The 49,105-nt window shown below is 64.7% G+C and carries 47 protein-coding genes; 29 read left to right on the forward strand and 18 right to left on the reverse strand.

Features of this window, described 5'->3' with window-relative positions; genetic code table 11:
- Window positions 1-260: 260 nt before the first annotated feature.
- Genes SE91_RS32830 through SE91_RS32845 form a run of 4 tightly spaced genes read right to left on the reverse strand, consistent with a single transcriptional unit; the run spans window position 261 to window position 3,841 of the window.
- The gene (locus SE91_RS32830; protein ID WP_008541389.1) at window positions 261-1,049 is read right to left on the reverse strand and encodes an ABC transporter ATP-binding protein; all 789 of its coding nucleotides are present in this window, start codon (window positions 1,047-1,049) and stop codon (window positions 261-263) included.
- 4 nt (window positions 1,050-1,053) lie between these two features.
- Window positions 1,054-1,812, reverse strand: coding sequence for an ABC transporter ATP-binding protein (locus SE91_RS32835; protein ID WP_061850597.1), 759 nt, complete (start codon window positions 1,810-1,812; stop codon window positions 1,054-1,056).
- Complete coding sequence (locus SE91_RS32840) at window positions 1,809-2,960, reverse strand: branched-chain amino acid ABC transporter permease (protein ID WP_061850598.1); 1,152 nt, start codon at window positions 2,958-2,960, stop codon at window positions 1,809-1,811. Before SE91_RS32840 ends, SE91_RS32835 begins: the two co-directional genes overlap by 4 nt.
- A gap of 5 nt (window positions 2,961-2,965) precedes the next feature.
- Entirely contained in the window at window positions 2,966-3,841 is an 876-nt protein-coding gene (locus SE91_RS32845; protein WP_060737254.1) for a branched-chain amino acid ABC transporter permease, read from the reverse strand.
- A 262-nt stretch (window positions 3,842-4,103) separates the two neighbouring features.
- Here SE91_RS32845 and SE91_RS32850 point away from each other — a divergent pair, with 262 nt between their 5' ends.
- From SE91_RS32850 to SE91_RS32880, 7 genes are all read left to right on the forward strand, one after another.
- The gene (locus tag SE91_RS32850; RefSeq protein WP_060737999.1) at window positions 4,104-4,853 is read left to right on the forward strand and encodes an ABC transporter ATP-binding protein; all 750 of its coding nucleotides are present in this window, start codon (window positions 4,104-4,106) and stop codon (window positions 4,851-4,853) included.
- On the forward strand, window positions 4,850-6,376 hold the full coding sequence (locus SE91_RS32855; RefSeq protein WP_061850599.1) for a hypothetical protein: 1,527 nt from the start codon (window positions 4,850-4,852) through the stop codon (window positions 6,374-6,376). The genes SE91_RS32850 and SE91_RS32855 overlap by 4 nt, the downstream gene beginning before the upstream one ends.
- 80 nt (window positions 6,377-6,456) lie before the next feature.
- Window positions 6,457-6,711, forward strand: a complete 255-nt coding sequence (locus SE91_RS32860) for an AbrB/MazE/SpoVT family DNA-binding domain-containing protein (protein ID WP_061850600.1) — start codon at window positions 6,457-6,459, stop codon at window positions 6,709-6,711.
- Window positions 6,708-7,112 carry a type II toxin-antitoxin system VapC family toxin gene (locus SE91_RS32865; protein ID WP_061850601.1) on the forward strand — a complete coding sequence of 135 codons (405 nt, stop codon included), beginning with the start codon at window positions 6,708-6,710 and terminating at the stop codon, window positions 7,110-7,112. The genes SE91_RS32860 and SE91_RS32865 overlap by 4 nt, the downstream gene beginning before the upstream one ends.
- A 58-nt stretch (window positions 7,113-7,170) precedes the next feature.
- Window positions 7,171-7,986 (forward strand): MBL fold metallo-hydrolase, encoded by an 816-nt coding sequence (locus SE91_RS32870; protein WP_061850602.1) that lies wholly within the window; start codon window positions 7,171-7,173, stop codon window positions 7,984-7,986.
- 65 nt (window positions 7,987-8,051) lie between these two features.
- Entirely contained in the window at window positions 8,052-8,573 is a 522-nt protein-coding gene (locus tag SE91_RS32875) for a hypothetical protein (protein ID WP_061851439.1), read from the forward strand.
- Window positions 8,574-8,685: 112 nt separating this feature from the next.
- A complete protein-coding gene (locus tag SE91_RS32880) occupies window positions 8,686-9,738 on the forward strand; it encodes an amidohydrolase family protein (RefSeq protein WP_061850603.1) in 1,053 nt (350 codons plus the stop codon).
- 79 nt (window positions 9,739-9,817) lie between these two features.
- Here the strand turns inward: SE91_RS32880 and SE91_RS32885 are convergent, their stop codons facing one another.
- From SE91_RS32885 to pcaB, 3 genes are all read right to left on the reverse strand, one after another.
- Window positions 9,818-10,273, reverse strand: a complete 456-nt coding sequence (locus tag SE91_RS32885; protein WP_061850604.1) for a cupin domain-containing protein — start codon at window positions 10,271-10,273, stop codon at window positions 9,818-9,820.
- Between the two features lie 393 nt (window positions 10,274-10,666).
- Window positions 10,667-11,923 carry an aminopeptidase gene (locus SE91_RS32890; protein WP_061850605.1) on the reverse strand — a complete coding sequence of 419 codons (1,257 nt, stop codon included), beginning with the start codon at window positions 11,921-11,923 and terminating at the stop codon, window positions 10,667-10,669.
- Between the two features lie 114 nt (window positions 11,924-12,037).
- The gene (gene pcaB, locus SE91_RS32895; RefSeq protein WP_061850606.1) at window positions 12,038-13,399 is read right to left on the reverse strand and encodes a 3-carboxy-cis,cis-muconate cycloisomerase; all 1,362 of its coding nucleotides are present in this window, start codon (window positions 13,397-13,399) and stop codon (window positions 12,038-12,040) included.
- A 293-nt stretch (window positions 13,400-13,692) separates the two neighbouring features.
- Here pcaB and SE91_RS32900 point away from each other — a divergent pair, with 293 nt between their 5' ends.
- A complete protein-coding gene (locus SE91_RS32900) occupies window positions 13,693-15,252 on the forward strand; it encodes a winged helix-turn-helix domain-containing protein (RefSeq protein WP_061850607.1) in 1,560 nt (519 codons plus the stop codon).
- A 14-nt stretch (window positions 15,253-15,266) separates the two neighbouring features.
- Here the strand turns inward: SE91_RS32900 and SE91_RS32905 are convergent, their stop codons facing one another.
- Window positions 15,267-15,689 (reverse strand): GFA family protein, encoded by a 423-nt coding sequence (locus SE91_RS32905; protein WP_061850608.1) that lies wholly within the window; start codon window positions 15,687-15,689, stop codon window positions 15,267-15,269.
- 85 nt (window positions 15,690-15,774) lie between these two features.
- A complete protein-coding gene (mddA, locus tag SE91_RS32910) occupies window positions 15,775-16,563 on the reverse strand; it encodes a methanethiol S-methyltransferase (RefSeq protein WP_061850609.1) in 789 nt (262 codons plus the stop codon).
- Window positions 16,564-16,697: 134 nt separating this feature from the next.
- Here mddA and SE91_RS32915 point away from each other — a divergent pair, with 134 nt between their 5' ends.
- The 8 genes from SE91_RS32915 (at window position 16,698) to SE91_RS32950 (ending at window position 25,238) form a co-directional block, all read left to right on the forward strand.
- Entirely contained in the window at window positions 16,698-18,260 is a 1,563-nt protein-coding gene (locus tag SE91_RS32915; RefSeq protein WP_061850610.1) for a winged helix-turn-helix domain-containing tetratricopeptide repeat protein, read from the forward strand.
- A gap of 321 nt (window positions 18,261-18,581) precedes the next feature.
- Entirely contained in the window at window positions 18,582-20,132 is a 1,551-nt protein-coding gene (locus tag SE91_RS32920; protein WP_061850611.1) for an ABC transporter substrate-binding protein, read from the forward strand.
- A gap of 92 nt (window positions 20,133-20,224) precedes the next feature.
- Window positions 20,225-21,196, forward strand: coding sequence for an ABC transporter permease (locus SE91_RS32925; protein ID WP_061850612.1), 972 nt, complete (start codon window positions 20,225-20,227; stop codon window positions 21,194-21,196).
- The gene (locus tag SE91_RS32930; protein ID WP_061850613.1) at window positions 21,193-22,032 is read left to right on the forward strand and encodes an ABC transporter permease; all 840 of its coding nucleotides are present in this window, start codon (window positions 21,193-21,195) and stop codon (window positions 22,030-22,032) included. The genes SE91_RS32925 and SE91_RS32930 overlap by 4 nt, the downstream gene beginning before the upstream one ends.
- Window positions 22,033-22,034: 2 nt before the next feature.
- Window positions 22,035-23,654 (forward strand): ABC transporter ATP-binding protein, encoded by a 1,620-nt coding sequence (locus SE91_RS32935; protein WP_061851440.1) that lies wholly within the window; start codon window positions 22,035-22,037, stop codon window positions 23,652-23,654.
- Between the two features lie 167 nt (window positions 23,655-23,821).
- Window positions 23,822-23,992 carry a hypothetical protein gene (locus tag SE91_RS37320; protein ID WP_197489551.1) on the forward strand — a complete coding sequence of 57 codons (171 nt, stop codon included), beginning with the start codon at window positions 23,822-23,824 and terminating at the stop codon, window positions 23,990-23,992.
- On the forward strand, window positions 23,989-24,198 hold the full coding sequence (locus tag SE91_RS32945; protein ID WP_008541328.1) for a hypothetical protein: 210 nt from the start codon (window positions 23,989-23,991) through the stop codon (window positions 24,196-24,198). Before SE91_RS37320 ends, SE91_RS32945 begins: the two co-directional genes overlap by 4 nt.
- A 104-nt stretch (window positions 24,199-24,302) precedes the next feature.
- On the forward strand, window positions 24,303-25,238 hold the full coding sequence (locus SE91_RS32950) for an AEC family transporter (RefSeq protein ID WP_061850615.1): 936 nt from the start codon (window positions 24,303-24,305) through the stop codon (window positions 25,236-25,238).
- Window positions 25,239-25,244: 6 nt separating this feature from the next.
- On the opposite strand, the gene SE91_RS32955 is transcribed toward SE91_RS32950, so the two are convergent.
- Window positions 25,245-25,532 carry a hypothetical protein gene (locus tag SE91_RS32955; protein WP_061850616.1) on the reverse strand — a complete coding sequence of 96 codons (288 nt, stop codon included), beginning with the start codon at window positions 25,530-25,532 and terminating at the stop codon, window positions 25,245-25,247.
- A gap of 197 nt (window positions 25,533-25,729) precedes the next feature.
- Here SE91_RS32955 and SE91_RS32960 point away from each other — a divergent pair, with 197 nt between their 5' ends.
- The 4 genes from SE91_RS32960 to SE91_RS32975 all read left to right on the forward strand — a co-directional run bounded on the left by SE91_RS32960 (window position 25,730) and on the right by SE91_RS32975 (window position 30,530).
- Window positions 25,730-26,050, forward strand: coding sequence for a helix-turn-helix domain-containing protein (locus SE91_RS32960; RefSeq protein WP_008541320.1), 321 nt, complete (start codon window positions 25,730-25,732; stop codon window positions 26,048-26,050).
- Between the two features lie 224 nt (window positions 26,051-26,274).
- The gene (locus SE91_RS32965) at window positions 26,275-27,000 is read left to right on the forward strand and encodes an outer membrane protein (RefSeq protein WP_061851441.1); all 726 of its coding nucleotides are present in this window, start codon (window positions 26,275-26,277) and stop codon (window positions 26,998-27,000) included.
- A gap of 163 nt (window positions 27,001-27,163) precedes the next feature.
- Window positions 27,164-29,305 carry a methyl-accepting chemotaxis protein gene (locus SE91_RS32970; RefSeq protein WP_061850617.1) on the forward strand — a complete coding sequence of 714 codons (2,142 nt, stop codon included), beginning with the start codon at window positions 27,164-27,166 and terminating at the stop codon, window positions 29,303-29,305.
- Between the two features lie 163 nt (window positions 29,306-29,468).
- Window positions 29,469-30,530, forward strand: a complete 1,062-nt coding sequence (locus tag SE91_RS32975) for an MBL fold metallo-hydrolase (RefSeq protein WP_061850618.1) — start codon at window positions 29,469-29,471, stop codon at window positions 30,528-30,530.
- Between the two features lie 40 nt (window positions 30,531-30,570).
- Here the strand turns inward: SE91_RS32975 and aroQ are convergent, their stop codons facing one another.
- Complete coding sequence (gene aroQ, locus SE91_RS32980; RefSeq protein WP_060737261.1) at window positions 30,571-31,002, reverse strand: type II 3-dehydroquinate dehydratase; 432 nt, start codon at window positions 31,000-31,002, stop codon at window positions 30,571-30,573.
- Window positions 31,003-31,307: 305 nt separating this feature from the next.
- On the opposite strand from aroQ, the gene hemA reads away from it, so the two are divergent.
- Window positions 31,308-32,537, forward strand: a complete 1,230-nt coding sequence (gene hemA / locus SE91_RS32985) for a 5-aminolevulinate synthase (RefSeq protein WP_061850619.1) — start codon at window positions 31,308-31,310, stop codon at window positions 32,535-32,537.
- Between the two features lie 181 nt (window positions 32,538-32,718).
- Window positions 32,719-36,228 (forward strand): PAS domain-containing hybrid sensor histidine kinase/response regulator, encoded by a 3,510-nt coding sequence (locus SE91_RS32990; protein WP_061850620.1) that lies wholly within the window; start codon window positions 32,719-32,721, stop codon window positions 36,226-36,228.
- Window positions 36,229-36,239: 11 nt separating this feature from the next.
- On the opposite strand, the gene SE91_RS32995 is transcribed toward SE91_RS32990, so the two are convergent.
- The 4 genes from SE91_RS32995 to SE91_RS33010 form a co-directional block, all read right to left on the reverse strand.
- Window positions 36,240-37,061 (reverse strand): SDR family NAD(P)-dependent oxidoreductase, encoded by an 822-nt coding sequence (locus SE91_RS32995; protein ID WP_061850621.1) that lies wholly within the window; start codon window positions 37,059-37,061, stop codon window positions 36,240-36,242.
- A gap of 10 nt (window positions 37,062-37,071) precedes the next feature.
- Window positions 37,072-37,635 carry a cytochrome P460 family protein gene (locus tag SE91_RS33000; protein ID WP_008541297.1) on the reverse strand — a complete coding sequence of 188 codons (564 nt, stop codon included), beginning with the start codon at window positions 37,633-37,635 and terminating at the stop codon, window positions 37,072-37,074.
- A gap of 72 nt (window positions 37,636-37,707) precedes the next feature.
- Complete coding sequence (locus tag SE91_RS33005; protein WP_061850622.1) at window positions 37,708-38,736, reverse strand: alpha/beta fold hydrolase; 1,029 nt, start codon at window positions 38,734-38,736, stop codon at window positions 37,708-37,710.
- A gap of 36 nt (window positions 38,737-38,772) precedes the next feature.
- Window positions 38,773-39,192, reverse strand: a complete 420-nt coding sequence (locus SE91_RS33010) for an organic hydroperoxide resistance protein (protein ID WP_061850623.1) — start codon at window positions 39,190-39,192, stop codon at window positions 38,773-38,775.
- Between the two features lie 198 nt (window positions 39,193-39,390).
- On the opposite strand from SE91_RS33010, the gene SE91_RS33015 reads away from it, so the two are divergent.
- Window positions 39,391-42,231, forward strand: a complete 2,841-nt coding sequence (locus tag SE91_RS33015) for an ATP-binding protein (protein ID WP_061850624.1) — start codon at window positions 39,391-39,393, stop codon at window positions 42,229-42,231.
- A 6-nt stretch (window positions 42,232-42,237) separates the two neighbouring features.
- Here SE91_RS33015 and SE91_RS33020 read toward each other — a convergent pair whose 3' ends face one another.
- On the reverse strand, window positions 42,238-42,909 hold the full coding sequence (locus tag SE91_RS33020; protein ID WP_008541291.1) for a response regulator transcription factor: 672 nt from the start codon (window positions 42,907-42,909) through the stop codon (window positions 42,238-42,240).
- Window positions 42,910-43,255: 346 nt separating this feature from the next.
- Between SE91_RS33020 and SE91_RS33025 the strand changes: the two genes are divergently transcribed.
- On the forward strand, window positions 43,256-44,881 hold the full coding sequence (locus tag SE91_RS33025) for an MFS transporter (protein WP_193409752.1): 1,626 nt from the start codon (window positions 43,256-43,258) through the stop codon (window positions 44,879-44,881).
- A 67-nt stretch (window positions 44,882-44,948) separates the two neighbouring features.
- Here SE91_RS33025 and SE91_RS33030 read toward each other — a convergent pair whose 3' ends face one another.
- Both SE91_RS33030 and SE91_RS33035 read right to left on the reverse strand, forming a co-directional pair.
- Window positions 44,949-45,422 carry a secondary thiamine-phosphate synthase enzyme YjbQ gene (locus SE91_RS33030; RefSeq protein WP_061850625.1) on the reverse strand — a complete coding sequence of 158 codons (474 nt, stop codon included), beginning with the start codon at window positions 45,420-45,422 and terminating at the stop codon, window positions 44,949-44,951.
- Window positions 45,423-45,578: 156 nt separating this feature from the next.
- The gene (locus SE91_RS33035; RefSeq protein WP_060737268.1) at window positions 45,579-46,100 is read right to left on the reverse strand and encodes a hypothetical protein; all 522 of its coding nucleotides are present in this window, start codon (window positions 46,098-46,100) and stop codon (window positions 45,579-45,581) included.
- A gap of 356 nt (window positions 46,101-46,456) precedes the next feature.
- Between SE91_RS33035 and SE91_RS33040 the strand changes: the two genes are divergently transcribed.
- The 5 genes from SE91_RS33040 (at window position 46,457) to SE91_RS33060 (ending at window position 49,074) form a co-directional block, all read left to right on the forward strand.
- Window positions 46,457-46,831 carry an AtpZ/AtpI family protein gene (locus SE91_RS33040; protein ID WP_008541282.1) on the forward strand — a complete coding sequence of 125 codons (375 nt, stop codon included), beginning with the start codon at window positions 46,457-46,459 and terminating at the stop codon, window positions 46,829-46,831.
- A gap of 98 nt (window positions 46,832-46,929) precedes the next feature.
- Window positions 46,930-47,679 carry a F0F1 ATP synthase subunit A gene (locus SE91_RS33045; RefSeq protein ID WP_061850626.1) on the forward strand — a complete coding sequence of 250 codons (750 nt, stop codon included), beginning with the start codon at window positions 46,930-46,932 and terminating at the stop codon, window positions 47,677-47,679.
- Window positions 47,680-47,731: 52 nt separating this feature from the next.
- Window positions 47,732-47,962 carry a F0F1 ATP synthase subunit C gene (locus SE91_RS33050; protein ID WP_008541273.1) on the forward strand — a complete coding sequence of 77 codons (231 nt, stop codon included), beginning with the start codon at window positions 47,732-47,734 and terminating at the stop codon, window positions 47,960-47,962.
- A gap of 60 nt (window positions 47,963-48,022) precedes the next feature.
- On the forward strand, window positions 48,023-48,583 hold the full coding sequence (locus SE91_RS33055) for a F0F1 ATP synthase subunit B (protein ID WP_061850627.1): 561 nt from the start codon (window positions 48,023-48,025) through the stop codon (window positions 48,581-48,583).
- 5 nt (window positions 48,584-48,588) lie between these two features.
- Entirely contained in the window at window positions 48,589-49,074 is a 486-nt protein-coding gene (locus SE91_RS33060; RefSeq protein ID WP_060737270.1) for a F0F1 ATP synthase subunit B family protein, read from the forward strand.
- Window positions 49,075-49,105: the final 31 nt, after the last annotated feature.

The following is a 49,105-nucleotide window of genomic DNA, read 5'->3' on the forward strand; positions in this document are numbered from 1 at the left end:
ATAAGCGACCTCCTTGGAGATCTCCAGCCATTCCCGCCAGCTCGTCGGCTGCCAGATGCCGAACTTCTTCTCGCGGATCGCCGGCCTGTCGCCCCGCGTCTCGGCGGCGCGCCAAAAAGCTCTTCGCGATCGTATCAGCGACCGTCAGCACCGCCGGTCGGGCCGATGCACCTCTCCTCCTCGTCGTCCTGCCTCCGCTGCCTGCCTTGCCGGCGGTCTGTCGTTGCGGATGGCAAGCTCATCTTACTGCCAGCTCGTCCTCACCGCCATGTCTTCTTCTTTTTCCAGCGCCGCTCGCCGCGCGCGCCCGCTTCCTTGGCACCAAGGTAGAATTCCTGGATGTCCTGGGAATGCATCAAGCGGTCGCAGGTGTCGTTCATCACGATGCGGCCGATCTCCAGGACATAGCCGTAATGTGCGGTCTCCAGCGCCACCTTGGCGTTCTGCTCGACCAGCAGGATCGACATGCCCTGCTCCTCGTTGACGCGGCGGATGATGGTGAAGATCTCCTTCACCAGCAGCGGCGACAGGCCGAGCGAAGGCTCGTCGAGCAGCAGCAGCGTCGGCCGGTTCATCAGCGCGCGGCCGATCGCGAGCATCTGCTGCTCGCCGCCGGAGAGCTGGCCGGCCGGCTGGTTGATGCGCTCCTTCAGGCGCGGGAAATAGCCGTAGACCCGTTCCAGGTCCTCCGCGACACCGTCGCGGTCCCGGCGCGGATAGGCGCCCATCATCAAATTCTCGCGCACCGAGAGGAAGGGGAAGACTTCGCGGCCCTCCGGCACATGACTGAGGCCGAGCCGCACGATCCGGTCGGCCTCCATGCGCTGGATCGGCTTGCCCATGAACTCGATCGCGCCCTTTTGCGGGTCGAGGATGCCGGAGATCGTCTTCAGCACCGTGGTCTTGCCGGCGCCGTTGGCGCCGAGCAGCGTGACGATGCGGCCGCGCGGCACCTCCAGCGAGATGCCGCGGATCGCCATGATCGGCCCGTAATAGCTCTCGATGTTCGAGAGCTTCAGGATGGTCTCGGGTGTCGCGGTCGCGTCCATCGCCTCAGGCTCCCAGATACGCAGCGACGACATCGGGGTGCTGCTGCACCTCGGCCGGCGAACCCATCGCGAGCACCCGGCCGTAATTCAGCGCGATGACACGGTCGGAGACGCGGGTGACCAGAGACATGTCGTGCTCGACCATCAGCACGGTGACGCCGAGCTCGTTCTTCAGGTCGCGGATCCAGAACGACATGTCGTCGGTCTCCTCGACATTGAGGCCGCTTGACGGCTCGTCGAGCAAGATCAGCTTCGGCTCCGAGCACAGCGCGCGCGCCAGCTCGATCACCTTGCGCACGCCATAGGGCAGGCCGGAGATGAGCTTGTCGCGATAGGGCTCAAGATCGAGGAATTCGATGACCTGCTCGACCCGGCGGCGGTGCACCTTCTCGTTGGCCCGCACGCTGGGCAGGAACAAGAGCTCCTGCCAGAGCTGGGTGGTGGAATGGCGGTGACGGCCGACCAGCAGGTTCGACAGCACGGTCGCGTTCTCGAACAGCTCGATGTTCTGGAAGGTGCGGGCGATGCCGAGCTTGGCGATGTCGTAGGGCGGCTGCTCAGTGATATCCTGGTCCTCGAAGAAGATGCGGCCCGAGGTCGGCCGGTAGATCCGCGAGATCAGGTTGAAGATCGAGCTCTTGCCGGCGCCGTTGGGGCCGATGATCGAGAGGATCTCGCCCTTCTCGACCGCGAAGGACACCGCATCGACGGCCTTGAGGCCACCGAAATGCAGCGACAGGTTCTCGGCGCGGAAATAGCTCATCGGTTGCGCTCCGACTTCACGTAGATCTTCTGCCGCTTGAAGGTGGCGCGCTTGTAGAGCGGGAACAGCTGGAAGAAGAGCTTGATCTTGAGCCAGCGGCCGTAGAGCCCGAGCGGCTCGAACAGCACGAACAGCACGATGATGATGCCGTAGATCGCGCCCTTCAGCCCGTTGAGCGAGGCGAAGGCGGCGACCTTGGACTGGATCTCGGCCGCGGTTGCCGTGCCCGCCCCGAACGCCGCGGCGATGCCGGCGATGATGCCGGGCATGTCGTCCTTCAGATAGGTCAGGAACGGATCGATCATCACGATGAAGATCGCACCCAGCACCGCACCATGCAGGCTGAAGGTGCCGCCGATCAGGATCACGATGATGAACTCGATCGAGAGCTGGAGCGTGAACATCTCCGGCGAGATGAAGGAAAGCTTGTGCGCGAACAGGACGCCGGCAAAGCCGGTGATCGCCGCCGAGATCGCGAACGACTTCACCTTGTAGAGCGCGACATTGACGCCCATGCTGCGCGCCGCCGTCTCGGAGTCGCGGATCGCGACGAAGGCGCGGCCCGTCGGCGAGCGCAGCAGATTGAGCGTGCCGACGATGGTCAGCACGAGAACGGCAAGACAGAGGTAATAGAAGGTCGGGCTGTCGCGCGGCACCGTGACGCCGAGCAGCGACAGCGTCTTGACCCGCATGCCCTCGTTGCCGTGGGTCACGCTCTCCCAGCGCGCCAGGATCTCCTCGACGATCAGGGCAAAGGAGATGGTGGCGATGACGAGATAGATGCCGGTCAGGCGCAAAGCGGGAAAGCCGACCAATGCGCCGATGATGCCGGTCAAGGCGCCGGCGGCGAGGAAATAGACCGGGAACGGCACGTTGTATTTCTGCAAGTAAGCGGCGGTGTAGGCCCCGATCGCAAGGAAGGCGGCGTGTCCGAGGGAGGCCTGGCCGGTGAAGCCGGTCAGGATCAGGAGCGCCACGCCGACGATCGCGTAGATGCAGACGAAGACGAGCTGGCTCATCAGATAGCTGGAGAGCACGTGTGGCGCGATCAGCAGCAGCGCGAGCAGGATGCCGTAGGAGACGATGTAGCCCGAATGCGGAAACAGCTTGATGTCGTCTTCGTAGTCGGTCTTGAACAGGAAGCGCATGGCGTTCAGACCTTCTTGCGGACGTGGAGGCCGAACAGGCCTTCGGGCTTCAACAGCAGCACGGCCAGCAGCACGAGATAGGGTGCAACGTCCTTCCAGCCCTCCGGCAGGTAGAAGCCTGCCATGCTCTCGATCACGCCGATCAGCACGCCGCCAACGACGGCGCCCGGGATCGAGCCGAAGCCGCCGAGCACCGCGGCCGGGAACGCCTTCAGGCCGAGGACGAGGCCGACATTGGAATGGATGAAGGTGATCGGCGCCAGCAGCACGCCGGCGCAGGTCGCGACCGCCGCGCTGATGGCCCAGACGATCGACACCACGCGCTTCACCGGAATGCCCATGTAATAGGCGGCGAGCATGTTCTCGGAGCTGGCGCGCATCGCGGTGCCGAGCGTGGTCTTGTTGAAGAACAGCCACAACAGCGTGCACAGGATCATCGTCGCCGCAATCACCGAGAGCTTGTCATAGGCGAGCACCAGCGAGCCCATCCGCAGCACGCCCTGGCTGAACGGCGTCTCGATCTTGAGGTCGTCGGTGCCCCAGATCATGCCGGCGATCGAGCGCAGGAAATAGCCGAGCCCGATGGTGACCATGATGATGGAGAACTGGGGATAGCCGAGGATCGGCCGCACCACGACCCGCTCCGCCACCATGCCGAACAGCGCCATGGCGGCCACTGCACCGGCGAAGCCGATCCAGTAGTTCAGACCCATCATGCCGATGAAGGTGAATGCGAAGAAGCCGCCGAGCATCATCAGATCGCCCTGGGCGAAGTTGACGACCTCGGTGGCCTTGTAGACGAGCACGAAGCCAAGCGCGATCAGGCCGTAAACGCAGCCGAGCGCAACACCGCTGACCAGCTGCTGAACAAAATCCAGCATCGACGCGCGTCCTCCCGATGCAGCCGTCGGTTCTTCGTGACCGCTTGCCGCATCTTGTGTCCAGTCGCTACGCAGTCGTTTCGCTGCGTTAGCACCATTTGTCCCGAGACCAATTCAGCCTGAACCGCAATGCGCTGTCAACAAAGGGTGACTTGCCTTTGGCCGATCCCGGATGACGAAATTAGTCGACCGTAGATTCACGGTGCCGAAACATCTTCACGCCATGGTCGCGGGCGATGCAAAACCGGATGGTATGGCCGTCATGAAGCCGGACAGCTCAGCGCTGGAAGTCCGAGGGTTAACCAAGCGTTTTGACCGCTTGGCGGTCGACGGCCTCGATCTCACGATTCATGCCGGCGAGTTCTATGCGCTGGTCGGCCCCAACGGTGCCGGCAAGACCACCAGCTTGCGCATGGTTGCGGGCCTGCTCAGACCCGATGCCGGCAGCGTCTCGATCTTCGGCATCGACGCGCTCCAGAACCCCGTTGCCGCCAAGCAGGTGATGGCGTGGGTATCCGACGAGCCGATGATCTATGACAAGCTGACACCGCTCGAATATCTCGAATTCGTCGCCGGCCTCTGGGGCATCGCACCCTCGGCCTCGGAGCCGGTGGCGCAGGAGCTGCTCTGTTCGCTCGGCCTCGCGCCGCACCGGCACGAGCGCTGTGAGGGCTTTTCCAAGGGCATGCGCCAGAAGGTGGCGCTCGCCGGCGCTCTGGTGCACGATCCCCGCCTCATCATCCTCGACGAGCCGCTGACCGGCCTCGATGCCGTCTCCGCCCGTCATGTGAAGGGCCTGCTCGGCGCGCGCGTCCGCGCCGGCTGCACGGTCATCATGACCACGCATATTCTCGAGGTCGCCGAGCGCATGGCCGACCGCATCGGCGTGATCGCGTCGGGCCAGCTGGTCGCCGAAGGCACGCTCGACGAGCTGCGCCGGCAAAACGGCCATGCCGATACCAGCCTCGAGGATCTCTTCATTGCGCTGGTGACGCTTCCGGACGCCGCATGAGCTCGGCGACCGCACTGTCCTGGTTCGCCCGCCACGAGCTCCGGCTCGCCTGGCGCGAATGGTTCGCCATGATGACGGGAGGCCGGCGCAAACGCACGCGCGCTGCGGTGATCGGCCTGCTCTGCTTCGCCGCGCTGCTACACCTGCCGGCCTGGGCCGTGATCGGTCGTTTCGCCGACCTGCAGCTGCCGCTCGACAAATCCTCGCTGATCGTGATCTCGGCGATGATCTTCCTGGCCTGGACCTTGATGCTGTCGCAGGCGATCGAATCGGTGACGCGGGTGTTCTACGCCCGCGCCGATCTCGACCTCATCATGTCCTCGCCGGCGAGGCTGGCCAACCTGTCCTCGGTGCGCATCGCCGCGATCGCGCTCACCGTCACGGTGATGGCGCTGTTGTTCTCGACGCCGTTCATCGACGTGCTGGTGATCGGCGGCGGCGCGCGCTGGCTCAGCGCCTTCGGCGTCGTGGTCGCGATGGGCCTGTCGGCGGCGGCGATCTCGATCGCCATCACCATCCTGCTGTTCCGGCTGATCGGCCCGGCGCGGACCCGTCTCATCGCCCAGATCCTCGCCGCGATCATCGGCGCGGGCTTTGTGATCGCGCTCCAGGTCGCCGCGATCATGTCCTACGGCACGCTGTCGCGCTTCACCATCCTGACCTCGGGAAGCCTCGAAGCCTACGCGCCCGATGTCGACAGCATCTGGTGGTGGCCGGCGCGCGCGGCCCTCGGCGACAACGAGGCGTTGCTGCTGCTGCTGGCGCTCGGCCTGGTGCTGCTCGGAAGCGTCATGGCGAGCTTTTCCGGCCGCTTTGCCGAAACCGCCATCGATGCGGCGGCCTATGGCGCATCCGGCCGCGTGCACGCCAGGGAGCGCCCGTTCCGCGGCGGATCGCGGCAGCAGGCGCTGCGGCGCAAGGAGTTCATGCTGCTGTGGCGCGATCCCTGGCTGATCTCGCAGACGCTGATGCAGCTGCTCTACCTCGTGCCGCCGGCGCTGCTGCTCTGGCGCAATTTCGCCGAGAGCTCCGCGGCACTGACGCTGATCACACCGGTGATCGTGATGGCGGCCGGACAGCTCGCCGGCGGGCTGGCCTGGCTCACGATCTCGGGCGAGGACGCCCCCGACCTCGTCGCCACCGCACCGCTGACGCCATCCAGCGTCACCCGCGCCAAGATCGAGGTGGTGCTGATCGCGATCGCCGTGATCTTCTGCCCGCTGGTGGCGGCGCTGGCCTTCGCCTCACCATTCCAGGCGGCGATCAGCGCCGGCGCGGTAATCGTCAGCGCGGCCTCCGCCACCGCGATCCAGCTCTGGTTCCGGGTGCAGGCCCGGCGCAGCCAATTCCGCCGCCGCCAGACCTCCTCGCGGCTGGCGACCTTTGCCGAGGCCTTCTCCTCGATCGGCTGGGCGGCCACCGCCGCGCTGCTGCTGGCCCTGCCCATCGCCGGCCTCGTCAGCGGCCTGATCACGGCCGGTCTCGTCGCAATGACGTGGAAGTTCAGCCCAAAGCGGGACTAGAAGGCGGGTGTGGTACCCGTCCCGCCCTTGAAAGTAAGGCTAAATTGCCTTACTTGTAGGCAGCAAGAATTGGGGTTCCGATGAGTATCCTTACTGTCACGGCAAAGGGACAGGTCACGCTCCGGAAGGATCTCCTGGAACACCTCGGTGTACATCCGGGCGACAAGATCTCGATAGAAAAACTTCCAGGGGGACGAGTTGAGGTGAAGGCCGCTCGGCCGAACGGCAAGATTTCGGATGCTTTCGGCTTCCTGAAAGGAAAAACGAACGATCGATCACTGTCGATCGAGGAAATGAACGAAGTCATTGCTGACGGCTGGGCCGGTAAGCGATGAAGATGACACCTGACACCAATGTCCTGGTGCGGGTTCTGGTCGGAGATCATGCCGAACAGAGCAAGGTGGCCGAAGCCCTTCTCAAGAAGGCAGATCTCATAGCTATTTCGATCCCCGCATTGTGCGAGCTGACCTGGGTTCTCTCTCGAGGCTACAAGACTTCGGCTGCCAATATCTCGGCTTCGATCCGGCACTTGATCAATGCCTCCAATACGGTTGTTGACCGGCCCGCGGTCGAGGCCGGATTGGCGTTCCTCGATGCCGGCGGTGATTTCGCCGATGGTGTCATCGCTCACGAGGGCAACTGGCTTGGAGCCGATACCTTCGTTTCTTTCGACAAGAGGACCGTGAAACTGATCGAGGCAAGCGGCGGATTGGCGCGGTTGGCCGGCGGCACATGACGCAAGGATAATTCGTCGATACACTCAGCAGGTCGTTGATGAGCGGCGGACGGTTTTCATGTTGCGACTCCTGCTGACGGCTTTTACGTTTCTCGGCTCGCTGGCCGCACCTGTTCTCGCCCAGCAGCCACCACAGCGCAGCGAATGCCTGGCGATGGCGAACGCGGCGCCCCGCGCGATGCCAGTCGCGTTCCGGCAGGCCGCCGCGGCCCCCGGGGTCGAGATCACCTATGCCGGCCATTCCACCTATTTCATCGACACGCCCGGCGGCCTGCGCATCGCCACCGACTATAGCGGCGCCTATCAGGTCGGCCGGCTCCCCGACGTCGTCACCATGAACCGGGCCCACAGCACCCATTACACACTATTCCCGGACAAGCGCATTCCCCATGTGCTGCATGGCTGGAGCGAGGACGGCAAGCCGGCCATCGTGTCGACCCGCGTCAGCGACACCATCATCCGCAACGTCACCACCGACATCCGCCGCTATTTCGGCGACGATGCCGGTAGCGACATGATCCGTGACGGCAACTCGATCTTCATCTTCGAGGTCGCCGGCCTCTGCATCGGGCATCTCGGCCATCTCCACCACAAGCTGGACGACAGCCATTTCGCCCAGATCGGGCGGCTCGACATCGTGATGGTGCCGATCGACGGCACCTACACCATGTCGCTGGGAGGCATCTCCGAGATCACCAAGCGGCTGCGCGCCTCCGTGGTGCTGCCGATGCATCGCTTCGCCACGCCGCTCGACGATTTCATGCGCCGGATCGGACAGGACTTCGAGATCGACCGCCGCTCGGAGCGCTCGTTCCGGATGTCGCGGGATGCGCTGCCGTCGCAGCCCACCGTGATCATCCTTGACGGGGTCTGAGACGCAATTTTTTCCAAGTCTGCCGAAGCCCGCTCGTGCTGATCTCACCGCAAGAGGAGATCACCATGATGGACTTTGCCAGATTGCTGCACGCGGACGGACCAAACCCAGAGCATGCAGCGGCGCTCCAATTGTACGGCCGCTTCGTCGGGGACTGGGATGCCGAGATCACCGCTCACGGCCCCGATGGAACGAGGCACACGGCGCCCGGCGAGATCCATTTCGGCTGGGTGCTGCAGGGACGCGCCGTGCAGGACGTCTGGATTATCCCCCGGCCCGCGGGCACGCCGGCCTTTCCGATCGCCGGCAATTGGTACGGCACGACGTTGCGGGTCTATGACCCCACCATCGCCGCGTGGCGGATTTCCTGGTTCGATCCCGGCCGGAGCCTGTTCCGCCAGCAGATCGGCCGTCCGCGGGGCGATGACATCGTGCAGGAAGGCACGACCGACGCGGGCGAGCTGACGCGCTGGAGCTTTACGGAGATCACCGGCGATTCCTTCCATTGGCTTGGGGAGATCAAGCCTGCGACGGCCGCGGACTGGCGGCTGATGGTCGATGTGAGGGCAAAGCGGCGCAAGGGCTGACGACAGCGTCGCTGTGCTCGCGATGACGGGTGCGGTTGCACGGCGCGCGCTGCTGCATGACGACGTGAGGTGCTAGGCTCCCCACACAAAAACAATGAGGGAGCGAACGTCGATGGCTGCAAGCGGGTTGCCCGCCAATACGAGCGGGCTGTTTGTCGAGCCGCGCGAGGACTGGCTCGCGCTGCACCAGGAGGAGATCATCGATCCGTCACGGCCGATCGTCGATCCTCATCACCATCTCTGGAATCGCGGGCACCGCTATCTGATCGAGGAGATGGCGGCCGATATCGCGACCGGCCATAACGTCATTGCCACCGTCTATGTCGATTGCCGCTCGATGTACCGCGCGCACGGGCCGGAGGCGTTCCGGCCCGTGGGAGAGGTCGAGTTCGCCAACGGCGTCGCCGCGATGAGCGCGAGCGGTGCTTACGGCAAGGCCGCGATCTGCGCCGGCATCGTCAGCCACGCCAATCTGCTGCTGGGCGACGCCGCCAAGCCGGTGCTGGAAGCGGAGATCGCGGCCGGCAATGGCCGCTTCCGCGGCATCAGGCATTCCTCGGCCTGGGACGAGGACCCCGTCGTCGCCGGCATGTACGCCAACAGGCCAAAGGGCCTGTTGCAGGATCCGACCTTCCGCAAGGGCTTTGCCTGCCTCGCGCCGCTGAACCTCAGCTTCGACGCCTGGCTGTTCCATCCGCAGATCGGCGAGCTGACCGAACTGGCGCGCGCCTTCCCCGACACCAGGATCGTGCTCGACCATTGCGGCGGCCCGGCCGGCGTCGGCCGCTTTGCAGGGCGGCGCGAGGAGGTGTTTCCACAATGGCGCGCCTCGATCCAGGACATCGCCAAATGCGAGAACGTGGTGGTGAAGCTCGGCGGGCTCGCCATGTGCCTGCTCGGCTATGACTTCCATTTGCGCGAGAGGCCGCCATCCTCAGAGGAACTCGCTGCCGCCTGGCGGCCCTACGTCGAAACCTGCATCGAGGCATTCGGCACCAAGCGCGCGATGTTTGAGAGCAACTTCCCGCCGGACAAGGGCCAGTGCAGCTACCAGGTGATCTTCAACGCCTTCAAGCGCATCGCATCGCCCCTGAGCGATGCCGAGAAGACCGCGCTGTTCTCGCAGACCGCGATCGACGTCTATCGGCTCGAGCTGCCGTCATGACGAGAAGAGGGGCCGGGATGTTATCCCGACCCCTCTTCCGTCGTAGCCGCTGGGAAGCGTCCTTGAAACGTTGAGAGCTCTAGCCCGCGCCCATCAGCGAGGCCGGACGGCGCTCGCCACCGAAGGCGAAGATCTTCTTGAGCTTGTTGACGACGCGGATCAGGAAACCGATCATCACGGGATTGGTCTTGCGGCAGAACGCGATCTTCTTGACGTGGCCTTCGACATGCCATTTGGCATGCGCGCCGTCGCGGAAGAAGATGACGTCTCCGGGGCCGTAGCGCTTCGGCGGCATGCCGTCGCTTTCGAGCACGATCGATCCTTCCATGATCATGATCGTCTCGTCGATATCGTAGTACCAGTTGAAGCGCCCTTCGGTGCATTGCCAGATGATGGTCTGGGCGGTGCCGTCGGCGCTGGTCGACAGGACGCGCGAGCGCGAGACCGGATTACCCTCGATGACCCAGGACGGCTCGATCGGCCGAAGTTCGAGATCGACATTGCAACTACCGACTTCAATCAATGCGCGCGACATCTGCTTCCTCGGGAAATGATATTTGCGGCCGAGCCGGGCCGGGATTGTTTCGAAAGATATTGGGACGCTAGTCATCCGTTTTTAATTCTTTCTTACATCGACTTCGAGAATCAGTCGGAAGCGACACGTGCTCAGGGTTAACGTCGCAATTCCCTTGCAAATCCGCGTACATGCCCCGGTCTTTTTCCCAGGTGCGACAAAATGCGCGAAGGCACGGACGGAGCCCATGCCTCTACGCTCCAGAGTCTGGTCGTCACTCCGGCGGCGCGCTCGTGTTGCTCCGGCGCGGGATGCGCGCGGGAGTTCTTCAAGGACCGGCGCAAGACTAATGGCCGGTGAATGGGCCACGGAATATGTCGCGCCGCGTTCATCTCGTCAGAAGGGAGGTACGCGCTACTTCGCCCACTCGCCCTTGCGGAACACCGGCACCTTGCTGCCGTCGGCGAGAATGCCGTCGATGTCGGTCTCGGCCGAGCCGATCATCCAGTCGATGTGGATCAGGCTCTGGTTGCCGCCCTGCGCGGCGATCTGCTGCGGCGTGAGCTGCGCGCCGTTGACGAAGCATTTCGAGTAGCACTGGCCGAGCGCGATGTGCGAGGCCGCGTTCTCGTCGAATAGGGTGTTGTAGAACAACAACCCGCTCTGCGAGATCGGTGAGGAATGCGGCACCAGCGCCACCTCGCCGAGGCGGCGCGCGCCCTCGTCGGTGTCGAGCACTTTGTTCAGCACCTCCGAACCACGCGACGCCTTTGCGTCGACGATCTTGCCGTCCTCGAAGCGCACCGCGATGTTGTCAATCAACGTGCCCTGGTAGGACAGCGGCTTCGAGCTCACGACGTGACCGTAGACCCGGCGGCAATGCGGCGTGGTGAAGACCTCTTCGGTCGGGATGTTGGCGTTGCAGCTGATGCCATTCTTGGAGAGCGAGGCGCCGCCCTCCCATTCGTGGCCGTCGGCAAGACCGATGGTGAGATCGGTGCCGGGTCCCGAATATTGCAACGCGCGAAAACGCTGGCCGTTAAGCCAGTTGGTGCGCTCGCGCAGCACCGCATTGTGGCTCGCCCAATTGCTGATCGCGTCCTCGCGGTCGACCCGGGACGCGGCGAAGATCGCATCGGCGAGCTTGCCGATTGCGACGTCTTCCGGCTCGTTCGGAAACACCTGCTTGGCCCAGGACGGGCTGGGGTAGGCGATGATGTTCCAGTTGGTGTCGAAATTGACGATTTTCTCGAGCGCCGGCTGATAGGCCATGGAATTGGCCTTGCTGGCGCGCGCCACCTTGGAAGGATCCTCGCCGGACAACAGCATCGGGTTGTCGCCGACGATGGCGAGCCGTGCGGTGTTGTCCGAAAAGGCCTTGGCCATGCCCTCGTACAGCCAACCGGCGGCACGGTCGAAGCTGTCGTCGTGGCCGTGACGGTAGCGCGCCAGCGTCATCTCCTCGTCCGACAGGATCGGCGTCACGATGCCGGCGCCGGCCTTGTAGGCGTGCACGGCGATCCGCCGCACCAGCGGCAGCGCGATCGCAGGCGCCGTCAGAAGCAGATCCTGTCCCGGCCGCAAGCCCAGGCCCACCTTCACCGCCACCTCGGCCAGCCGGTCGAGTTTCGCGGGATCGATGGGAGTAGCGGAATTGCGGTGATCGGTCATGCGGGTCCCTCTGCCGGAAGTCTCTCGTTCAATCTAAGTCTAGCATCGCGAGGCGCAAGTGCGCGAGCACCTTGCGAGACCGACAAAGATACGCAGTTTCGCGCATATTGGTTTTCAACGCGTTGCCGATTTCAGCACCCGGTCGACCATGGCGGGCGCAAGGCCGAGGTAATTTTTCGGTGAGGTGAGCGCCTCGATTGTGACGCGGTCGATGCTACTCGAGACGCGGGAGTCGGAGGCGAGCGCATCCGCCAGGCTCAAGCCTTTGTCATTGGCGAGCCGGCAGGCGTCATAGACCACGTCATGCGCTTCCTGCCGCCCGATCTGCGGCGCCAGCCCCATCATGACCGCTTCCGCAACGATCAGGCCGCGGCTGACGGCGAGATTGTCGTTCATCTTCGCCTCGTCCACGACGAGGCCCGCGAGTGCGAACTTCGCCTGGTGCAGCGCGCCGGCCGTCAGCACGAAGCTTTCGGGGATCGCCATCCATTCGGCGTGCCAGGGACCGGTGGCGCGCTCGAAATCCTGCACCATGGCATCGAGCATCAGGCCTGCGTGCTGGCGCACCGCCTTGGACGCCGCGAGCATCAATTCGGAGGAGATCGGGTTGCGCTTCTGCGGCATGGTCGAAGAGGCACCGCGGCCTTTGACGAAGGGCTCATAGACTTCCGCGAACTCGGTCGAGGCCATGATCATGATATCGAGCGCGATCTTGCCGAGCGAACCGGTGACGAGCGCCAGGAAGTTCACGGCCTCGGCAAAGCCGTCGCGCGCGACGTGCCAGGTCGAGGCGGGAACGCCGAGCTTCAATTCGGCGCACAGAGCCTCCTGCACCTCGAATCCCTTGTCGCCGAGCGAGGCCAGCGTGCCGGCGGCGCCGGCAAACTGACCGACCAGGACACGTGGCTTCAATTGCGCCAGACGTTCGGCATGGCGGTCGAACATCGCGAGCCAGATCGCGGTCTTGTAACCAAACGTCACCGGCAGCGCCTGCTGGAGATGGGTGCGGCCCGCCATCGGCGTGTCGCGGTATCGCTTCGACAGATCGGCCAGGATGCGGCGGAGCTCGGCAATGTCCCTTTCGACGATCGCAAGCGCGGCACGCAGCTGCAGGACCACGGCGGTGTCCATGATGTCCTGCGTGGTCGCACCCCAGTGCACATAGCGGCCGGCCTCGCCGCATTGCTTCACCATCTGATGCACCAGGGGCAGAATCGGATAGCCGACGATGTCGGTCTCCTGACGCAACAGCTCGAAATCGAGTGTGGCGACATTGGTCCGCGCCGCGATCCGGTCGGCGGCGTTCTGCGGGATCACGCCGCATCTGGCCTCCGCCTTCGCCAGCGCCACCTCGACCTCGGCATAGCGTGCCACCAGCGCGACATCGGAGAACACCTCCCGCATCTCGGGCGTGCCGAAGGCGTCGCGGAAGAGCATGGAGTCGATCACGGTGGTGGAGGCGGGAAAAGCGGGCATGGCGTTTCTTCGTGGTTGATGTGTGCGCTTGAAGGCAGCTTACGCAGGCCGCGCTGTTCGGCAATGCACAAAGGCATTCCCCGGTCATTCCGGGGGCGCCGAAGCAGGCCCGGAAGACCAGACAGAGCCCAAAGCCACCTTGTTTGAGGCCCTCTTCCCGTCCCAACAGCGTGACCTCGATCACGCAATCGTGGTGAACCGGATTGACCGTTCGGCGGACTTACATACTTCGAGTCGAAGTCCATTTTAATTTTGTCATTGCCTGCTGTCTTTCTGAGCCCAGAGTTTTCGACGTGCAGTTTATGTTCCAGGACCATCTTCTCGACACCGACCGGCGCGAGCTGAGCCGCGAGCAGGTTCCCATTGCCGTGGAACCGCAGGTTTTCGATCTGGTCGTCCATCTCATGGAAAATCGCGACCGGGTGGTCAGCAAGGATGAGCTGATCGACAAGATCTGGCACGGCCGCAGCGTGTCGGAATCCACGCTGACCAGCCGGATCAACGCGGCGCGCAAGGCGATCGGCGACAACGGGGCCAACCAGGCGTTAATCCGCACCATCGCGCGCAAGGGCTTTCGCTTTGTCGGCGACGTCGAGGCAAAGCGCGGCGCGGTCGCGTCGGAACCCGGCCTCGCGGCGCAGACGCCGCAGACCACGCTCACTCTGCCTGACCGGCCCGCGATCGCGGTGCTGCCCTTCACCAATATGAGCGGCGACCGCGAGCAGGACTATTTCTCCGACGGCATCAGCGAGGACATCATCACCGCGCTGTCGAAGCTGCGCTGGTTCTTCGTCGTCGCGCGCAACTCCTCCTTCGTCTACAAGGGCCGCGCCGTGCACCTCCACGAGGTCGCGCGCGAGCTCGGCGTGCGCTACGTGGTCGAAGGCAGCGTGCGACGCAGCGGTGAGCGGCTGCGCATCTCGGCCCAGCTCAACGACGTCTCGACCGGCAGCCATCTCTGGGCCGAGCGCTACGATCGCGAGCTCGCCGACATCTTCGCCGTGCAGGACGAGATCACGGAGGCGATCGTCGCCGCGATCGAGCCGCAGCTTTATGCCGCCGAGAGCTTTCGCGCCCAACGCAAGCCGCCGGGCAGCCTGGACGCCTGGGACCTCGTGATGCGCGCCTTGTCGCATCACTGGCGCAGCACGCGCGAGGACAATGCCGCCGCGCAACGGCTGCTCGAACAGGCCGTCGCGATCGATCCCAGCTATGGCAAGGCGCTCGGCCTGCTCGCAACCAGCCATATCTTCGGCGCCCATATGGGCTGGGCCGACATGCCCGCGACCATCCCGATCGCCGAACGCGCAGCGCTGGCCGCGGTGGAGGCCGATCGCGACGATGCCTGGGCCCATCACGGTCTCGCCTATACCTATCTGTTCCGCCGCCGTTTCGAGGATGCACTGGCGGAGTTCGAGCTGGCCCTGAGCCTCAATCCGAATTTCGCGATGGCGCACGCCTTCTATGGCGTGACGCTGTGCTATGCGGGGCGCTGGCAGGACGGCGATGCTGCCGCGCGCCGAGCGCTGCGGCTCAGTCCACGCGATCCGCTCGCGGCGATCTATTGTGGCGTTGCGGCCTATGCCCGCTTCGTCGGCCGCGACTACGAAGGCGCCATGCAGATGGCGCGCGAGTCGCTCCGGCAACGCGGCGATTTCGTCGGCGCGCATCGCGTGCTGACGGCCGCCGCCGGCATGTCGGGAAATTCGGCGCTTGCCGCGTCCGCCCTGGAAGGCCTGCGCCGCGCCCAGCCCGGCATTTCGCTCGCCTGGATCACCCGCGAGCTGCCGATGCTGCGAGACGAGGACCGCGCGCACTATTTGGAGGGATTGCGGCGCGCGGGGATGCGGTAGGAAAGAGCCGTGCCCTACTCCTGCATCATCTCGCCGCTGCCGCCGAACTCTGCGGGAAAATCCTTCAGCTTGGGCAGGCCGTCGCGCATCGGCAGCACCGTCTCGGCGTAGTTGACGTGGACGCCGGGCGTGAATGCGAGCGTGGGAATGGTGGCGGTGAAGACGTCCACCAGTCCGAGCGGCGGATGGTTGGTCATGAGATGACCGCCGCACTTCCTGCAGAACTTGCGCTGGCTCAGCGGCGTCTTGGCGAAGGTCTCGACATTCTGGGCGCCTTCGGTGATGCGCACGGCCTCCGGCTTCCAGAGGCTGAAGGCGTTCACCGGCCCGCCCGACCATGAGCGGCAGGAGCGGCAATGGCAATAGCCCATCGCCTCCGGCGCGCCAGTGACCTCGACGGTGACCGCGCCGCAGAAGCAGTTTCCGACATGTTTCATTGGGTTCTCCGTTGATGCAGGATCGATATCGGACGTCGGGCGCCCACGCGTCTGCTTGCGATCGACGCGGGGCGCGAGGCGAAGACTATACCGTTCTGCGCCAGGGGATAAGCATCGACACCCGCTGCTTGTACTGCCGGTACTCGTCGCCGAAGAGAGCGACGAGGTCGCGTTCCTCCAGCGCGATGCCGACGAAGATGTAGAGCGTGGTCACGACGGCGAACAGTAGATGGCCTGCGGTCATGACCGGTGTGGCCCAGAACGCGATGATGAAGCCGAGATAGATCGGATGGCGCACGAATTTGTAGAGTAGCGGCGTCTTGAAGCGCGGCGCCTCCGCCTCCTTGCCGACGAGATGATTGGTCACCTGATGCAGGCCGAACAACTCGAAATGGTTGATGATGAAGGTCGAGGTGAACACCAGCACCCAGCCCGCAAAGGCCAGCGTGACCACCGTCACGGCGAGATCGGGGTTCTGGACCTCCCATATGACCGCCGGCAGCGGACGCCACTGCCAGAACAGGAGGAGCAATGACAGGCTCGCCAGCAACACATAGGTGCTGCGCTCGACAGGCCTCGGGACGAACTGCGTCCACCACGCCTTGAAGCCCTGGCGCGCCATCACGCTGTGCTGGATCGCAAACAGCGCCATCAGCAGGAGATTGACGATGATAGCTTCAAACGGCGGCGTCGCGGTTCCCGTGTCGATGGTCTTCGGCACCACCAGCCCCATGACGAAGCCGATAGCGTAGAGAATGGTCACGAAAAACACGACATATGCCGCAATTCCGTACAGAAAGGCGATGAACTTGAAAATGCGTGAGCCCGCAACCTCCGGGCCGATCGAATGAACTTGGTGCTCAATCTGGGACATGAAAAGCTCCGTTGTGCAAAAGCAGCGGCAATCCATTGGTCGGCACACCCTGCACCCGCGACGGTGACAAGACTTTCGCGGACGGTTTATTTTCGCCTGAGACGCCTTTGATTTTAGCTTGAGACGACAAGAACGTGCGATTTCGCTTTGAAAACAACGTGCTCGACGGCGACTTGCGGGAGCTCACGCGCGACGGGGCGGCCGTGCCGCTGCAGCCGCAAGTGTTCGATCTGTTGCTCTATCTGGTCGCGCAACGCGCGCGAGTGGTCAGCAAGGATGACCTGATCAGCCAGATCTGGAGCGACCGCATCGTCTCGGACTCCGCACTCAACAGCCGGATCAACGCCGCGCGCAAGGCGATCGGTGACGACGGCGTGACCCAGCGGCTGATCAAGACCATCCCGCGCAAGGGTTTTCGTTTCGTCGGGGACATCCGCGAAGACATCCGCGAAAACCCGGCAGCTTCGCCTGCGCAGGCTGAATCGGCTCCTGCCCGGCCGCGCACGGCGGCGGACCGCCCGGCTGTCGCAGTGCTCGCCTTCGAGAACATGAGCGGCGATCCCGAGCAGGATTATTTCGGCGACGGAATCAGCGAGGACATCCTGACCGCGCTGTCGAAACAGCGCTGGTTCATGGTGATCGCCCGCAATTCGTCCTTCACCTACAAGGGACGCGCGGTCCACATCAAGCAGGTCGCCGAGGAGCTCGGCGTCCGCTACATCGTCGAAGGCAGCGTGCGCAAGGCGGGCAACCGGGTGCGCATCACCGCCCAGCTCAACGACGCTGCGTCGGGGAGCCATCTCTGGGCCGAACGCTATGATCGCGACTTGGTCGACGTCTTCGCCGTGCAGGACGAGATCACCAACGCGATCGTCGCAGCCATCGAGCCGCAGATCCTTGCTGCGGAGGATTTCCGCGCGAAGCGCAAGCCGCCGGCGAGCCTCGATGCATGGGACCTGCTGATGCGGGCGCTGTCGCATTACTGGCGCGTGACGCGTGGGGATCACGAGGCCGCCCGGGCGTTGCTGGAGCGCGCCATCGGGATCGACCCGAATTATGGCCAGGCGCTCTCGGTGCTGGCAGCGAACCACATGTTCGGCGTGCATCTCGGCTGGGCCGAGCTTGCCGCGGTGGCACCGGCCGCGGAAGCCGCCGCGCTCGCGGCCGTTCGCTGCGACCATGAGGACGCCTGGGCGCATGCCGCGCTCGGCAGCGTCTGCTTCTCGACCCGCAGGTTGGCCGATGCACTGTCCGAGTTCGAGCAGGCGCTCGCGCTCAATCCAAACTTCTCGCTGGCGCAGGGCTATTACGCGCTGGCCTTGTCCTATGCCGGACGCACGAAGGAGTCATTCGAGGCAGCGCAGAAGGCCATCCGGCTCTCGCCGCGCGATCCGTCGCTGGCGATCTATCACGGCATCGCCGCCTATGCGCGCTTCACCGAGCGGCACTATGACGAGGCGATCGCGCTGGCGCGCGAGGCCATCCGCCACCGCGGCGACCTCACCGGCGCCTATCGCGTGCTCGCGGTCTCCGCCGGCATGACCGGCGACGGGATGCTGGCGGAGATGGCGCTGGGCGAGCTCCGCCGCACCCAGCCCGGCATCTCGCTGCACTGGATCGCGACGCAATTGCCGTGGGCCAATGACGCCGACCGCGACCACTATCTGGAAGGATTCCGGCGGGCGGGACTGCGGTAGACCGCCGCAAGCCCAGCTACGTCGCGCGCTTGCGGCGCAAATGCACCACCGCCAGCTTGCCGCGACGCTCTGTCGCTAGTCGCGGCTCGATGTCGGCCAACGAGCGACCCGACGACTGCCCCGGCGATAAGAGACCGATTCATCAAAACAGGACGCGCTGTACATTTTTTGTGCGAACACTGTCGAGACTTTCATCTTGCGGCGCCGAACGGGACTGTGTGAGCCTCGACATCGGATGGGGACTGGGATGGGCCTGCCGTCGCTTTTGCGCGCGAGCGTTGCGAAGCGTCTACGGCTGGTCTCGCTTGGGAAAGATACGACATGCCAAAACGAGTGTTGCTTGGTCTCCTCCTGGCTGGCGGCCTCACGGCCCCCGCACTGGCGCAAGAGCCGAAAACGGGAGGCGTGATCAATGCCGTGATCCAGCCCGAGCCGCCCGGCCTGATGCTTGCGCAGGTCCAGAACGGCCCGACCCAGATGGTGTCGGGCAATATCTTCGAGGGGCTCTTGCGCTACAGCCCCAAGCTCGAGCCTCTGCCTGAGCTTGCCGAGAGCTGGAGCGTGAGCGAGGACGCCAAAACCTACGCCTTCAAGCTCAGGAAGGGCGTGACCTGGCATGACGGGAAGCCATTCACGGCCGCCGACGTGCTGTTCTCGATCGAGATGCTGAAGCAGACGCATGCCCGCGCCCGCACCAACCTGGCGCAGGTCGACAAGATCGAGGCACCCGACGACCATACGGTGGTCTTCACGCTGAAGCAGCCGTTCGGCCCGTTCCTCGGCATCTTCGAGGTCGGCTCGATGCCGATGGTGCCGAAGCATCTCTATGAAGGCACCGACTGGAAGACCAACCCCTACAACAACGCGCCCATCGGCACCGGCCCCTTCATGTTCAGGGAATGGCAGAAGGGCTCGTTCATCCGCCTGGTCAAGAACCCGAACTATTACGAGAAGGGCAAGCCCTATATCGACGAGATCTACTGGCAGATCATTCCCGACGCCGCGGCGCGCTCGGTGGCGTTCGAGACAGGCAAGGTCGACGTGCTGCCCGGCGGCTCGGTCGAGAATTTCGACGTGCCGCGCCTGTCCAAGCTGAAGGACACCTGCGTCACCGGCGCCGGCTGGGAGTTCTTCTCGCCGCTGGCTTGGCTGTGGCTCAACAACCGTCAGGGACCGCTCGCCGACAAGCGGATGCGCCAGGCGGTCATGTATGCGATCGACCGCGACTTCGCCAAGGACGTGATCTGGAACGGGCTCGGCAAGGTCGCGACCGGCCCATCCGCCTCGACCATCAAATACTACACCGACGACGTGAAGAAATACCCATACGACCCGGCCAAGGCCAAGGCGTTGCTGAAGGAAGCCGGCTACAAGGGCGAGAAGATCCGCCTGCTGCCGCTCGCCTATGGCGAGACCTGGCAACGCTGGGGCGAGGCCGTGAAGCAGAACCTGCAGGACGTCGGCATCAACATCGAGACGATCGCCACCGACGTTGCCGGCGGCAACCAGAAGATCGGCGACTGGGACTACGACATCGCCTTCACCTATCTCTACCAGTATGGCGATCCCGCGCTCGGCGTCGGCCGCAACTACATCTCCAGCAACATCGCGAAGGGACAGGTCTTCAACAACGTCGAGGGCTATTCCAACCCGGAGATCGACAAGCTGTTCGCCGACGGCGCGGTTGCGACGCCCGACTCCAAGCGCAAGGAGATCTACGAGAAGGCGCAGAAGATCCTGGTCGAGGACGTGCCGGTGGCCTGGATGCTGGAGCTGCAATTCCCGACGATCACGCGGTGCAAGGTCAAGGACCTGATCACCACGGGCATCGGGGTCAATGACGGCTTCAAGGACGCATGGCTCGACAAGTGATGGGGGTGCTCCTTTCCCTTTCCCCGCTTGCGGGGAGAGGGAGCTCACCGTCACCCCGGCTCGGGTTCACGCCACAAGATATGACGCACTAGATGCTCTCCTTCGTCGCCCAACGTGTCCTCAAGGGCGTGATCGTCCTGCTCGCGATCGCCGTCCTCAATTTCTTCCTGATCCGGCTTGCGCCCGGCGACCCCGCCATCGTGATGGCGGGCGAGGCCGGCGCCAGCGACCAGGTCTTCGTCAAGCAACTCCGGGAAAAGTTCGGCCTCGACAAGCCGGTGCCAGAGCAGCTCTTCATCTACGTCAAGGGCGTCGTCAGCCTCGACCTCGGCTTCTCCTTCCGCCAGCAGGCGCCGGTCGCAAAGCTGATCGGCGAACGGCTGCCGGCGACGCTGCTGCTGACGCTGACCGCGTTTGCGATCTCGCTCATGCTCGGCATTCTCTTCGGCAGCTTCGCCGCGCGCTTTGCCGGAACCTTCCTCGACACCGCCATCACCGTGTTCGCGCTAATCTTCTACGCCATGCCGATCTTCTGGGTGGCGCTGATGGGGATCCTGTTGTTCTCGGTTACCATGGATTGGCTGCCGAGCTTCGGCTACGAGACGGTCGGCGCCAATCTCACCGGCTTCGCCCACGCGATCGACGTCGCAAAGCACCTGATCATGCCGGCGATGACGCTCGGCCTGTTCTTCATGGCGACTTATACCCGCATGACGCGCGCCTCGATGCTGGAGGTGAAGCGGCTCGATTTCGTCAAGACGGCGCGTGCCAAGGGCCTCTCGGATGCCGTGATCCAGCGCCGCCACGTGCTGCGCAATGCGCTGCTGCCTGTGGTGACGCTCGCCGGCGTGCATTCCGGCACCTTGATCGGCGGCGCGGTCATCACCGAGACCGTGTTCGCCTGGCCCGGCATCGGCCGCCTGATGTACGACGCGTTGCTCCAGCGCGACTACAATCTGCTGCTCGGCGTCTTCGTGATCTGCTCCGCCATGGTGCTGATCTTCAACCTCATCACCGACCTCGTCTATCGCCTGGTCGATCCGCGCATCGAATTCGCCTCATGAAACAGTTCTGGAAATCCATGCTGAAGAGCCCGAGCGGCGTCATCGGGCTCGTCATCCTGTTCCTCGCGATCGCGGTCGCCTTGTTCGGACCGATCTTCTTCCCGAACTCGCCCTGGCGCATGGTGCAGCGGCCGTTCCTGCCGCCGTTCACGCTGTCGACCGTGCCACTCGGCACCGACGCGCTCGGCCGCGACGTCTTTGCCGGCATGATCTTCGGCGCACGCGTCTCGCTGCTGGTCGGCCTGGTCTCGACGCTGGTCGCGCTGGTCGTCGGCGTGCCGATCGGGGCGATGGCCGGCTATTTCGGCGGCAAGGTCGACGGCGCATTGATGCGGTTCACCGAGTTCTTCCAGACCATTCCCAGCTTCGCGCTGGCGATCGTGCTGGTCGCAATCCTTCAGCCGTCAATCTATTCGATCGTGGCCTCGATCGCCTTGGTGAGCTGGCCGCCGGTGGCGCGCCTCGTACGCGGCGAGGTGCTGTCGCTGCGGACACGCGAATATGTCCAGGCCGCGGTGGTCACCGGCCAGAGCAACAGCTGGATCATCCTGCGGGAAATCCTGCCGAACGCACTGTCGCCGGTGATCGTGCTGGCCTCGTTGATGGTGGCGACCGCAATCCTGCTGGAATCCTCGCTGTCATTCCTCGGCCTCGGCGATCCCAATCTGATCTCCTGGGGCTACATGGTCGGCGCCGGCCGCACGGTGATCCGGCAGGCCTGGTGGATCACTGTGTTTCCCGGCGTCGCCATCCTGATCTCGGTGCTCGGCCTCAATCTGATCGGCGAAGGCCTCAACGACGCGCTCAATCCGCGCCTGTCGCGGGAGGGCCGTTGATGATGACCGCTCCGCCCGCCGTCTCGATCAGGAACCTGAGGATCGCGCTGCCCAAGGGCGCCGAGCGTCCGTTCGCCGTCGACGGGGTCTCGCTCGATTTGCGGCCCGGGAAGATCGTCTGCGTGGTCGGCGAGTCCGGCTCCGGCAAGTCGATGTGCGCGCATGCGTTGATGGGCCTGCTGCCGGACACGGTGTCGGTCACATCAGGCGAGATACAATTCGAGGGCCGCGACCTCCTCAAGCTCGACGACGACGGCTGGCGCGACCTGCGCGGCCGCCGGCTCGCGATGATCTTCCAGGAGCCGATGACCGCACTCAATCCGTTGATGCGGATCGGCGACCAGATGGCGGAGATGTTCGAGGCGCACGGCCTGCTGACGCCGAAGGAGCGGCGCGCGAAAGCGCTCGCCTTGGCGCGCGAGGTCGGCCTGCCCGACCCCGAGCGCATCGTGCGTGCCTATCCGCACCAGCTCTCCGGCGGCCAGCGCCAGCGCGCCATGATCGCGATGGCGCTGGCGCTCGAGCCGGCCGTGCTGGTCGCGGACGAGCCGACCACCGCGCTCGACGTCACCACGCAGGCGCAGATCCTGAAGCTGATCCGCAATCTCCAGCGCAACCGCAACATGGCGGTGATGTTCATCACCCACGACTTTGGCGTGGTCGCCGACATCGCGGACCAGGTCGTGGTGCTCCGGCATGGCAAGGTGGTCGAGGAAGGCCCGGCGGCGACCATATTCAGCGGGGCGCAGCACGACTACACCAAGGCCCTGCTCGCCGCCGTGCCGTCGATGGATCCGCCCGTCCGCACGCCGCTGGATGACCAGGCGCGGGCGGTCGAGGTGATCGGGCTGGACAAGACTTATGTCACCTCAGGCGGCTGGTTTCGCGACGACCGCCGCGTCGATGCGGCACGCGCGGTCAATTTCAACATCCTCAAGGGCGAGACGCTCGGCCTCGTCGGCGAATCCGGCTCCGGCAAATCGTCGGTCGCGCGCCTCGTGATGCGGTTGATCGAGGCCGATCGCGGCACGGTGCGGATCGGCGAGACCGACCTCACCTCGCTGTCCGGCAAGGCGCTGCGCGCCGAGCGCCATCGCATCCAGATGATCTTTCAGGATCCGTTCGCCTCGCTCAATCCGCGCCGCAAGATCGGTCACATCATCGCCGACGGGCCGATCGCGGCCGGCACCGATCCGCGGGTTGCATTCGACCGCGCCCGCGACCTCCTCAGGATGGTCGGCCTGGATGCTGGCGCGCTCGAACGCTATCCGCACGAATTCTCCGGTGGCCAACGCCAGCGCATCGGCATTGCGCGCGCGCTCGCGCTCGAACCCGAGATCATCGTCGCGGACGAGGCTGTCTCCGCACTCGACGTCTCCGTGCAAGCGCAAGTGTTGAATCTGCTCGAAGATCTCAAGGCGCGGCTCGGCCTCTCGATGCTGTTCATCACCCACGACTTGCGCGTCGCCGCACAGATCTGTGATCGGATAGCAGTGATGCAACGCGGCGCCATCGTGGAGCTGAAGCCCACCGCGCAACTCTTTGCCGCGCCCGAGCATGCCTACACGCGCGAGTTGCTCGCGGCAGTGCCGGGACGAAAGGAACGAGCACCGGCGGCATGAGACGGGTTTCGTTCCGGTATCGGGCTCCGCTGTAGGAACGAAACAATCACAGGCATTTTATCCCTCGTGACCGACCGGACGGCAGCGAACGCAACGTCGGCACCCCACATCCGAATGAAATGATTTCCATCATCTGATGATGGATGTTGCGATTGATTGGAGCCGACATGGGCCAGGTTATTCAGTTTGTCTCGAAGTCCGAGCGCGAGCGCATTCGTCTCATCCAGGAGGCACGCGCGATCTATGACAGCATCTTCCCGTCGGCTGATTCTGCAGGAAGCCCGCAGCAGAAGGCGATCGGTAGCGCGGCCGGCGGCGACGTAGGAAATCTGGCGTGATCAAGATCATCGCCGTGCTGTGCAGTCTCTCGGCTCCGGGAAATTGTCACGAGCAGATCGTCACCACGTCGGATTTCGCCGACGTTTCGCTGCAATCGTGCCTGATGGGCGCGCCCCAGCTTGCCGAATGGATGAACCAGCATCCGGCCGAGCGTTTGGCGGGGTGGCGCTGCGTGATCGGGCAGCAGGCCCGCAGGGGCATCTGAGGTCCGAGGTCTGCCGACCGGAACGGCACGATCGCGTTGAACGTGACGGCGGCACTTCTCCAAGCTAGAATTGCATTCAGCTGCTTGGCGGAGGGGAAAGCCGGATGGAGGTCGCCAGCCTCGTTCTTCCCGTGTTCGCGATCATCGTCACCGGCTGGCTCGCCGGCGAGCTCGGATACCTTTCCCGCTCGCTTGCCGATGCGCTCGTTCACTTTGCCTACAACGTGGCGATGCCGGCGCTGCTGATCGTCACCATCGCCCAGGAGCCGGCACGTAATCTGCTGGAATGGCGCTTCCTGCTCGCATTCGGCGGCGGTTCGCTGATCTGCTTCGTGCTGGTCTTCCTGGCAGTCCGCGCCGGCGGAAAGCGTGATCTTGCCAGCAGCACGATCCATGGCATGGCGGCGGCGATGACCAACACCGGCTTCGTCGCGCTGCCGATCCTGCACGCGATCTACGGTCAGCCCGCCGTGTTGCCCGCCGCAGTGGCGACGGTGTTCGTGGCCGCCGTGATGTTTCCGATCACGGTGATCCTGCTGGAGTGGGACGCGCGCGGTCCCGCGCATTCGGCGGGCTTGGCGAAGCAGATCTTGCTCAATCCGATGGTGCTGTCGACGCTCGTCGGTCTGGTATGGGCGATCACCGACTTGCCGATTCCAGCGCCGGTCGCCGTCTATCTGAATATGATCGCCGCTGCGCTCACGCCCTGCGCGCTATTCGCCATCGGACTTGGTCTGTCGGTCGACGGCCTGCGATCCAGCCTGAAGGCCTCGTTTACGCTCGCGGCGGTGAAGCTGGTGGTCATGCCGCTGATCGTCTACGGGCTCTGTGTGGTTCTGAGCCTCGCGCCTCTCTACACGGTCGCCGCCGTCGTCTGCGCGGCCGTGCCGACGGCAAAAACCGTGTATGTCCTCGCGCACGAGCACAAGGTCGAGGAGAGACTGGTTGCAGCGACCGTCTCGATCACGACGATGCTGTCGGTCGCGACGTTGTTGATCGCGCTCTATCTGCTCTCGGGGTCGGCGAGCGGTGGACGCTGACGCTCTCTACCTCGTGGTATTGCTCCAGGTGGGAACAGAGTTGGTCACGCCGACCGAGGGCCAATTGTAGGTGCCGATCGACGGCGCCGTGACGGTGCCGGCCGTCTGTCCGGACGATCCATAGGACGCGCGCGGCTGCGCGGCCGGCGCTCCGGCACCGCTATAGGTCGGCGCCACCACACCCGTGCTGTAAGATCGGCTCGTCGACCTGACCTTCTTCGCTTCAGCCGCGAAAGGCGCGGCAAGAACTCCGGTCGCGACGAGCGCGGCGATGGCGAGTTTGATGGTTTTCATGGCAGATCCTTTCGCCCGGTTCGCACCCCGATATGCCAAGTGTTCATTCGTCGGGATAATTTCCATGGGCCTCCATTCATAACTCCGTGCGCGGACGAAGGTGCCGGAACGAAGGGCGCGCGAGCACGCCGCCTTCGGATGGACCCGAATCAGCGCTAGTGCATTGCGCTCAGTGACTTCCCTGGACCCCAAGCAGCATGACCGGCGCCGAACTGAAGCAACTCCGCAACGACCTCTCCGACGCGCTCGATCGCAAGCTTACCGCAGCCGACATGGCCAAGCTGTGCGGATTGCCCGAGAAGGGCGGCGCCGACACCATCCGGCGCTGGGAGGTGAGCGGCCCGACGCCAGCCGCGACCAAGGTGCTGCGCGTGCTCGCAATGGCGAGCGAGCGCTATCCGATCCTCGAGAAGTTCGACATCTTCGATCGTCACGACGTACGCGAGCAAGATCGCCCGGCGAAGCGCGCCGCCTTTCGCGCGCAGATGCGTGATGAGGCGCTGCGGCGTCTTGGTTAACAAGAGCGGCGCGCAAGTTACCCGAGATGGGTGAGGTTAAGCCTTTCTTCACCACTTCTTAAGCAGCTATTAAGCACGAAAAGCATTTGCAGCCCAACAAGTTAGGTTGAGTGCCGCTGTGCCACGGATGTGACAGCATTTTCGTCAAAAGCGGGCTATCTGCAAAACCAACGCGGCGCGGGAAGCGCGCCTGCCGGGGACATTGAGTGCTGGAGTTCAAGACGATGAAGAAGATTCTGTTTGCGACCGTTGCGCTGCTCGTGGTGGGCGCGGCAGCGCCCGCCGTTGGCGCCGATCTCGGAAACCGCAACTATTACAAGACGCCCGCGCCGGCCTATGCCGCGCCGATCTACAACTGGACCGGCTTCTATCTCGGCGCCCATCTCGGCGGCGCATTCTCCAGCGACAACAATTTCAGCGGCCTGTCGACGGGCAACAACGGCAATGGCCGTTTCCTCGGCGGCGTGCAGGTGGGCGCGGACTGGCAGGTCAATCCGAACTTCGTGGTCGGCGTCGAAGGCCAGTACTCTTGGCTGTCCGGCAGCGTCGGCGCGGTGTTCCCGGGCGGCGTGGCCTATATCAACGACCAGCGCGGCCTCGGCTCGATCACCGGCCGCGTCGGCTACACCTGGGGTCCGGGCCTCGTCTACGTGAAGGGCGGTTATGCCTATTCGGACAACAATGAGAAGGTGACGGTGGGCGGCGTGCCGACCGGCTTCATCATCGATGGCGATCACCGCAACGGCTACACCGTCGGCGCCGGTCTCGAATACATGTTCGCCCCGAACTGGTCGGCCAAGGCCGAGTACCAGTACTACAATTTCGGCGACGCGCGCTTCGTCGCGGGCCCGCTGGCCGGTACCGGCAACTTCACCACCGACGACCACACCGTCAAGGCGGGCGTCAACTACCGCTTCAACTGGGCCAGCCCGGCGGTTGCGCGCTACTGAGCGGTTACCAAGTTCTTTCTGCGAAACAGGGCCGGCGATCTCGCCGGCCCTTCTTTTTTCGCTCTGCGGAACGAACCCAAGCGTTTGCGCCAATTGCGATTTTTTAACCGGCACCGCCGATACTGCCGCCCACAAAGATAAGATAGAGCTGGGGGAATTTTCGATGGCGATCCGTTTGGGTTTGGGCCGTTTTCGGCCGCGCTTCAAAATGCCGACTTGGGGCGTGCGCGGGAGCTTGTTCGCGGCCTTCGCGGTGATCGCCGGCATGGGCCTCGTGATCTCGGCCGGCGCCGGCCTGGTGCTGCAGAATCTCAACGGACGCATGACCGAACTGAGCGGGCGGGACATTCCGCGCCTGGCAGCCAGCCTGCAATTGTCGGCCCTGAGCGCGAGCCTTGCGGCCCAGGGCCCTGCCCTGCTCGCAGCTCAGAGCGAGGATGCCCTGAACGAGCGCACCAAGAAGCTCAGGGAATTGCAGGAGCAGACGCAGCAGAAGCTCAACGAGATCATCGAGCTCGGCGGCGACAAGGCGATCGTCTCCGGGCTCAGCGAGACCATGAAGAGCATCAACGAGGCGGCCCAGAGCCTGGCCAAGGCGGCCCGCGAACGGCTGGATATCGCCGCTCTCCATGACAAGCAGTATGACGCACTGCGCAGCGCGCAGGGCGCGTTCGTCGGCGCCGCCAGTCCGGCGATGCTGGACGCGCAGACCCGGGTCAACGCCATTCTCGGCTCGGCCGACATGTCCGCCGCAGACGCCACCGACGCCGCACAATCAGTCGGCCAGCTCGGCAACGTCGTCGCCAGCGGCAATCTTGCGGCTGCCAATATGAGCGCGGCGCTGTCGGCGAACACGAGCGACAAGCTCGACGACATTCAGAAGGAATTCAAGACGGCGCAAGGGCGCCTGCGGTCCAACCTCGATCTGTTGCCGGACAACCAGGGCAACAAGATGCTGCGCGAGACGGCGGAAAAGCTGCTCGCGCTCGGCACCGGCAAGACCGGCGTGTTCAACCTGCGTGAGAAGGAGCTCGACTCCGTCGACTACGGCCAGACCATCCTGGACGAGACCCGCAAGCTCAACGTCGGTCTCGGCATCAGCGTGCAGCAGCTCGTCGACGGCGTGCAGAAGGAGACCAACGCCTCGACCGCCCAGGCAGGGCAGCAGATCTCGCTCGCGACGACGGTGATGCTGGCGATGGGCGCCCTGATGCTGGCCGGCTCGGCCCTGTTCGTCTGGCTCTATGTCGGCCGCAACATCCTGCGCCGCATCAGCGGTCTTCAGCGCGCCATGCAGCTGCTGTCGGCCGGCGATCTCGACACCGAGATCGCGCGCTCCAAGCACAATGACGAGATCGGCGCGATGAATGACACGCTGACCGTATTCCGCGACAGCATGATCGAGGCCCGGGCGCTCGCCGGCGAGCAGGACAAGGACCGCGTCGCCAAGGCCGAGCGTGCCGCGCGGATGGAGGCGAAGATCGCCGAGTTCGAAAGCACGGTCCGCTCCGCGCTCGACAACCTGGCGCAATCGGCCAATTCGATGCAGTCGACCGCGCAAAGCATGTCGACCACCGCCGACCAGTCCAACGCGCTGGTGAACGCGGTCGCCTCCGCCGCGGAGGAGACCTCGGTCAACGTGCAGACGGTGTCGGCCGGCACCGAGCAATTGTCGTCCTCGATCACCGAGATCAGCCGCCAGGTGGTCACTTCGGCGGAGATCGCCAAGAAGGCGGTCGACGAGGCCGGTGCCACCGATACGACGGTGCAGAGTCTGGCCGACAGCGCGAGCCGCATCAGCGTCGTCGTCGATCTGATCCAGACCATCGCCTCGCAGACCAATCTGCTCGCGCTCAACGCAACCATCGAGGCGGCGCGCGCGGGCGAGGCCGGCCGTGGCTTCGCGGTGGTCGCCTCCGAGGTGAAGAGCCTCGCGAGCCAGACCGCCAAGGCGACGGAGGAGATCCGCACCCAGATCGCCAGCATGCAGGAGATCACGACCACGGCGGTCGGCGCCATCCAGGGCATCGGCCGGATCATCGGCGAGATCAACGACGTCACCACGACGATCGCAGCCGCCGTCGAGGAGCAAGGCGCCGCCACCCGCGAGATCGCCCGCAACATCCAGCATGCCGCCGGCGGCACCAGCGAAGTCTCCAGCAACATCGTCGGCGTCTCCACCGCGTCCGCCGAGGCCGGCGCCGCCGCCTCCGAGGTGCTGGGCGCGTCCGACGCATTGCGCCGCGAGGCCGACCTGCTGCGCGGGGAAATCGACGCGTTCCTCAACAACATGCGGGCAGCCTGATCGTCAGCCGGGGTTTGCGCTGATGCGCGCCCCGGAATGACTGCGTTTTCGACCAGCTTCAAACCGAGACGCGGAAAATTCCTGCCGGTATGACGGCCATGCGACCGCCGGCAGGCATCCTTTTCGGCTGGCGCGCCGCGCGCGGCGGGTTTAAGCCGGTAGCATGAACGCGAAAACCGATACCGCACAGTCCTCGGCCGAGGCCTTGCGCTACCCCTGGGACCAGCATCCCGGCCCTGAACAGGTGGTCGAGGTGCGGCCCGGCGTGCTGTGGGCCCGGCTGAAGCTGCCGTTCCGCCTCAACCACGTGAACATCTACCTGCTCGCCGATGGCGACGGCTATGCGATGATCGATGCCGGCTTCGGCAACGAAGAGACGATCGAGGCCTGGACGAAGCTGTTCGACGGGCCGCTGAAGGGCGTCAACATCACGCGCCTGATCGTCACGCATTCGCACCCAGACCATGTCGGGCTCGCGGGCTGGATCGTCGAACGGTTCAATTGCCCGCTGGTGATGTCGCAGGTCGAATATCTGCAATCGGTCTATCACCAGAACCGCGGCACCGAAGAGCGGCGCGAGGCGCAGCGGCTGTTCTTCCGCCGTCATGGCATGGACGAGTCGCTCACCGAAAAGCTGCTCGGCCGTGGCCAGGATTATCTCAAGCGCGTCTCGGTGCTGCCCCCGTCCTACCGACGGATCTCCCATGGCAACGACGTCGTGATCGGCTCGCGCCGCTTCAAGGTGATCACCGGCGGCGGCCACGCGCTCGACCAGGTGATGCTGTATTGTGCCGACGACAAGCTGTTCCTCTCCGCCGACCAGGTACTGAGCAAGATTTCGCCGAATGTCAGCGTCTGGGCGGTCGAGCCCGACCAGAACTCGCTGGGCGAATATCTGGCCTCGCTCGCCAGCCTCACCACGACGCTTCCCTACGACGTGCTGGTGCTGCCCGGCCATGGCGTGCCGTTCTATGGGCTCAAGACCCGCATCAAGCAACTCGCCGATCATCACGAGGAGCGTTGCCGCCTGATCGCGGAGGCCTGCCGCGAGGTGCCGCAGACCTCGCGCGCCCTCGTGCCCGTCGTGTTCAACAAGCACGTGCTGGACGAGCACCAGATGGGCTTCGCCGCGGGCGAGCTCGTCGCCCATGTCAACTACATGATCGTCGAGGGCCGGCTGACGGCGGAGACGCAAGACGGCGTGCTGCAGTTTCGGACAACGTGATTTTTCGCCTCTCCCCGCAAGCGAGGTGAGGGAGCGGATCTCATTTCATATTCGCAATCGCGTGCAGCGCCGCAATGTAGCCGAACGGTCCCAGCCCGCAGATCACGCCGGTCGCTACGAACGAGATCTTCGAGTGGCGGTGATATTCGTCGCGGGCGTGGATGTTGGAGATGTGGACTTCCAGCACCGGGCCTTCGAACGTCTTGATCGCGTCCATGATCGCCACCGAGGTGAAGGAAAAGCCTGCCGGATTGATGATGATCGCGTCGGCATCCTGCCGCGCCGACTGAATCAGATCGACCAGCGCGCCCTCATGGTTGGACTGGTGGAAGGCGAGCGCGAGCCCGAGCTTCGCGGCGACTTCCTCGCAGCTCGCATTGATCTGCGCCAGCGTCGTGGTGCCGTAGATGTGCGGCTCGCGGATGCCGAGCATGTTGAGATTGGGACCGTTCAGGATCATCACGCGTTGCATCGGAGCTTCCTTTCACATGTCGGCTTTCATCTGGGCCGCGTCGGTGCGACCGGCGCCGCGATCATGGACGACAGCCGCGCCATGGACAAAATGTCCATGCCAGCCCCTGCCCCCCCGGGGAAACTCCGGTCCCCCGCAGGCCGTGCTAGGCGCTTGATGCAAATCAACAATCGCCGTCGGCCCGGCGTTATCAATTGGCACGCCCGCCTCGACCCAAATGTGCGCAGGCGCATAGACATCGGAGCTGGAAAAGCTCTAAAAAATGAACGGCCGCCTCAGGCCAGGTTCCGCTGCAGGTTTTGCCGATGGATTACAACCAGTTCTTCAATTCCGCCCTCGATCGTCTCCACAACGAGCGGCGCTACCGTGTGTTCGCCGATCTCGAGCGCACGGCCGGCCGGTTCCCGCATGCGGTCTGGCATTCGCCCAAGGGCCGGCGCGACGTCGTGATCTGGTGCTCCAACGATTATCTCGGCATGGGCCAGCACCCGAAGGTGGTCGGCGCCATGGTCGAGACCGCAACGCGAGTCGGCACCGGCGCCGGCGGCACCCGCAACATCGCCGGCACGCATCATCCGCTGGTCCAGCTCGAGGCCGAGCTCGCCGACCTTCACGGCAAGGAAGCCGCGCTGCTGTTCACCTCGGGCTACGTCTCGAACCAGACCGGCATCGCCACCATCGCAAAACTCATTCCGAACTGCCTGATCCTGTCGGACGAGCTCAACCACAATTCGATGATCGAGGGCATCCGCCAGTCCGGCTGCGAGCGGGTCGTGTTCCGCCACAACGATCTTGCCGATCTCGAAGACAAGCTGAAGGCTGCGGGTGCGAACCGGCCCAAGCTGATCGCCTGCGAGAGCCTTTACTCGATGGACGGCGACGTCGCGCCGCTGGCGAATATCTGCGATCTTGCCGAGAAATATGGCGCGATGACCTATGTCGACGAGGTTCACGCCGTCGGCATGTACGGCCCGCGCGGCGGCGGCATCGCCGAGCGTGACGGCGTCATGCATCGCATCGACATCCTCGAGGGAACGCTGGCCAAGGCGTTCGGCTGCCTCGGCGGCTACATCGCCGGCAACGGTCAGATCATCGACGCCGTGCGCTCCTATGCGCCGGGCTTCATCTTCACCACCGCGCTGCCGCCGGCGATCTGCTCGGCCGCGACCGCTGCGATCAAGCATCTGAAGACCTCGAACTGGGAACGTGAGCGCCACCAGGACCGCGCCGCCCGGGTCAAGGCGATCCTCAATGCGGCCGGCCTGCCGGTGATGTCGAGCGACACCCATATCGTGCCGTTGTTCGTCGGCGACCCCGAAAAGTGCAAGCAGGCTTCCGACCTGCTGCTCGAGGAGCACGGCATCTACATCCAGCCGATCAACTATCCGACCGTCGCCAAGGGCACCGAGCGGCTGCGCATCACGCCCTCGCCGTATCACGATGACGGTCTGATCGATCAGCTCGCCGAGGCCCTGCTGCAAGTCTGGGATCGTCTCGGCCTGCCGCTGCGCCAGAAGTCGCTGGCGGCGGAGTAGGACTTCCCCGCATCGGTCGTCCTGGCGAAAGCCAGGACAACACCCGGACTTCCCACCCTTAACGACAACCCCAGTTCCTCCGCCAGCACGGTATTTCGCTGTCGCCTCCACCCGCCCAACGCGCTAGATTTGCAGCGAAAATGGGATCGGGCGCGCGCGCCCAGGGAGACACACGCTCGCCATGCTGCACGATTGGGGCGTGATCGCCGCCGCCTTCGGCTACATCGGCTTTCTGTTCCTAGTGGCGAGCCACGGCGACCGCCGCTCGCTGGCCGGGCCCGGCCGCGCGTCCGGGCTGATCTACCCGCTGTCGCTGGCGATCTACTGCACCTCCTGGACCTTCTTCGGCTCGGTGGGCTTCGCCACCCGCACCTCGACCGACTTTCTGGCGATCTATGTCGGCCCGATCCTGATGATCGGGCTCGGGGCCGGCGTGCTCCGGCGCGTGATCCAGCTGGCGAAGGCCCACAACATCACCTCGATCGCCGATTTCATCGGCGCACGCTACGGCAAGAGCCAGGCGGTGGCGGCCACCGTGGCGCTGATCGCCATCATCGGCTCGGTGCCCTACATCGCGCTCCAGCTCAAGGCGGTGGCCTCCTCGCTCGGAACGATCCTGAGCGAAGACCAGGCCTTCTCCCACATCCCAATCCTCGGCGACATGGCGCTGATGGTGACGCTGGCAATGGCGGCCTTCGCGGTGCTGTTCGGCACCCGCCAGACCGACGCCACCGAGCACCAGCACGGCCTGATGCTGGCGATCGCGACCGAATCCATCATCAAGCTGGTCGCCTTCCTCGCCGCCGGCATCTTCGTCACCTTCTGGATGTTCTCGCCGCAGGAATTGATCGAGCGCGCGATGAAGACGCCGGAGGCGGTGCGCGCCATCAACTACTCGCCGTCGATTGGCAACTTCCTCACCATGACGCTGCTGTCGCTGTGCGCGATCATGCTGCTGCCGCGCCAGTTCCATGTCAGCGTGGTGGAGAATTCGTCCGATGCGGAGGTCGGCCGCGCGCGCTGGCTGTTCCCGCTCTATCTCGTCGCCATCAATCTGTTCGTGATCCCGATCGCGCTGGCCGGTCTCGTCACCTTCCCGTTCGGCGCCGCCGATCCCGATATGTACGTGCTCGCCCTGCCGATCGAGTTCGGCGCGGACCTGCTCAGCGTCGTGGTCTTCGTGGGCGGGCTGTCAGCCGCGACCGCCATGGTGATCGTCGAATGCGTCGCGCTCTCCATCATGGTCTCGAACGACCTCGTGGTGCCCCTGGTGCTGCAACGGCGCCCGGAAGGTCGCACCGGCGGCGCCGATTTCAGCGATTTCCTGCTGCGCTCGCGGCGGCTTGCAATCTTCGCCATCATGGTGATGGCGTACTTCTACTACCGCGCCCTCGGCAACACCCAGCTCGCGGCCATCGGCCTGTTGTCCTTTGCCGCCATCGCCCAGCTCGCACCGAGCTTCTTCGGCGGACTGTTGTGGCGGCGCGCGACCGCGCGCGGCGCGATCGGCGGCATGCTGGTCGGCTTCCTGGTGTGGCTCTACACGCTGTTCTTGCCGAGCTTCATGGACGCCTCGACGTCAGGCATTCTGTGGCTCCAGCACGGCCCGTTCGGGATCGAGGCGCTGCGGCCGCAGGCGCTGTTCGGCGCCGACCTGCCGCCGCTGATGCACGGCGTCATCTGGTCGCTGTCTCTCAACGTCCTCACTTATGTGCTGCTCTCGCTGGCCCGCCGGCCGTCTTCCATCGAGCTCGTACAGGCAGATCTGTTCGTGCCCAACACACTCGCGCCGATCACGCCGAGCTTCCGCCGCTGGCGCACCACCGTCACCGTGCAGGACATCCAGACCACGGTGGCGCAATATCTCGGGCCCGACCGCGCGCGGCATTCGTTCGAGGCGTTCTCGGCGCGGCGCAATGTCCGGCTCGAGCCGGGGGCGCCTGCGGATTTCGAGCTGTTGCAGCACGCCGAGCACCTGATCGCCTCCTCGATCGGCGCGGCCTCCTCGCGGCTCGTGATGTCGCTGCTGCTGCGCAAGCGGACGGTCTCGGCGAAGGCCGCACTGAAGCTGCTCGACGATTCCCATGCAGCGCTGCACTTCAACCGCGAGATCCTCCAGACCGCGCTCAACCACGTGCGCCAGGGCATCGCGGTGTTCGATGCCGACCTGCAGCTTATCTGCTCCAATCGGCAGTTCGGCGACCTCCTCAACGTTCCCCCGCATTTCGTCCAGTTCGGCACGCCGCTTCGCGAAATCCTGGAATTCATCGGCGTCGCCGACCCGGACGACCCGGTCGAGCGCGAATCCATGCTGGAGCGGCGACTTGTCGCCTATACCACCGACAACGAGCCTTATCTCGAACGCCTGCCGGATCGCCACATGGTGATCGAGGTGCTCACCAACCACATGCCCGGCGGCGGCTTCGTCATCACCTTCACGGACGTCACGCCGACATTCGAGGCCGCGGAAGCGCTGGAGCGTGCCAACGCGACTCTGGAAAAGCGCGTCCGCGACCGCACCGAGGAGCTGACGCGGCTGAATTCGGAGCTGGCGCAGGCCAAGAGCACGGCGGAGGATGCCAGCATCTCCAAGACGCGCTTCCTCGCCGCCGCCAGTCACGACATTCTGCAGCCGTTGAACGCGGCGCGGCTCTACGTCACCAGCCTCGTCGAGCGCCAGCACAATGGCGAGGAGACGCGGCTGGCCGAGAACATCGACGAGTCGCTGCAGGCAATCGAGGAGATCCTGGGCGCGCTGCTAGACATCTCCAGGCTCGACGCCGGCGCGATGACGACCTCGATCACGAGCTTCAAGATGGCCGATCTGATGCGCTCGCTGGAGATCGAGTTCGCGCCGATTGCGCGCGCCAAGGGCCTGGAGCTCACCTTCGTGCCCTGCTCGCTCCCGGTCGAATCGGACCGGCTGCTGCTGCGGCGCCTGCTCCAGAACCTCATCTCCAACGCGATCAAATACACCCCGCGCGGGCGGGTGCTGGTCGGTTGCCGCCGCCAGGGTTCGTCGCTGAAGATCTCCGTCTACGACACCGGCGTCGGTATCCCGCCGGTCAAGCGCGGCGAGATCTTCAAGGAATTCCATCGCCTCGAGCAGGGCGCGCGAATCGCGCGTGGCCTCGGCCTCGGACTCTCGATCGTCGAGCGGCTGGCGCGGGTGCTCAAGCATGGCATCGCGATCGACGGCAACAGAAGCGGCGGCTCGGTGTTCTCCGTGACGGTGCCGACGGCGAAGGCGGTCACCCACACCGCGGCCGTGACCAGCGCGACGCCCTTGGCGCGCACGCCGATCTCGGGGGCGCTGATCGTCTGCATCGAGAATGATGCGGCGATCCTCGACGGCATGCGCACGCTGTTGAAGGCCTGGGATGCCGAGGTGATCGCCGTCGCCGATCCCGAAGGCGCGATCGCCGCGATCGAAGCAGCCGGCCGTCGCGTCACCGGCCTCCTCGTCGACTATCACCTCGACCGCGGTAACGGCATCGCCGCGATCCGCGAGATCCGCCGCCGCTTCGGCGACGCCATTCCCGCGATCCTGATCACCGCCGACCGCAGCCCCGCCGTGCAGATTGCCGCGCGCGACGAGAAGGTCGCCGTGCTCAACAAGCCGGTGAAGCCGGCCTCGCTCCGCGCCCTGCTCGGCCAATGGCGCACGCAGCAGATGGTGGCGGCGGAGTGAGGGCGCGGAGATCAGTAGTCGGTCGAGACGCTGAGCGGTCGCCACGTCTCGAGGTCTTCGAGACGAAGCCGATCCGCCGCGGCGATGGCGTTCACGGCATCGCTGCCGAGCGCGATCCGCAAAGGCGGGCGATCCATGTCCGCAAGCTTCAACACGACGGCCGCGGCCTTGGCGGGGTCGCCGGGCTGGCGGCCATCGTAATCGCGCTGCATCCTGATCGCAGCACCGACCACGGCATCGTACTCCGGGCGTCCTTCGTCCGCTGCGTGCGCGGCCTGGGCAAAGCCGGTGCGGAAACCGCCGGGCTCGACGATCGTCACGTGCACGCCGATCAACGCCATTTCGCGCGCTAGCGATTCCGAAAAGCCCTCGATTCCCCATTTCGCGGCTGAATAAGCCGCACGTGCCGGGGCACCGATCCGGCCGCCGACGGACGAGACCTGCACGATATGCCCGCTGCGCTGCCGACGCAGCGCCGGGATCGCCGCCTTGGTGACGATGATGGTGCCGATCAAATTCGCCTCGATCTGCCGCCGGAACGAGTCCAGGCTGGTGTCCTCGACCGACCCGAGATCGCCGTAACCGGCATTGTTTACGACGACATCGACGCCGCCGAACGTCTCTACGGCGAGACCGACCGCTGCATGCGCTGCCGCCTCGTCGGTCACGTCGAGTGTTGCCAGTCGAAGCCTTTCACCGAAACGCCCAAGCAACGGTTCGAGCGGCTTTAGGTCCCGCGCCGACGCGAGCACGCGATTCCCCGCCCCGAGTGCGGCTTCCACGATGGAGCGGCCAAGTCCACGCGAGGCGCCGCTGACGAACCATGTCTTCATGACGGTCGCCTCAAGGCGCGAGCCGCGTGAAGACGTAATCGCGTGCCTTGGCCCGCGCTTCATGGCACGCGAAGCAGGTGCGGTGCTGGGCCTCGTCCACCGGCTTGCCGTTGATGAAGCGGCCGAAGCCCCAGCCGCCTGTCGCGGCATATTTCTTGGAATCCTTCACCATCACCTGGACGGTGGTGGCGGCACCGGGAATCGTCGCGGACGCGAACTCCGGCGACTGTTTCCGCTTCCAGGCACGCTTGACCAGGATGGTGCCATCAGGGAACGGAAGCTTGCCGGCTTGATACGCATCGATCGCAGTCTGGTTGCCGATCACGGCGCGAAGCTCGTCGAGCGGCGCCGCCTCTTCGGCCGGCGCGATCAGCTCCCACTGCTTGTAGCCGGGAGGAATCGTGACGCCGAAGATCGGCGAGGCATCGGCGGCGCTCTTTTCCCCCGGGCCCTCCGCAGACGCGATCGTGACGAGATACGGCACACAGGTCAGGAGCACGACGATCAGGATCGCGGCGAGCACGATCAGCGTGGCGTAAGGAGATTTCTTTGTCTCGGGTTCGGCGGGTGTCATGACGTCTCATCAAGCTGGTTACAACGGGCGATCCTCGGTCCAGCCTGGCTGGACCGAGGTGCTGACAGATGCTCAGGCGCCATCGGCGTCGATGACGGCCTTGGCGAAGGCTTCCGGTGCTTCCTGCGGCAGATTGTGGCCGATGCCGCCGGTGATCAGGCGGAATTCGTAGCGGCCCGAGAACTTCTTGGCATAGGCGCTCGGATCGGGATGCGGGGCGCCGTTGGCGTCGCCCTCCATCGTGATCGTCGGCACGTCGATGACGGGAGCCGCCGCGAGCTTCTTTTCGAGATGGTCGTATTTCGCCTCGCCCTGCACGAGCCCCAGGCGCCAGCGATAATTGTGGATCGTGATCGCGACATGGTCCTTGTTGTCGAGCGCCGCGGCGCTTCGATTGAAGGTGGCGTCGTCGAACTTCCACTGCGGCGACGCCAGCTTCCAGATCAGCTTTGCGAATTCATGCGTGTACTTCTCGTATCCGGCGCGGCCGCGCTCGGTGGCGAAGTAGAACTGATACCACCATTGCAGCTCGGGCGACGGCGGCAGCGGCGCGTTGCCCGCGGCCTGGCTGGAGATCAGATAGCCGCTGACCGACACCAATGCCCGGCAGCGATCCGGCCATAGCGCAGCGATGATGTCGGCCGTGCGCGCGCCCCAGTCGAAGCCGGCGACGACGGCCTTCTTGATGTCGAGCTTGTCCATAAGCGCGATGATGTCGGCGGCCATCGCAGCAGGCTCGCCGTTGCGCGGCGTCTCGCCGGAGAGGAAATGCGTGCTGCCATAACCGCGCAGGTACGGGATGATCACGCGATAGCCGGCCTTTGCCAGGATCGGCGCGACGTCGACGAAGGCGTGGATGTCGTAGGGCCAGCCATGCAGCAGGATCGCCACCGGACCGTTCGAGGGACCCGCCTCGGCATATCCGACATTGAGGACACCGGCATCGATCTGCTTGATCGCGCCAAACGACGCATTCGATGCGGAAGATCGCGGCGCCCCCGTCTCGGCGCGGGCGAGGTCGATCACGCCGAGCCCCATGGCAACGGTTCCGGCGGCGACACCAAAGAAATTGCGACGGTGCTGGTCGATGATTTGGTTCATGGTGCTGGTCCTTGTTTGATGGTGGTGAGGGGTGCGTCAGATCAGCGCGACCGTGACGTCGATGTTGCCGCGGACGGCCTTGGAGTAGGGACAGGTTTGATGCGCGTCATCGATGATTCCGCGCGCGATCTCGGGGTCGAGACCCGGGAGACTGACATTGAGGCGCGCTCTCAGCGAATAAGCGCCGTCGTCGAGCACGAGATCGATCTCCGCATCGATCGCGGTCTTCCTGGGAAGGTCGATCTTCCGATTGCGCGCCGCCTTCTCCATCGCACCTTCGAAACACGCCGACCAGCCCGCTGCGAATAATTGCTCGGGATTGGTGCCGATGCCTGCGCCGCCCGGCGGCGATAATTTGACGTCCAGGCGACCATCGGAGCTGCGCGATGTGCCGTCGTGCCGACCGCCGCTGGTGTGCGTCCTGCCCGTGTAGACCAGTTTTGCCGCTTGCGTCATGAGGCTGTCCTTTCCGTTGCGTAACTGACTAGCAGCGGCTGCTCCAGGACACCCGTTTGGAGTTGTGAGAAGTTGTGAGGTCTCAGCTCGCGCGGCTCATAAGGCCTGCATCCACGGTCTGATGCCGATGCGGAGCCACGACTTGCCTGATCGCACCCGTCTGGCTATCGAGACCCCCGAAAGGATCAGGATTTCGTGATGACTGAGCCGGCCCGGCCTGCGACGGGAACCCTATCGTTCGGGCCATTCAATGTGACGCCGCATGAAAGGCTGATCACGCGCGATGGCGTCGCGCTACCGCTCGGCGCGAAAGCCTTCGATATTCTGATCGCGCTGATGTCGCGGCCGAACCAGGTCGTCAGCAAATGGGATCTGATGGCACTGGTGTGGCCGGGCCTGACCGTCGAAGAAGCCAGCCTCCGCTTTCACATCGCAGCCCTTCGCAAGGCGCTCGGCGACGGCAAGGACGGCGCACGCTACATCACCACGCTGTCCGGTCGCGGCTATTGCTTCGTGGCGCCGATCTCGCAGGCGGCCAGCCGGACAGAGCGGAGCCCGGCGCCACAGCTCGACCTGCCGCCCGTGAAGCTGCCGAACCGGCTGCAACGGATGGTCGGGCGCGACGATGCGATCGCGGCGATCTCCGACAAGCTCATCGCCTCGCGCTTCGTCGCGATTGTCGGCCCCGGCGGCGTCGGCAAGACTGCCGTCGCGGTCGCGATTGCACACGACCTGCTCGGAACCTTCGACGACGCCGCGCACTTCGTCGATCTCGCCGCGCTCAGCGATCCCGATCTCGTGATCACCTCGATTCTGTTGATGCTGGGCTTGCCGGCGCAGACCGATGATCCCCTGCCCGCGCTGCTCGCGCATGTCAGCGACAAGAAGATGCTGCTGATCCTCGACAATTGCGAGCACGTCATCGCCACTGTGGCGCCGCTGGCTGCGGCGATCTTCCACGCCGCGCCGCATGTCCATATCCTGGCGACGAGCCGCGAAGCGCTGCGGGTCGAGGGCGAGCAGGTCTATCGACTGGCGCCGCTCGCCGTTCCGCCTGATGAGTCCGGACTGACTGTCGCTGCGGCGCGAACCTATCCCGCACTTCAACTCTTCCTCGAACGCGCCAGGGCGAGCGGCGCGCAGATCGCGCTCGACGATGCCAACACCGCAATCATCGCGAGAATCTGCCGCAAGCTCGACGGCATGGCCCTGGCGATCGAGCTCGCCGCCGGCCGGGTCGAAGCCTATGGCCTGCAGCAGACGGCGACGCTGCTCGACGAGCGGCTCAATCTGCTCTGGCAGGGACAACGCACCGCGCCGCCGCGACAGAAGACACTGCAGGCGACGCTGGACTGGAGCTACGGGCTTCTGTCCGACACCGAGCGCCAGGTGCTACGACGGCTTGCGGTGTTCGCCGGTCACTTCACCATCGACGCCGCGCTCGAAGTCGTGCCGGACGATCGCGTCGACCGCTCCCATTTGTTCGACGCCATCGACAGCCTCGTCGCCAAGTCCATGGTCGCGCCGCGGCCGATCGGCGCCATGATGCGCTACCGGCTGCTCGACACCACGCGCGCTTATTTGCTCGAGATCGCGCCTGATGACGCGGCGCTCGCCGCCCGTCACGCCAACTATTACCGGCAATGGTTGGAGCAGGCCGGCTCGACATGGGCGACGGTGCCGAGCGCCGACGAGCGAGCGGTGCACTTCTCCGCCCTTCACAACGTGCGCGCCGCGCTGGACTGGTGCTTCGGCACGGGCGGCGACATCAAGATCGGCATCGCGCTCGCCGCCGCAGCGGCACCGATCTTCCTCGCGATGTCGCTGTTGATCGAATGCCGGCGCTGGTCGGAACGGGCGCTGCGTGCGATCGGCCCCACCTCGCAGGGGAGTGCCGAGGAGATGCACATCCAGGCGGCCCTCGGCCTCACTTTGATGTTCACGCGCGGCGGCAGCGAAGCGGCACGCGCCGCCCTGAGCCGGAGCCTTGCGATCGCCGAGGCGCGTGGCGACGCACCGAACCAGCTCCAGCTGCTCGGCCGCATGCACATCTTCCACGAGCGGATGGGCGAGTTCGACGCCGCGCTCGGTTATGCCCAGCAGAGCCTCATCGTCGCCGAGGCCCTCGGCGACGCGGCCTCGGCTGCGCTCGCCCATTCGCTTCTGGGCGTCTCGTTGCACCTGGCCGGCGAGCATCGCGACGCGCTGACGATGCTGGAGGCCGCCTGGCATGGACCCGGCACCGAACGCATCAGCACGGTCTACGGCTTCGATCATCGCAACCGGGCCGGCATCTCGCTCGCGCGAGAGTATTGGCTGCAGGGCCGGCCGGCAGATGCGCGGCAGCTGGCGCGGCAGACGGTCGCTGAGGCCGCGCAGATGGATCATCCGATCACGCTTTGCATCGCGCTGATCTGGGCGGTGTCGATCGATCTCTGGGACGGTGACCTCGACGGAGCTGAAGAGAGCATCGACCGATTCATCGCGCTTGCCGAGGCGCGCTCGATGGGCCCGTACCTTGCAGTCGGCCGAGGCGTCAAAGGCGAGCTGGCAATCCGGCGGGGAGAGGCCGCTGATGGCGTCGAGACGATCAAGTCCTGCCTGCGCGAGCTCCACGATTCCGGTTACGAGCTGCTCACCACGACGTTCAACATCGCGATGGTGCAGGGCTTGCTGGCACTCGGACAGACCGAGCAGAGCGCACGCCTGATCGACGATGCGATCCGTCTCGTCGAGAGAAGCGGCGATCATCTCTACATGCCCGAGCTGCTGCGGATGAAGGGCAGAGTCCTGTTGTTGCTGCCAGAGCCCGGGGCCGATCAGGCCGAAGCCCGTTTCATGCAGTCACTGGATTTGAGCCGTCGCCAAGGCGCAAAAGCCTGGGAGATGCGGGCTGCAATCGATCTCGCCGCGCTATTTGCCGAACGCGGGCAGCGCGAAGAAGCGAAGCGATTGCTGCGATCAGCGCTCGAAGGTCTTAGCGAGAACGCCGAAACGGCGGATATCCGGGCCGCCAACGCGCGTCTGATGACGTTGTAGCGCCTCTCACCCCGTCGGCGTACCCTGCTTCCACTGGCCGCCGGCGATTTTCGCGGCGGCGATCACGGCCTGGGTGCGGCTCTCGACGCCGAGCTTTTGCAGGATGGCGGAGACGTGGGCCTTGATGGTGGCCTCGGAGACGCCGAGCTCGTAGGCGATCTGCTTGTTGAGCAGGCCCTCCGACAGCATCATCAGGACGCGGACCTGTTGCGGCGTCAGCGTCACCAGGCGGTCGCGCAGGCGCGTCATGTCGGGGTCGGCTGCGGCCGACAGATCGGTGTCCGCGGGAACCCAGACGTCGCCTTCCATCACCTTGAGGATGGCGTCGCGCAGGGTCTCGACGCCAAAGCGCTTCGGGATGAAGCCGGAGGCACCAAAATCGAGCGAGCGGCGGATCGTCGCGATGTCGTCGGACGCCGAGACGATTACGACCGGAATCGCCGGATATTGCGCCCGCAGATAGATCAGGCCGGAAAAGCCGGAGATCCCGGGCATCGAGAGGTCGAGCAGGACCAGATCGACGTCGGGGGTCTGTTCCAACAGCTTGGTCAGATCCTCGAACGATCCGGCCTCGTCGATTCTGGCCGAGGTCAGGACGCCAGCCACCGCCTGCCGCAGCGCGTCGCGAAACAGGGGATGGTCATCGGCGATGACGAGATGGGTGGAAGGAGCGTTCATCGTTCTCTTGCTGTCGTTCACGCCGGGCCGGCGAACAGACCGGCAGACCTCAATTCTTCCCCGACCGGCCGTGGCATGCAAGTGCACATTATCCCTTTGCTGCAAAGGGGTTAATCCCCGGCGTCACGGATTGTGCGCCGGGCCCTTAACTTCCGGAGTGCCGGTGCGCGTCCGTGCGCAAGGCCGAAAGTCGTATTGGGGCGGGTTTCACGGCGATGTTACCTTATCGCCAAGACCTGGGTTGATCCGGCACGTCCGGACGTCTGGGGCGCGAGGGAAACGCATTTTTTTTGGGGAGCGACTCAACATGTCGACAGTGGCCGTATCTCAGACGAGCGCGGGAGGGATGACGAAGGATGAACGGTTCGTCATTCTCGCCTCCTCGCTCGGTACCGTGTTCGAGTGGTACGATTTCTATCTCTACGGCTCGCTGGCCGGCATCATCGGCGCACAGTTTTTCTCGGCCTATCCGCCGGCAACCCGCGACATCTTCGCGCTGCTGGCGTTTGCCGCGGGCTTCCTGGTGCGTCCGTTCGGCGCGATCGTGTTCGGCCGCGTCGGCGACATCGTCGGCCGCAAATACACCTTCCTCGTCACCATCCTCATCATGGGCCTGTCGACCTTCATCGTCGGCCTGCTGCCCAACGCGGCAACCATCGGCATCGCGGCCCCGATCATCCTGATCGTGCTCCGTCTGGCCCAGGGTCTGGCGCTCGGCGGCGAATATGGCGGTGCGGCGACCTACGTCGCGGAGCATGCGCCGAACGGCAAGCGCGGCTTCTACACCTCCTTCATCCAGACCACGGCAACCCTCGGCCTGTTCCTGTCGCTGCTGGTGATCCTGTTCACCCGCACCGCGCTCGGTGAGGCCGACTTCGCAGCGTGGGGCTGGCGCATTCCGTTCCTGGTCTCGGTGCTGCTGCTCGGCATCTCGGTCTGGATCCGGCTCCGCCTCAACGAATCGCCGATCTTCCAGAAGATGAAGGAAGAGGGGAAGGGTTCGAAGGCGCCGCTGACGGAGGCCTTCGGCAACTGGCAGAACGGCAAGCTCGTGCTGCTCGCCCTGCTCGGCGGCGTGATGGGCCAAGGCGTGGTCTGGTACACCGGCCAGTTCTACGCGCTGTTCTTCCTGCAATCGATCCTGAAGGTCGACGGCTATACCGCCAACCTCCTGATTGCATGGTCGCTGCTGCTCGGCACGGGCTTCTTCATCGTGTTCGGCATGCTCTCCGACAAGATCGGCCGCAAGCCGATCATCCTCGGCGGCTGTCTGATCGCGGCCCTCACCTTCTTCCCGATCTTCAAGATGATCACCACCAACGCCAACCCGGCGTTGGAGAAGGCCATCGAGACGGTCAAGGTCGACGTGGTGGCCGACCCCGCGGGCTGCGGCGATCTGTTCAACCCGGTCGGCACCCGCGTCTTCACCTCGCCTTGCGACACCGCACGTGCCTACCTGTCCCAGTCGTCGGTCAAATATTCGACCACGCCTGGCCCGGCTGGCTCCGGCGTAAAGGTGATGGTCAATGGCAAGGAAGTGCCCTACGCCAACGCCAAGGACAGCAACCCGGCCGTCCTCGCGGCGGTGCAGGCAGCTGGCTACCCGAAGGCAGGTGACACCGGCATCGTGAAGATGTCGCATCCGTTCGACGTCTTCCGTCCGCAGGTGGCGGCGATCATCGGACTGCTGTTCGTCCTGGTGCTGTTCGTCACCATGGTATACGGCCCGATCGCCGCGATGCTGGTCGAACTGTTCCCGACCCGCATCCGCTACACCTCGATGTCGCTGCCCTACCACATCGGCAACGGCTGGTTCGGTGGCCTCCTGCCGGCGACCGCCTTCGCCATCGTGGCCTCGACCGGCGATATCTATGCCGGCCTCTGGTACCCGATCATCTTCGCCTCGATCACCGTCGTGATCGGCGCGCTGTTCCTGCCGGAAACCAAGGACGTCGACATCAAGGCGAACTGATCGACGACACCGATCCCAAACCGATACGAACCGGCCGCGGTCTCCGCGGCCGGTTTTATTTATGGGGTCACCGATTGCTGCCGATGAATTGCAGCACGATCTCGCGACGGTGCGGACGAGCACGATGCTCGATCAGATAGATCGCCTGCCAGGTCCCCAGCGCGAGCTTGCCGTTCAGGACCGGGACCTGAAGCGAAGTCTGCGTCAGCATCGTCTTGATATGCCCGGGCATGTCGTCGGGCCCCTCGGTATCGTGAGTCCAGGGCGCATTTTCGGGCGCGAGGCGGGACAACGCCGTGGTGAGATCGACGAGCACGGAAGGATCGGCGTTCTCCTGGATCGTCAGAGAGGCCGAGGTGTGGCGGATGAACAGCGTCAGCGCGCCGTCTCGGGCGTGGGCTTCATTGACGAACTTGGCTGCCTCGCTGGTGAGATCGGTGAAACCACGGCCAGGCGTCTGCACGGTGAGCAGCGACGATGTGACGGTGGTGGCTTGCACGGATGATGGTGCCGAGCGCGTGACGGATTTGCCTGATGTCATCAAAGGCCTCTCGTAGAGTCGTCCTGGAGAAAGCCAGGACCCATTACCCCAAACGCTCGTTGTGACGAGAGGTGGCAACGGACATCGCGAAACACAGTGCCGTCACGGCGTATGGGTTCTGGCTTTCCGCCAGGACGACATCGAGAGAGAGCTCTCTCATATCTTCCCCGACACGTCCTTCTGCACGCGGTTGGCCATGTCGATCAGCCGGCGCCAGGCCCGTTCCAGGAACGACATCGCGCGGTCGATATCCTGGTCGCTCGGCAACGGGATCTCGATCCTGCGCTCGCCCTCGGCGATCTTTGGCTCCGGCTTCTTGAGCGAATCGGATTTCGGCATCGGCTCGTCGATCTTGCCCGACACGCTCGGCCCGGCCGCAAGCTGGCCCCTCAGCTTCTCCACTTCGGCCTGAAGCCTGCCGATCTCGGCATCAAGTGCGGACCGCTCGTCAGGCACCGCATAGCAGGCCCAGCCGCCGCCGTTTCTGGTGCAGGTCGACACCGTGCCGGTGCGGGTGTCGAGCCGCAACACGCCCTCGGGGATCGGCGTCATGCTGTAACGGCCGTTTTCGCCGTCCGGCGCGGATTGCGCGGCGACGAAGCCGCCGCTGAGGACGATTACCCCGGCGAATGTCGCGGCCGCGAGCCATGATGTTGTGGATGACGTCACAGGTCTCATTGCGCTCTCCGTCGACGCGCAGGTGGCACTTTCCGCAATTCTACACCCCGCCGCGGTCATCAGTCGTCCAAAACGCATTATTCGAGATCAACGATGGCGAGCGTCCCTTTGATCCCGCGAGCGCGGCGAAATGGCGGCTGCATCCTCATGCAGACAGCTGGTGCTGCGGTGCGGCGTCACGCTGTGTGCAGCGCTGCTGTGCTCGTCAATAATGTCAAATAAATCAGCTACATACGGGAAAGCGACAAATCGTGACTTGGCTTGACTTGATTATAAGCCATCAGTATGGTCCGCGCGGCTTTTGAGGGTGGCGGGCGTAATTTCCATTCAGCCGCGGCGTTTCGGGTCTTCGTTGCATGACACAGGGCACGGGGCACGGCGAGAATGGAGATCGCGATAGATCGTCCGAGGAAGCTGCGCTTTCCGAACGGCTCGGAAGTCTTGATCAGAGGTTGTCCGAATTTCGCGACCGCCGGATCAAGACCGAGCAACCCACAGGTGACGGTGGAGACGGAGCGGCCAGAGCATCGGCGATGGCGCTTGGTTTCCGGCTATCCTCGGAGTTGATCGCCGGAGTCGCTGTCGGAGCGGGGATTGGCTGGGGGTTCGACCACTTGCTGTCGACGTCGCCTTTCGGATTTATCGCGTTCCTGCTGCTGGGCTTCGTCGCCGGCGTGGTGAATGTGGTGAGAACGGCAGGCGCGGGTTCGAACAGGCGCGGTGGTTCGTAATTGGCCTGGCCAGGTTAACTGTCGTGCCGCTCGCCGGCACAGCTGGCCGACCGATCTTGACCGGTCGGCTTGTTCAGCAGACGAGAGATGCCGCGCGGATGAAAATCGACCCGATCCACCAGTTCAACGTCGAACCGCTCTTCACGATCGGCCGTATCGGCGATCACACGATCGCCTTCACCAATGCCTCTCTCTACATGTTCGTCGCGGTAGGGATCATTGCGCTGCTCCTGCTCACCAGCGGCAGGCAGCTGGTTCCGGGGCGTCTGCAGTCGGTGGCCGAGCTCTCCTATGAGTTCGTGGCCAGCATGATCCGGAGCACGGCCGGGGCGGATGGCATGCGGTTCTTCCCGCTGATCTTCTCGCTGTTCATGTTCATCTGCGTCTCGAACCTCGTAGGCATCGTTCCCTACACGTTCACCGTGACGAGCCACCTCATCGTCACGGCGGCGCTCGCGCTGCTGGTGTTCTTCACGGTCCTGATCTACGGCCTCTACAAGAACGGCGTCAAGTTCCTGAAAGTATTCGTGCCCTCGGGCGTGCCGGGCTACATCCTGCCGCTGGTCATGGCTATCGAGGTGCTGTCGTTCTTCCTGCGACCGGTCTCGCACAGCGTTCGACTGTTCGCGAACATGCTGGCCGGCCACATTGCGCTGAAAGTGTTCGCCGGCTTCGTCGCCATGCTCGGTGCGTCTCTTGGCGTGGTCGGCTGGATCGGCGGCGTCATGCCGCTGGCGCTTGCCGTCGCGCTCACCGCGCTCGAACTGCTGGTCGCGTTCCTGCAAGCCTATGTGTTTGCGATCTTGACCTGTATCTACCTCAACGACGCCATTCACCCTGGACACTGAGTGATCCGGGTGCTTTTCACCCACAACCTGTCTTTCTTCGAAGGAGTCAAAAATGGATCCGCAAGCAGCTAAGTTTCTCGGCGCGGGCATCGCGTGCATCGGCATGGGCGGCGCCGGCATCGGCGTGGCCTTCATCTTCGGCAACTATCTGTCAGCAGCCATGCGCAACCCGGCAGCTGCCCAGGGCCAGTTCGGCAACCTGATTTTCGGCTTCGCCGTGACCGAAGCGCTCGGCATCTTCTCGCTGCTGATCGCTCTGCTGCTGCTGTTCGTCCCGCTCTGAACGCGTTCCGCGCCGCTTCCTCGTCGGAGGCGGCGCGTCTGACAGCAACAGGAGAACTCCATGGCTGAAAGTCATGGCGGCGCCAAGGCTACCGGCGCTCACACCGAGGCCGATGGCGGTCACCACGGCGGTGGCTTTCCGCCGTTCGAGAGCAGCACCTTTGCTTCGCAGCTGGTGTCGCTCGCGATCGCCTTCGTCGCGCTGTATCTGATCGTCTCCCGGTTCGCGCTGCCGCGTGTCGGCGGTGCAATCGAGGCGCGTCAGAACAAGATCGAGGGTGACCTCGCCGAAGCGCAGAAGCTGAAGGATCAATCCGAGGCGGCGCTGAAAGCCTATGAAGGCGAGCTCGCGTCGGCGCGCGCGCGTGCGCAGGCGATCGGCAACGAGTCCCGCGAGAAGGCGAATGCGCAGGCGGAAGCCGAACGCAAGGCGCTGGAAGAGCAACTCGCCGCCAAGCTCGCCGAGGCCGAGAAGACCATCGCCTCGACCCGCACGACCGCCATGAGCAACGTGCGCGGCATCGCGGCCGATGCGGCCGGCACCATCGTTCAGCAGCTCACGGGCGTCGTTCCGGATGCAGCGTCGGTCAATGCCGCCGTTGACGCGTCCTTGAAGGGTTAGTCGAGATGTTCTTCACACCTGAGTTTTGGGTCGCCGTCGCCTTCGTGATCCTGATGGTGATCTTCGGCTATGTCGGCGTGTTCAAGACGGCGATGTCGGCACTCGATCATCGTGCCGCTCGCATCAAGGCCGAGCTGGACGAGGCGGCGCGCCTCAAGCAGGAGGCAGCCAAGGTGCTGGCCGACTACAAGGTGCGTACCGCCAGCGCCGAGCGCGAGGCCGCCGACATCATCGCCAACGCCAACGCCGAAGCGGAGCGCATCGCAGCAGAGGCCAGGGCGAAGATGGAAGACTTCGTCGCCCGCCGGACCAAGACCGCGGAGAGCAAGATCGCGCTCGCCGAGGCCCAGGCGCTGGCCGATGTCCGTGCCGCCGCTGCGGAGGCTGCCGTCCAGGCCGCCTCGACGATCCTGTCGCAGTCGGTCAAGGGCCAGGTCGCCGACGACCTGCTCGCCAAGGGCATCAACGAAGTCAGGCAGAAGCTGAACTGAGGGTTCCCCCTTCATCAATCAAAAAAGCCGG

This window comes from Bradyrhizobium sp. DOA1, from assembly GCF_001593325.1.
Taxonomy (GTDB): domain Bacteria; phylum Pseudomonadota; class Alphaproteobacteria; order Rhizobiales; family Xanthobacteraceae; genus Bradyrhizobium.

Excerpts from the sequence above, each read along its gene's own strand:
- pcaB (WP_061850606.1), bottom strand. The coding sequence starts at position 13,399 with ATGCCCGCTTTTCCCGCCTCCACCACCGTGATCGACTCCATGCTCTTC.
- SE91_RS32990 (WP_061850620.1), top strand. The coding sequence starts at position 32,719 with ATGCTGCACGATTGGGGCGTGATCGCCGCCGCCTTCGGCTACATCGGC.
- SE91_RS32935 (WP_061851440.1), top strand. The coding sequence starts at position 22,035 with ATGACCGCTCCGCCCGCCGTCTCGATCAGGAACCTGAGGATCGCGCTG.
- SE91_RS32840 (WP_061850598.1), bottom strand. The coding sequence starts at position 2,960 with ATGCGCTTCCTGTTCAAGACCGACTACGAAGACGACATCAAGCTGTTT.
- SE91_RS32870 (WP_061850602.1), top strand. The coding sequence starts at position 7,171 with ATGTTGCGACTCCTGCTGACGGCTTTTACGTTTCTCGGCTCGCTGGCC.
- SE91_RS32875 (WP_061851439.1), top strand. The coding sequence starts at position 8,052 with ATGATGGACTTTGCCAGATTGCTGCACGCGGACGGACCAAACCCAGAG.
- aroQ (WP_060737261.1), bottom strand. The coding sequence starts at position 31,002 with ATGCAACGCGTGATGATCCTGAACGGTCCCAATCTCAACATGCTCGGC.
- SE91_RS37320 (WP_197489551.1), top strand. The coding sequence starts at position 23,822 with ATGGGCCAGGTTATTCAGTTTGTCTCGAAGTCCGAGCGCGAGCGCATT.
- SE91_RS33050 (WP_008541273.1), top strand. The coding sequence starts at position 47,732 with ATGGATCCGCAAGCAGCTAAGTTTCTCGGCGCGGGCATCGCGTGCATC.
- hemA (WP_061850619.1), top strand. The coding sequence starts at position 31,308 with ATGGATTACAACCAGTTCTTCAATTCCGCCCTCGATCGTCTCCACAAC.
- SE91_RS32860 (WP_061850600.1), top strand. The coding sequence starts at position 6,457 with ATGAGTATCCTTACTGTCACGGCAAAGGGACAGGTCACGCTCCGGAAG.
- SE91_RS32955 (WP_061850616.1), bottom strand. The coding sequence starts at position 25,532 with ATGAAAACCATCAAACTCGCCATCGCCGCGCTCGTCGCGACCGGAGTT.
- SE91_RS32925 (WP_061850612.1), top strand. The coding sequence starts at position 20,225 with ATGCTCTCCTTCGTCGCCCAACGTGTCCTCAAGGGCGTGATCGTCCTG.
- SE91_RS32890 (WP_061850605.1), bottom strand. The coding sequence starts at position 11,923 with ATGACCGATCACCGCAATTCCGCTACTCCCATCGATCCCGCGAAACTC.
- SE91_RS33060 (WP_060737270.1), top strand. The coding sequence starts at position 48,589 with ATGTTCTTCACACCTGAGTTTTGGGTCGCCGTCGCCTTCGTGATCCTG.
- SE91_RS32855 (WP_061850599.1), top strand. The coding sequence starts at position 4,850 with ATGAGCTCGGCGACCGCACTGTCCTGGTTCGCCCGCCACGAGCTCCGG.
- SE91_RS32905 (WP_061850608.1), bottom strand. The coding sequence starts at position 15,689 with ATGAAACATGTCGGAAACTGCTTCTGCGGCGCGGTCACCGTCGAGGTC.
- SE91_RS32930 (WP_061850613.1), top strand. The coding sequence starts at position 21,193 with ATGAAACAGTTCTGGAAATCCATGCTGAAGAGCCCGAGCGGCGTCATC.
- SE91_RS32920 (WP_061850611.1), top strand. The coding sequence starts at position 18,582 with ATGCCAAAACGAGTGTTGCTTGGTCTCCTCCTGGCTGGCGGCCTCACG.
- SE91_RS33055 (WP_061850627.1), top strand. The coding sequence starts at position 48,023 with ATGGCTGAAAGTCATGGCGGCGCCAAGGCTACCGGCGCTCACACCGAG.
- SE91_RS33015 (WP_061850624.1), top strand. The coding sequence starts at position 39,391 with ATGACTGAGCCGGCCCGGCCTGCGACGGGAACCCTATCGTTCGGGCCA.
- SE91_RS32850 (WP_060737999.1), top strand. The coding sequence starts at position 4,104 with ATGAAGCCGGACAGCTCAGCGCTGGAAGTCCGAGGGTTAACCAAGCGT.
- SE91_RS32865 (WP_061850601.1), top strand. The coding sequence starts at position 6,708 with ATGAAGATGACACCTGACACCAATGTCCTGGTGCGGGTTCTGGTCGGA.
- SE91_RS32950 (WP_061850615.1), top strand. The coding sequence starts at position 24,303 with ATGGAGGTCGCCAGCCTCGTTCTTCCCGTGTTCGCGATCATCGTCACC.
- mddA (WP_061850609.1), bottom strand. The coding sequence starts at position 16,563 with ATGTCCCAGATTGAGCACCAAGTTCATTCGATCGGCCCGGAGGTTGCG.
- SE91_RS32960 (WP_008541320.1), top strand. The coding sequence starts at position 25,730 with ATGACCGGCGCCGAACTGAAGCAACTCCGCAACGACCTCTCCGACGCG.
- SE91_RS32845 (WP_060737254.1), bottom strand. The coding sequence starts at position 3,841 with ATGCTGGATTTTGTTCAGCAGCTGGTCAGCGGTGTTGCGCTCGGCTGC.
- SE91_RS32830 (WP_008541389.1), bottom strand. The coding sequence starts at position 1,049 with ATGGACGCGACCGCGACACCCGAGACCATCCTGAAGCTCTCGAACATC.
- SE91_RS33040 (WP_008541282.1), top strand. The coding sequence starts at position 46,457 with ATGACACAGGGCACGGGGCACGGCGAGAATGGAGATCGCGATAGATCG.
- SE91_RS33025 (WP_193409752.1), top strand. The coding sequence starts at position 43,256 with ATGACGAAGGATGAACGGTTCGTCATTCTCGCCTCCTCGCTCGGTACC.
- SE91_RS32965 (WP_061851441.1), top strand. The coding sequence starts at position 26,275 with ATGAAGAAGATTCTGTTTGCGACCGTTGCGCTGCTCGTGGTGGGCGCG.
- SE91_RS32970 (WP_061850617.1), top strand. The coding sequence starts at position 27,164 with ATGGCGATCCGTTTGGGTTTGGGCCGTTTTCGGCCGCGCTTCAAAATG.
- SE91_RS32835 (WP_061850597.1), bottom strand. The coding sequence starts at position 1,812 with ATGAGCTATTTCCGCGCCGAGAACCTGTCGCTGCATTTCGGTGGCCTC.
- SE91_RS32975 (WP_061850618.1), top strand. The coding sequence starts at position 29,469 with ATGAACGCGAAAACCGATACCGCACAGTCCTCGGCCGAGGCCTTGCGC.
- SE91_RS33030 (WP_061850625.1), bottom strand. The coding sequence starts at position 45,422 with ATGACATCAGGCAAATCCGTCACGCGCTCGGCACCATCATCCGTGCAA.
- SE91_RS33045 (WP_061850626.1), top strand. The coding sequence starts at position 46,930 with ATGAAAATCGACCCGATCCACCAGTTCAACGTCGAACCGCTCTTCACG.
- SE91_RS32995 (WP_061850621.1), bottom strand. The coding sequence starts at position 37,061 with ATGAAGACATGGTTCGTCAGCGGCGCCTCGCGTGGACTTGGCCGCTCC.
- SE91_RS32885 (WP_061850604.1), bottom strand. The coding sequence starts at position 10,273 with ATGTCGCGCGCATTGATTGAAGTCGGTAGTTGCAATGTCGATCTCGAA.
- SE91_RS33000 (WP_008541297.1), bottom strand. The coding sequence starts at position 37,635 with ATGACACCCGCCGAACCCGAGACAAAGAAATCTCCTTACGCCACGCTG.
- SE91_RS33010 (WP_061850623.1), bottom strand. The coding sequence starts at position 39,192 with ATGACGCAAGCGGCAAAACTGGTCTACACGGGCAGGACGCACACCAGC.
- SE91_RS33020 (WP_008541291.1), bottom strand. The coding sequence starts at position 42,909 with ATGAACGCTCCTTCCACCCATCTCGTCATCGCCGATGACCATCCCCTG.
- SE91_RS33035 (WP_060737268.1), bottom strand. The coding sequence starts at position 46,100 with ATGAGACCTGTGACGTCATCCACAACATCATGGCTCGCGGCCGCGACA.
- SE91_RS33005 (WP_061850622.1), bottom strand. The coding sequence starts at position 38,736 with ATGAACCAAATCATCGACCAGCACCGTCGCAATTTCTTTGGTGTCGCC.
- SE91_RS32880 (WP_061850603.1), top strand. The coding sequence starts at position 8,686 with ATGGCTGCAAGCGGGTTGCCCGCCAATACGAGCGGGCTGTTTGTCGAG.